General features: G+C 60.3%; 50 protein-coding genes and 6 pseudogenes (1 of these 56 running past the window's edge). 25 read left to right on the forward strand and 31 right to left on the reverse strand.

What is annotated here, in order from left to right:
- Positions 1 to 189: pseudogene (locus BMY30_RS14375) on the reverse strand (ISL3 family transposase); the annotation flags it as partial.
- Between the two features lie 279 nt (positions 190 to 468).
- Here BMY30_RS14375 and BMY30_RS14380 point away from each other — a divergent pair.
- Complete coding sequence (locus BMY30_RS14380; protein WP_089714929.1) at positions 469 to 3255, forward strand: sensor domain-containing protein; 2787 nt, start codon at positions 469 to 471, stop codon at positions 3253 to 3255.
- Between the two features lie 591 nt (positions 3256 to 3846).
- Here the strand turns inward: BMY30_RS14380 and BMY30_RS14385 are convergent.
- From BMY30_RS14385 to BMY30_RS14400, 4 genes are read right to left on the reverse strand one after another with little or no spacing between them, the layout of a single operon-like run.
- Complete coding sequence (locus tag BMY30_RS14385; RefSeq protein WP_244516224.1) at positions 3847 to 4197, reverse strand: AtuA-related protein; 351 nt, start codon at positions 4195 to 4197, stop codon at positions 3847 to 3849.
- A complete protein-coding gene (locus tag BMY30_RS14390; RefSeq protein ID WP_089714932.1) occupies positions 4184 to 5587 on the reverse strand; it encodes an acyclic terpene utilization AtuA family protein in 1404 nt (467 codons plus the stop codon). Before BMY30_RS14390 ends, BMY30_RS14385 begins: the two co-directional genes overlap by 14 nt.
- Positions 5584 to 7482 (reverse strand): TRAP transporter permease, encoded by a 1899-nt coding sequence (locus BMY30_RS14395; RefSeq protein ID WP_089714934.1) that lies wholly within the window; start codon positions 7480 to 7482, stop codon positions 5584 to 5586. Before BMY30_RS14395 ends, BMY30_RS14390 begins: the two co-directional genes overlap by 4 nt.
- A gap of 21 nt (positions 7483 to 7503) precedes the next feature.
- Positions 7504 to 8469 carry a TAXI family TRAP transporter solute-binding subunit gene (locus BMY30_RS14400; RefSeq protein ID WP_089714936.1) on the reverse strand — a complete coding sequence of 322 codons (966 nt, stop codon included), beginning with the start codon at positions 8467 to 8469 and terminating at the stop codon, positions 7504 to 7506.
- A gap of 195 nt (positions 8470 to 8664) precedes the next feature.
- Here BMY30_RS14400 and BMY30_RS14405 point away from each other — a divergent pair, with 195 nt between their 5' ends.
- Positions 8665 to 9564: a LysR family transcriptional regulator gene (locus BMY30_RS14405; protein WP_089714937.1), complete on the forward strand. Its 900-nt coding sequence runs from the start codon at positions 8665 to 8667 to the stop codon at positions 9562 to 9564.
- Positions 9565 to 9607: 43 nt separating this feature from the next.
- Entirely contained in the window at positions 9608 to 10651 is a 1044-nt protein-coding gene (locus BMY30_RS14410; RefSeq protein WP_089714939.1) for an AbrB family transcriptional regulator, read from the forward strand.
- A 37-nt stretch (positions 10652 to 10688) separates the two neighbouring features.
- On the opposite strand, the pseudogene BMY30_RS14415 reads toward BMY30_RS14410, so the two are convergent.
- Positions 10689 to 10959, reverse strand: a pseudogene (locus BMY30_RS14415) (integrase core domain-containing protein); the annotation flags it as partial.
- On the opposite strand from BMY30_RS14415, the pseudogene BMY30_RS14420 reads away from it, so the two are divergent.
- Positions 10958 to 11236 (forward strand): annotated as a pseudogene (locus BMY30_RS14420) (transposase); the annotation flags it as partial. The pseudogenes BMY30_RS14415 and BMY30_RS14420 overlap by 2 nt on opposite strands.
- A 318-nt stretch (positions 11237 to 11554) precedes the next feature.
- Here BMY30_RS14420 and BMY30_RS14425 read toward each other — a convergent pair.
- From BMY30_RS14425 to BMY30_RS14455, 7 genes are all read right to left on the reverse strand, one after another.
- Positions 11555 to 12715, reverse strand: coding sequence for an alpha-hydroxy acid oxidase (locus tag BMY30_RS14425; protein WP_089714943.1), 1161 nt, complete (start codon positions 12713 to 12715; stop codon positions 11555 to 11557).
- Positions 12712 to 13731: a 2-hydroxyacid dehydrogenase gene (locus BMY30_RS14430; protein ID WP_089714945.1), complete on the reverse strand. Its 1020-nt coding sequence runs from the start codon at positions 13729 to 13731 to the stop codon at positions 12712 to 12714. The genes BMY30_RS14425 and BMY30_RS14430 overlap by 4 nt, the downstream gene beginning before the upstream one ends.
- Complete coding sequence (locus BMY30_RS14435) at positions 13724 to 14653, reverse strand: dihydrodipicolinate synthase family protein (RefSeq protein WP_089714947.1); 930 nt, start codon at positions 14651 to 14653, stop codon at positions 13724 to 13726. The genes BMY30_RS14430 and BMY30_RS14435 overlap by 8 nt, the downstream gene beginning before the upstream one ends.
- A 29-nt stretch (positions 14654 to 14682) precedes the next feature.
- Positions 14683 to 15804, reverse strand: coding sequence for a mandelate racemase/muconate lactonizing enzyme family protein (locus tag BMY30_RS14440; RefSeq protein WP_089714949.1), 1122 nt, complete (start codon positions 15802 to 15804; stop codon positions 14683 to 14685).
- A 32-nt stretch (positions 15805 to 15836) separates the two neighbouring features.
- The gene (locus BMY30_RS14445) at positions 15837 to 17342 is read right to left on the reverse strand and encodes a tripartite tricarboxylate transporter permease (RefSeq protein WP_089714951.1); all 1506 of its coding nucleotides are present in this window, start codon (positions 17340 to 17342) and stop codon (positions 15837 to 15839) included.
- 111 nt (positions 17343 to 17453) lie between these two features.
- Positions 17454 to 17954, reverse strand: coding sequence for a tripartite tricarboxylate transporter TctB family protein (locus BMY30_RS14450; protein WP_244516229.1), 501 nt, complete (start codon positions 17952 to 17954; stop codon positions 17454 to 17456).
- A 53-nt stretch (positions 17955 to 18007) separates the two neighbouring features.
- Positions 18008 to 18979, reverse strand: a complete 972-nt coding sequence (locus tag BMY30_RS14455) for a tripartite tricarboxylate transporter substrate binding protein (RefSeq protein WP_089714956.1) — start codon at positions 18977 to 18979, stop codon at positions 18008 to 18010.
- A 193-nt stretch (positions 18980 to 19172) separates the two neighbouring features.
- Between BMY30_RS14455 and BMY30_RS14460 the strand changes: the two genes are divergently transcribed.
- Together BMY30_RS14460 and BMY30_RS14465 are read left to right on the forward strand one after the other, a co-directional pair.
- Positions 19173 to 20954 (forward strand): IlvD/Edd family dehydratase, encoded by a 1782-nt coding sequence (locus BMY30_RS14460; protein WP_089714958.1) that lies wholly within the window; start codon positions 19173 to 19175, stop codon positions 20952 to 20954.
- 94 nt (positions 20955 to 21048) lie between these two features.
- A complete protein-coding gene (locus BMY30_RS14465; protein ID WP_089714961.1) occupies positions 21049 to 21750 on the forward strand; it encodes a GntR family transcriptional regulator in 702 nt (233 codons plus the stop codon).
- Positions 21751 to 21891: 141 nt separating this feature from the next.
- On the opposite strand, the pseudogene BMY30_RS18520 reads toward BMY30_RS14465, so the two are convergent.
- Positions 21892 to 22185, reverse strand: a pseudogene (locus BMY30_RS18520) (IS30 family transposase); the annotation flags it as partial.
- Positions 22186 to 22490: 305 nt separating this feature from the next.
- Between BMY30_RS18520 and BMY30_RS14475 the strand changes: the two are divergent.
- Positions 22491 to 22730: pseudogene (locus tag BMY30_RS14475) on the forward strand (transposase); the annotation flags it as partial.
- An 85-nt stretch (positions 22731 to 22815) separates the two neighbouring features.
- Here BMY30_RS14475 and BMY30_RS14480 read toward each other — a convergent pair.
- Genes BMY30_RS14480 through BMY30_RS14495 form a run of 4 tightly spaced genes read right to left on the reverse strand, consistent with a single transcriptional unit; the run spans position 22816 to position 27199 of the window.
- Positions 22816 to 24117 carry an aminotransferase class V-fold PLP-dependent enzyme gene (locus tag BMY30_RS14480; protein WP_089714964.1) on the reverse strand — a complete coding sequence of 434 codons (1302 nt, stop codon included), beginning with the start codon at positions 24115 to 24117 and terminating at the stop codon, positions 22816 to 22818.
- 58 nt (positions 24118 to 24175) lie between these two features.
- Positions 24176 to 25666 carry a tripartite tricarboxylate transporter permease gene (locus BMY30_RS14485; RefSeq protein WP_089714967.1) on the reverse strand — a complete coding sequence of 497 codons (1491 nt, stop codon included), beginning with the start codon at positions 25664 to 25666 and terminating at the stop codon, positions 24176 to 24178.
- A gap of 31 nt (positions 25667 to 25697) precedes the next feature.
- Positions 25698 to 26132, reverse strand: coding sequence for a tripartite tricarboxylate transporter TctB family protein (locus BMY30_RS14490; RefSeq protein ID WP_089714969.1), 435 nt, complete (start codon positions 26130 to 26132; stop codon positions 25698 to 25700).
- Positions 26133 to 26158: 26 nt separating this feature from the next.
- Positions 26159 to 27199, reverse strand: a complete 1041-nt coding sequence (locus BMY30_RS14495) for a Bug family tripartite tricarboxylate transporter substrate binding protein (protein WP_089714972.1) — start codon at positions 27197 to 27199, stop codon at positions 26159 to 26161.
- A 126-nt stretch (positions 27200 to 27325) separates the two neighbouring features.
- Between BMY30_RS14495 and BMY30_RS14500 the strand changes: the two genes are divergently transcribed.
- Both BMY30_RS14500 and BMY30_RS14505 read left to right on the forward strand, forming a co-directional pair.
- Positions 27326 to 28258, forward strand: a complete 933-nt coding sequence (locus BMY30_RS14500; protein ID WP_089714974.1) for a LysR family transcriptional regulator — start codon at positions 27326 to 27328, stop codon at positions 28256 to 28258.
- A 424-nt stretch (positions 28259 to 28682) separates the two neighbouring features.
- Complete coding sequence (locus tag BMY30_RS14505) at positions 28683 to 29027, forward strand: histone-like nucleoid-structuring protein, MvaT/MvaU family (protein WP_089714976.1); 345 nt, start codon at positions 28683 to 28685, stop codon at positions 29025 to 29027.
- Between the two features lie 558 nt (positions 29028 to 29585).
- Here BMY30_RS14505 and BMY30_RS14510 read toward each other — a convergent pair.
- From BMY30_RS14510 to BMY30_RS14530, 6 genes are all read right to left on the reverse strand, one after another.
- Positions 29586 to 30185, reverse strand: a complete 600-nt coding sequence (locus tag BMY30_RS14510; RefSeq protein ID WP_244516230.1) for a Cap15 family cyclic dinucleotide receptor domain-containing protein — start codon at positions 30183 to 30185, stop codon at positions 29586 to 29588.
- Positions 30166 to 30597, reverse strand: coding sequence for a hypothetical protein (locus BMY30_RS17685; RefSeq protein WP_139195531.1), 432 nt, complete (start codon positions 30595 to 30597; stop codon positions 30166 to 30168). The genes BMY30_RS14510 and BMY30_RS17685 overlap by 20 nt, the downstream gene beginning before the upstream one ends.
- Before the next feature lie 280 nt (positions 30598 to 30877).
- Complete coding sequence (locus tag BMY30_RS14515; protein WP_089714980.1) at positions 30878 to 31375, reverse strand: Mov34/MPN/PAD-1 family protein; 498 nt, start codon at positions 31373 to 31375, stop codon at positions 30878 to 30880.
- Positions 31359 to 33077: a ThiF family adenylyltransferase gene (locus BMY30_RS14520; protein WP_342027794.1), complete on the reverse strand. Its 1719-nt coding sequence runs from the start codon at positions 33075 to 33077 to the stop codon at positions 31359 to 31361. The genes BMY30_RS14515 and BMY30_RS14520 overlap by 17 nt, the downstream gene beginning before the upstream one ends.
- 3 nt (positions 33078 to 33080) lie before the next feature.
- Complete coding sequence (locus tag BMY30_RS14525) at positions 33081 to 34136, reverse strand: cyclic GMP-AMP synthase DncV-like nucleotidyltransferase (RefSeq protein WP_089714984.1); 1056 nt, start codon at positions 34134 to 34136, stop codon at positions 33081 to 33083.
- The gene (locus BMY30_RS14530; RefSeq protein ID WP_089714985.1) at positions 34133 to 35263 is read right to left on the reverse strand and encodes a CBASS cGAMP-activated phospholipase; all 1131 of its coding nucleotides are present in this window, start codon (positions 35261 to 35263) and stop codon (positions 34133 to 34135) included. Before BMY30_RS14530 ends, BMY30_RS14525 begins: the two co-directional genes overlap by 4 nt.
- Positions 35264 to 35662: 399 nt before the next feature.
- Between BMY30_RS14530 and BMY30_RS14535 the strand changes: the two genes are divergently transcribed.
- Genes BMY30_RS14535 through BMY30_RS14545 form a run of 3 tightly spaced genes read left to right on the forward strand, consistent with a single transcriptional unit; the run spans position 35663 to position 37925 of the window.
- Positions 35663 to 36145, forward strand: coding sequence for a hypothetical protein (locus BMY30_RS14535; RefSeq protein ID WP_089714988.1), 483 nt, complete (start codon positions 35663 to 35665; stop codon positions 36143 to 36145).
- A 3-nt stretch (positions 36146 to 36148) separates the two neighbouring features.
- Positions 36149 to 36817 (forward strand): SOS response-associated peptidase, encoded by a 669-nt coding sequence (locus tag BMY30_RS14540; protein WP_089714990.1) that lies wholly within the window; start codon positions 36149 to 36151, stop codon positions 36815 to 36817.
- A gap of 55 nt (positions 36818 to 36872) precedes the next feature.
- Positions 36873 to 37925, forward strand: a complete 1053-nt coding sequence (locus tag BMY30_RS14545; RefSeq protein ID WP_089714992.1) for a helix-hairpin-helix domain-containing protein — start codon at positions 36873 to 36875, stop codon at positions 37923 to 37925.
- A gap of 4 nt (positions 37926 to 37929) precedes the next feature.
- Here the strand turns inward: BMY30_RS14545 and BMY30_RS14550 are convergent, their stop codons facing one another.
- Together BMY30_RS14550 and BMY30_RS14555 are read right to left on the reverse strand one after the other, a co-directional pair.
- Positions 37930 to 39204 (reverse strand): Y-family DNA polymerase, encoded by a 1275-nt coding sequence (locus tag BMY30_RS14550; RefSeq protein WP_089714994.1) that lies wholly within the window; start codon positions 39202 to 39204, stop codon positions 37930 to 37932.
- A gap of 16 nt (positions 39205 to 39220) precedes the next feature.
- Complete coding sequence (locus tag BMY30_RS14555) at positions 39221 to 39661, reverse strand: LexA family protein (RefSeq protein WP_089714996.1); 441 nt, start codon at positions 39659 to 39661, stop codon at positions 39221 to 39223.
- 430 nt (positions 39662 to 40091) lie between these two features.
- On the opposite strand from BMY30_RS14555, the gene BMY30_RS14560 reads away from it, so the two are divergent.
- Positions 40092 to 40841: an outer membrane beta-barrel protein gene (locus tag BMY30_RS14560; RefSeq protein ID WP_089714998.1), complete on the forward strand. Its 750-nt coding sequence runs from the start codon at positions 40092 to 40094 to the stop codon at positions 40839 to 40841.
- Between the two features lie 133 nt (positions 40842 to 40974).
- On the opposite strand, the gene BMY30_RS17690 is transcribed toward BMY30_RS14560, so the two are convergent.
- Positions 40975 to 41274: a hypothetical protein gene (locus BMY30_RS17690; RefSeq protein WP_139195533.1), complete on the reverse strand. Its 300-nt coding sequence runs from the start codon at positions 41272 to 41274 to the stop codon at positions 40975 to 40977.
- Positions 41275 to 41542: 268 nt separating this feature from the next.
- Here BMY30_RS17690 and BMY30_RS14565 point away from each other — a divergent pair, with 268 nt between their 5' ends.
- The 6 genes and pseudogenes from BMY30_RS14565 (at position 41543) to BMY30_RS14590 (ending at position 46272) form a co-directional block, all read left to right on the forward strand.
- Positions 41543 to 41758: a hypothetical protein gene (locus BMY30_RS14565; RefSeq protein ID WP_089715000.1), complete on the forward strand. Its 216-nt coding sequence runs from the start codon at positions 41543 to 41545 to the stop codon at positions 41756 to 41758.
- 2 nt (positions 41759 to 41760) lie between these two features.
- Positions 41761 to 42411: a hypothetical protein gene (locus BMY30_RS14570; protein ID WP_089715002.1), complete on the forward strand. Its 651-nt coding sequence runs from the start codon at positions 41761 to 41763 to the stop codon at positions 42409 to 42411.
- Between the two features lie 223 nt (positions 42412 to 42634).
- Positions 42635 to 43312, forward strand: a complete 678-nt coding sequence (locus tag BMY30_RS14575) for a hypothetical protein (protein WP_089715004.1) — start codon at positions 42635 to 42637, stop codon at positions 43310 to 43312.
- A pseudogene (metK, locus tag BMY30_RS14580) lies at positions 43309 to 44524 on the forward strand (methionine adenosyltransferase). Before BMY30_RS14575 ends, metK begins: the two are co-directional and overlap by 4 nt.
- A gap of 130 nt (positions 44525 to 44654) precedes the next feature.
- Complete coding sequence (locus BMY30_RS14585; RefSeq protein ID WP_089715006.1) at positions 44655 to 45527, forward strand: hypothetical protein; 873 nt, start codon at positions 44655 to 44657, stop codon at positions 45525 to 45527.
- A gap of 370 nt (positions 45528 to 45897) precedes the next feature.
- Positions 45898 to 46272 carry a histone-like nucleoid-structuring protein, MvaT/MvaU family gene (locus tag BMY30_RS14590; protein ID WP_089715008.1) on the forward strand — a complete coding sequence of 125 codons (375 nt, stop codon included), beginning with the start codon at positions 45898 to 45900 and terminating at the stop codon, positions 46270 to 46272.
- Positions 46273 to 46576: 304 nt separating this feature from the next.
- Here the strand turns inward: BMY30_RS14590 and BMY30_RS14595 are convergent, their stop codons facing one another.
- From BMY30_RS14595 to BMY30_RS14610, 4 genes are all read right to left on the reverse strand, one after another.
- Positions 46577 to 47239, reverse strand: a complete 663-nt coding sequence (locus BMY30_RS14595; protein ID WP_089715010.1) for a CoA transferase subunit B — start codon at positions 47237 to 47239, stop codon at positions 46577 to 46579.
- A 52-nt stretch (positions 47240 to 47291) separates the two neighbouring features.
- On the reverse strand, positions 47292 to 48005 hold the full coding sequence (locus BMY30_RS14600; protein ID WP_089715012.1) for a CoA transferase subunit A: 714 nt from the start codon (positions 48003 to 48005) through the stop codon (positions 47292 to 47294).
- Between the two features lie 54 nt (positions 48006 to 48059).
- A complete protein-coding gene (locus BMY30_RS14605) occupies positions 48060 to 49358 on the reverse strand; it encodes an NAD(P)/FAD-dependent oxidoreductase (protein ID WP_089715014.1) in 1299 nt (432 codons plus the stop codon).
- Positions 49359 to 49447: 89 nt separating this feature from the next.
- Positions 49448 to 50287, reverse strand: coding sequence for a 3-oxoadipate:acetyl-CoA acetyltransferase (locus tag BMY30_RS14610; RefSeq protein ID WP_089715016.1), 840 nt, complete (start codon positions 50285 to 50287; stop codon positions 49448 to 49450).
- Between the two features lie 247 nt (positions 50288 to 50534).
- On the opposite strand from BMY30_RS14610, the gene BMY30_RS14615 reads away from it, so the two are divergent.
- From BMY30_RS14615 to BMY30_RS14640, 6 genes are all read left to right on the forward strand, one after another.
- The gene (locus tag BMY30_RS14615; protein ID WP_089715018.1) at positions 50535 to 51473 is read left to right on the forward strand and encodes a sugar ABC transporter substrate-binding protein; all 939 of its coding nucleotides are present in this window, start codon (positions 50535 to 50537) and stop codon (positions 51471 to 51473) included.
- A 237-nt stretch (positions 51474 to 51710) separates the two neighbouring features.
- Positions 51711 to 52721 carry an ABC transporter permease gene (locus BMY30_RS14620; protein ID WP_244516226.1) on the forward strand — a complete coding sequence of 337 codons (1011 nt, stop codon included), beginning with the start codon at positions 51711 to 51713 and terminating at the stop codon, positions 52719 to 52721.
- Between the two features lie 14 nt (positions 52722 to 52735).
- Positions 52736 to 53695: an ABC transporter permease gene (locus BMY30_RS14625; RefSeq protein ID WP_089715020.1), complete on the forward strand. Its 960-nt coding sequence runs from the start codon at positions 52736 to 52738 to the stop codon at positions 53693 to 53695.
- Positions 53692 to 55266, forward strand: coding sequence for a sugar ABC transporter ATP-binding protein (locus BMY30_RS14630; protein WP_244516227.1), 1575 nt, complete (start codon positions 53692 to 53694; stop codon positions 55264 to 55266). The genes BMY30_RS14625 and BMY30_RS14630 overlap by 4 nt, the downstream gene beginning before the upstream one ends.
- Before the next feature lie 52 nt (positions 55267 to 55318).
- Positions 55319 to 56398, forward strand: a complete 1080-nt coding sequence (locus tag BMY30_RS14635; RefSeq protein WP_089715041.1) for a maleylacetate reductase — start codon at positions 55319 to 55321, stop codon at positions 56396 to 56398.
- On the forward strand, positions 56395 to 57353 hold the 5' portion of the coding sequence (locus BMY30_RS14640) for an amidohydrolase family protein (RefSeq protein WP_089715022.1). It continues 406 nt past the right edge of the window; 959 of the gene's 1365 nt are visible here — the first part of the coding sequence; it begins with the start codon at positions 56395 to 56397; the stop codon falls past the right edge of the window. Before BMY30_RS14635 ends, BMY30_RS14640 begins: the two co-directional genes overlap by 4 nt.

Below are 57353 nucleotides of genomic sequence, written 5' to 3' on the forward strand. Positions count from 1 at the left end.
CAGCGGTGCCTCACGGACGCGCCGGCGATGCACGTCATGCACCAGGAAACAGGCATGATCGCAGCCGCTGCAGACAGGGGGAATCCGGTCATCGGGTTCCAGCTGGAGCCGCAGCGTCTGAGGATCCAAAAACTCGTGGTGGGTAACGGTGAACCCTTTCCAGAACAGGTAGAGCGGGGTAGCATCCATGGCAACGGCGGTATCCGTAGGCTGACGTTTTGGCGAATATCAGCTTACTCGGATTTACCGCCGTTACTCTATCCCGCTACTGCCTAAGATCACTTCGTTTTCACGCCAGTCTGCGTAGAACCAAAAAAATGCTGGGTAAGATCAGTGCAATGGACAGATCTTTGCACTATAGGCGCCACTAGATGCCGCTATGTTTAAGACCTTTCAACGCGTAGCGTGGTGGTAAAACGCCGATAAGTCGCTTTCGAAGATACTCGTACCCCTAGGTGAGACGATCCCATGCCTGTTCCCCCATCCGCAAAATTCGTCGCTGCGCGTGCTCCCCCTTGGCTGGAAGCGCTTCCCGATTCTGCCGTTCTCATCGATGAGAGTGGCACCATCCTCGCTGTTAACGCTCATTGGCGGGCGTTCGCCCTGGCGAACGGGGGTGCCTCTCACGCCTATCTCGGAGAGAACTATCTCGCTGTATGTCCGAGTGTCCTCGGCGATGATGTTGGCGATCTACCCCTGCAGATGGAAGACGTTCTGAAGGGGACCTCCCATTCCCTGGAATGGGAGGTCCCCTGCCATTCTCCCTCGGAACGCCGATGGTTTCGGCTCACTGCCAGCCGTTACCAGGATCAGGGCAGAAATTACGCGTTGGTGATCCACCACGACATCAGCCATAGGCGCCTGGCTGACGAAACAGCCAAGGCTCACGAACAGCAACTTGAATCCATCCTCTCTCATACCCGCGAGGGCTTGGTAGTGATTCAGGGACAGGGGACCATTCGCTATGCTAACCCACGTGCGTGCGAGTTACTGGGGGATTCGCAGGAACATCTGATTGACCAGAACCTCAGGATTCCGATTCCTTGCTCGACCGGGCAGATTCTCGAAGTCCAACCCGCCGGCGATGAGCCACGGACGCTGGAAATCTACGACGTGCAGAGCGAGTGGGAGGGCGACCCCGCCTGGCTGGTTCATCTCCATGACATTACCGGTCAGGTGGCGGCTGAGCGAGCTCTGAAGGAGAACGAGGACCTGTTGGAGCGCACCAACCGAGTGGCCCGTGTAGGGGGCTGGGAAACTGACATGATCACCGGGGAACTATGGTGGACCTCCGTGACCCGGGATATTCTCGAAGTCGACCGCACCGAGCCTGCGCCTCCCCTGAATGAGGCCTTGCCCCGTTTCTACAAGGGCGAAAGCTACCAACAGGTACGCACAAACCTGCAACACGCCATCGATCATGGCGTAACGGCTGATTTTGACACCCAACTCCAAACCGGAAAGGGACGGACCATATGGGTCCGCATCCAGGCCCAGCCGGAGATCCAGGATGGCAAAACCGTTCGCCTGCTCGGAACCTTCCAGGACATCACCGAGCGCAAGGAGCTGAAAACTCGACTGGCCGAGTGGGGAGCCGCGTTCGAGGCGGTCGGTGAAGGTGTCATCATCACCGATGCCGAAGATCGCATCTCGGCGGTGAACCCGGCCTTTACCACGATCACTGGATATTCGGAGGATGAGGTTCGGGGGTGTACCCCCAGCTTTCTGCAATTCGACGCACCCGGGGGCAATATCTATGAGCCGCTATGGGCCCAGTTAAAGGAGCAAGATCGCTGGCAGGGAGAAATCTGGAGTCGGCGCAAGGATGGGGAGGTATTCCCCACCTGGCAGACCATCAATTCGATCAAGGATGAAGCCGGCACTATTACCCACTACGTTTCCATTCTGACTGATCTCTCCCGGATCAAGCACGCCGAACAACAGTGGGAATACCTGGCCAATCACGACCCCCTCACCGGGCTGCCCAATCGTCGCCTATTCAAGGACCGCCTGGAACAGGCCGTGCTCCAAGCGCGTCGTTCGGGCGAAACCTTTGCGGTCCTCCTGCTGGACATGAATGACTTCAAGGCGCTGAACGACGGTTTCGGCCACGACATCGGCGATCAAGCCTTGAGGGCGCTGGGCACCCGCGTCAAAGGTCTCCTGAAAGAAGATGACACCCTGGCCCGATGGGGCGGCGACGAGTTGCTCCTGCTTGTCCGAGATCTGGCGGATCCCACAGCCGCCTCCCCGCTGGCCGAGCGGGTCCTGGATGTACTGGAAGCCCCCTTGGTCATCGGGACTCAGGAATTCCGATTGACCGCCAGCATAGGCATCGCCATAGGGTGTGCCCCCTTGGAATCTGCCTCTTCATTGATCATGCAGGCAGACGGGGCGATGTATTCGGCCAAGGACGCGGGGCAGCGGTTCGCCTTCTTCGCCAAAGAGGTGGGCGAGGCCGCGCGCGAACGAATATATCTCGGGACGGAACTTGCCCGGGCCCTGGAGTGGAATCAACTGGCGGTCCACTATCAGCCCCAGGTGGACCTTCACTCCGGCCAGTGCCTGGGCCTGGAGGCCCTGGCCCGCTGGCCCCATCCGGATGAGGGGTGGATCTCCCCCGCTCGGTTCATCCCCGTGGCCGAGCAGAGTGGATTGATCCATAAACTTGGGGAGTGGGTCCTGGAAACGGCGTGCCGACAAGCTGTGCAGTGGTTGGCCGATGGTTGGGATTTTGGTCGTATGGCGGTCAACATCTCTTCACAGCAACTGAATAGCAACAGTTTGATTGCCCAGGTCGATCGAGTGCTCAATAAAACCGGGCTACCGCCCACCCGGTTGGAATTGGAACTGACAGAATCCTCGCTGGTTGATCCCAGCATATCAGTCTCCAAGACCTTGGATGCCCTTCGATATAGAGGTATTCACATAGCGATCGATGATTTCGGAACCGGCTACAGCTCCCTGGGTTATCTCAAGGATTTGCCCGTGGACCGGTTGAAAATCGATCGCAGCTTCGTGGACGGGCTCCCGGAAGATAACAAGGCTCGAGCGCTCGTCGAGACGGTCATGACTCTCGGTAGCAAGTTGGGATTTCAGGTCTTGGCAGAGGGGATAGAAACGCCGGCTCAGCACCAAGATCTGCTACAAGCAGGCTGCTTGGCGGGTCAGGGCTATCTTTTTGCAAAACCTCTTGATCCTGAAAGCATTTGGGCACTTAAATTTCCGTTTCAAGTGCCATTCGGGATAGCGTAAGTTGCAGACGCTTGGCTCGCGAGTTGCCAGTTTGACGTAAGCGAATACGCTCGCGTGGGACCGGCCCGCTAACACAACCTGACACGGCATGCTGCTTGACTACATGTACTTGGCGGTCGTGCTGGACGTGTTCAGCCGCCGCATCGTTGGCTGTGGGCTGGGCCATGACCACGGACATGAAACACGGTTAATGCTGGACGTGCTGGAAATGGCACTCACTCAGCGGCGTCCCGAGGGTGTCCTAAACTACTCCGTCCAAGGTGCCCCAGGCCGGCGTTCGAACTTTGATGGAACCTGTAGGTGATTGCTACGGTAACTTAATACCCGAGATTTACTGATAGTCCCGTGTGAGAGCACCTCAGAGATTCCCATAAGACAGCCACCAGGCTGCTAAGCTCGGTGTGAGTATATCAGGTATGCGACGTCAACTACCTTGACCTACGCATTGCCTCGCCGAAATGGTTACCCAAAGTAACCCCTGGCAGGCAAGAGCTGATTGGCGTTCTGCGAGAGCGCTTTGCGCAGGGATCTCGTGAAGAGAAAGGTCGGATCCTCGACGAGTTCACCCTGACCAGTTTGGGCCACTCCTGTTCACTCTTCAAGCACTGTCGGCAAGGCGATCTCCATGCCGAGCAACAGAAAGGAGAGCGTCTTGCCGTGACCGTCCAGATTCAACGCCCCATTGACCCCGCCCTGCAGCACATCGTCGAGCACCAGGTTCATCCCGGCGAGACCCGGCAATGGATAGCGCCGCACCTGGCTGACGCCGCGGTGGGCGAACAGCGCCTGTACCCGACCCTCGGTGACCTGAGCGAGCAGAATCTCGTAGTGACGGGGATCGTAGGCGAACAGCGCCAGGTTGAGCCGCTCGCCCTTGTCGCCGGCACGGGCGTGCGCCAGGCGGTGCAGCGAGATCATGTTCACATCATCACTGGGCGCCATGGCCGTGACTCCTTTGGTCATTCAGCGGGGTGCCATACAGGGTGGCGAAGGCCTCGACGTCGCTGCGCTTGACCAGGTAGGAGGCCGTGCAGATTCGTCGCTGGAACTGACGTCGCACACCGCCCCCGCCGGCCGGGCCGGCGCAATAGAGCGCCAGCAGCTCTTGAGTCGCTCGCTCCACCCAGCGCCGCTCCGGGTGCCCCACCGCGAGCCGCAGTCGGTAGTCGCCGTTCTCCTGTCCCGCTGTATGCCGTTGCAGGTCGCCGGTATCGCTGTCGAAGACGCTGGTGTGCCCGATGATGTCAAACCGCGAGCGCAACTCGGAGGGCGCGCGAAAGGTGAGCCGTTCGCGCAGCACCTCGGCCGCCAGCCGCGCTCGCCCGAACGCATTGGGGCCGGCGTAGGAGATCTCGGCCTCGCCCTGCCAACCGCCGGCGTAGCACACGGTAGTCTTGAGCCGCTCCGGCGCGGGCCTGCCGCGGATGCCGCTGACCGCGACCCGGTCGGGACCGATCTCGCGAACCCTGACGCCGGAGAGATCCACGATCACGTCCGGCGTCAGGTAGCCGCTCGGGTCGTGGACCTCGTAGAGCAGCTGCTCCTTCACCGTGCGCTCGGTCACGCAGCCGCCAGTGTCGGGCGGCTTGGTCACCACCAGGCTGCCATCCTCCTCCACTTCGATGATGGGATAGCCCACCGTGGCCAGGTCAGGCACGTCCTTGAGCCCCGGGTCGGCGAAGTAGCCGCCACTCACCTGGGACCCGCACTCGCCCAGGTGCCCTGCCATCGTGCCCGCCGCCAGGCGGTCCCAATCGTTCCAGGCCCAACCGAAGTGGTGCATCAGCGGGGCCAGGAACAGCGACGGGTCGGCCACGCGACCGGTCACGACCACCTCGGCACCCAGTGCCAGCGCCTCGACCAGAGGCGCGGCACCAAGGTATACGTTGGCCGAGATCAGCGCCTCCTCACCGGGCATCTCGCCGCTCTCCCCCTCCCAGCGCTGCAGATCGATACGGGAGAGGCGCGAGCGGATGTCGTCGCCCTGCACGTGACCGATGCGAATATCAGCCCGCCCCGCCTGCTCGGCAAGCAGCTTTACCCGTTCGCAGGCTCCTGCTGGATTGGCGGCACCGAAGTTGCCTAGGATGGCGATGCCGTTGGCCAGGCAGTCGTCGAGCACGGGCTCCAGCAGCTCGTCGAGCAACGGCTCGAAGCCAGCGTCGGGATCGTCATGCCGCGCGCGGTGGGCGGCAGCCAGGGTTCGCTCCCCCAGGGTCTCGAAGAGCAGAGCGGCGGGCTGGCCGCGGCGGATCAGCTCGGCCACCACGGGAATCGCCGCATCGGTGCGGTCACCGGAGAAGCCGGCACCGCTGCCCAGCAGAAAGGTCATGGGGATGTCTCCTTGGCGGGCATATCGCGCGGTGTGGGGCCAGCGGCTATCGGCCGACGCCGTCGCAGCGCATACATCCCCGCCAGTGCCAGCAGTGCCGCCACCGTCGTCAGCCAGCCCGGCGTCAGTGCCAGGCCGATCACCACGATCAGACCGATGATATCCAGGGCGCGCTTGCCGGTTATCGCCACGCGTGACATCAGCGAGGCGAAGGCGATCACGAAGACCACGCCCTGGCAGATCGCCAGCGCGATATCGACCGCCCCACTGAAGCCGGCCAGCGCCGGATAGATCAGCAGCAGGAAGGGAATGACGTAGATCGCCGCTGCCAGGCGCACGGCCTCACCGGCCGCCGGTAGCCAGTTAGTGCCGGCGATACCCGAGGCGACAAACACCGCCACGCACACCGGCGGTGTGATGACCGAGAGGGTAGCGAAGTAGAACACGAAGAGATGTGCGATCAGAGGCTCCACGCCGATGGTGGTCAGCGCCGGTGCCAGCACCGAGGCCACCAGCACGTAGGCCGCGGTGGTGGGAATGCCCATCCCCAGGATCAGGCACACGCCGCCGACGATACCCGCCACCAGGAACAGCGACTCGCCGCCGACGTTGACGATCAGGCTGGCGAGCGTCACGCCGATACCGGTCATGCCGATCATCGCCACCAGGATCTGCGCCCCGGCCAGCAGCACACCGATGATCACCATGCCTCTGCCGGCATCCATCAATCCCGACAGCAGCTTGCCGAGGATCTCCTGTAACGGCGTTCTTGCCAGCAGGGCAAAGGGCACGAAGGTGAACACCGTCATCATGATGCCGTAGAAGGCCGAAAGCTGGATGGAACGACCGTTGAGCACGCCGAAGAAGAGACCGCCCAGTGCCGCGAGGATCGGCACGATGCGCTCGGGGCGCAGCACGTCGCGCCAGCCGGGCAGCTCATCGGCCGGCACCACACGCAGGTTGCGCCGCTGTGCGACCAGATGGATGGTCAGGAAGACCCCCAGGTAGAACAGGATCGCCGGCAGCAGCGCCGCCAGGGCGATACGCAGGTAACTCTCGCCGAGGATCTCGGCCATGATGAAGGCCGCCGCCCCGAGGATCGGCGGCGCGATCTGACCACCCGTCGAGGCCACGGCCTCCACGGCAGCGGCGAAGGGTCGTGGGTAGTCGAGCCGCTTCATCATGGGAATGGTGAAGTTGCCGGTGGTGGCCACGTTGGCCACCGCGCTGCCGCTGACCATGCCGAAGAGCCCCGAGGCGACCGTGGCCACCTTGGCGGCCCCGCCTGGGGAACGGCCGCTGATGCGCAGCGCCAGAGCCATGAAGGTCTGACCGCCGCCCGTGTGCAACAGCAGGCTGCCGAACAGCACGAAAGCGGCAATGGTGGTCGCGGCCACGCCCGTCAGCATGCCCCAGACCCCGAGATCACCGAGGTAGATGGTCTCGGTGATGTAGACCAGGTCGAAGCCGCGGTGCCCCATCGGGCCGGGAATGGCGGCGCCGAACCAGGCATAGCCCAGGCCGGCCACCACCAGCAGTGGAAAGATCAGGCCGATGGCGCGCCGCGACAGCTCGAGGATCGCCACCAGCAGCACCCCGGTGAAGAGCATGTCGCGGGTCGACGCCCAGGGCAGCTCCACCAGGATGCGCTCGGCGTTCATCGCCACGTAGCCACAGGCGAGCACGGCCCCCACCGCCAGGACGAGATCGAGGGCGATGCCCAGGGGGCGCCAGCGCGTGCCGGCCCCCAGCGGATAGACCGTCAGCCCCAGCAGGATCACCAGCGCAAGGAAGATGCTGCGCTGGATCAAGCTCTCGAAGGGGCCAGTGGCGGCGGTATACAGAATCAGCCCACCCAGCGTGAGGGCCAGTCCCCGGGTCAGATGCTCGCGCACGGAAAGCTCCTGAAGCGGTCGTTATTCGACGGGCTGCAGGGCATCGGGGATTTCCATGCCTTGCTCTTCGAAGTAGCGTGCGGCGCCGGCATGCAGCGGTACGGTACCGACATCGAGGGTCATCTGCGCCATGTCGGCATCCTTGATCGCGGAGAAAGCGTTGGCCTGGGGCTCGGGATTCTCCATCACCGCCTTGACGATCTGGTAGGCGGTCTCTTCATCCATGTCCGGATGCGCGTGAACGGCCACGCCGAAGGCCCAGGTGGTGAAGGCCGGAATGCCGTCGGCGGCGCCCTCGGGAATGTCCACGACCGCGATATCGGGCATCTCGCTGCGCAGGGTATCGGCCTGCTCGTCAGTGAGCGACAGCACATTGATCGGTGTGAAGGTGGCGATGTCCATGGTCGAACCGTCAAGGCGATTGCCCACGCCGGACTTCACGTAGCCGGCAATGCGACCATCCTTGATGGAGTCGACCACGTCGGTGGTAGAGCCGCGCACGTAGTCGGGGGTGATCCCCAGCGTCTTCATGACCGCCTCGGTGGTGCTCTCGGTGGCCGAGCCGGTGATGCCCGGGTTGAGGCGCACCCCGTCCAGTTCCTGCATGCTCTCGACCCCGGCATCCTCACGCATCACCACATTCTGCGGCGCCACGGTGTAGACCCACAGCAGTCGCGTATCCACCGGACGCTCCTCGAAATCGCCCTGGCCGGCGTAGGCGTGATAGCCGGTGTTGGTGGTCACCAGCCCCATGTCCATCTGGTCGCGGCTGAGCCGGCGCAGGTTATCGACGGTGGCACCGGTCTCGGCAACGGAAGAGCTGACGCCTTCGAGTTCACTGTTGATGATCTGGTTGACCGCCACGAAGTAGCCATAGTGGCTCGACGAGCTGGAGGTCGAGCCGATCAGCAGTCGTTCCTGGGCAGGGGCGGAAGCGGCGGCGAGAAGTGCGGCACTGGCGGCCACGGCGGTAAGCAACGTTTTCATGGTGGTTGGCTCCTGGCCCGGTTACGGGCTTGTTGTTGTGACAATTCATGAGGTGAAACAGCGTCTCGTGGCGGTCCACGATCCACCCGGCGGCACTTCAGGAAGGTGCGTTGGGAGAGCGCCACTCAGCTCAGCGTGGTTGCCGCTCCCAATTTTGTACATTGAATTGTTTTTAAAACCTGTTTTACTTTCTAAATGAATCCCAGCATCCGACAGCTCGACGCCTTCGTCGCGGTGGCACAGTCGCGCAGCCTGGCCGAGGCCAGCGAGCGCATCCACCTCTCCCAGCCGGCCATCTCGATAGCCCTGCGTAAACTGGAGGAGACGGTGGGCGGTGCCCTGTTCTCGCGCAGCACCCGCCAGCTCACCCTCACGCCGGAAGGCGAAGCCTTCCTGCCGGTGGCGATACGCCTGCTGCATGACTGGACCGACGCCTTCGAGGATCTCGACGAGTTGTTCTCGAAGAAGCGCGGCAAGGTCTCAGTCGCGGCGCTGCCCACCCTGGCCGCCGGGCTGCTGCCGGACGTCATCGCCGCCTTCCACGACCGCTATCCACGCATCAATTTCGCCCTGCACGACGTGCTTGCCGAGCAGGTGAACATGATGGTGCGCGAAGGGCGGGCCGACCTGGGGCTCTCGGTGCCGCCTTTCGAATCGGAGGATCTCGCCTTCGAGCCGGTGCTGGAGGACCGCTACGTGGCCGTCTGCCCACTGGGTCACCCGCTGCTTGAACGACCAGAGGTCACTTGGCACCAACTGGCCGGCCACCCTTTCATCGGCATCAACCGGCTCTCCAGCTCGCGGCAGGATATCGACCGCATCATGGCCGAGGTGGGCGAGCCACTCGATATCATCTGCGATGCCAGCCAGATCGCCACCGTGGGGCGCATGGTGGCGGCCGGGGTGGGCATCAGCGTCCTGCCGAAGCTCAGCTTCCGCCAGATCGCCGGCCACGGCATCGACTACCGTCCGCTGGTATCTCCCGACGTAAGTCGTCCCCTCGGCATCGTCCAGCGTCGTCGGCATGCACTCTCCACCGCTGCAGCGGCCCTTCGCGAGATGATCATCGATGCCGCCCGTGTAAAGGACGCCTGAACTAGTGGGTCTTAATGGTTTGAACACAACGATAGCGCAACGGATGGCTCCCTTTTGCCGCTTCCTGCCGACATTGGTCTTGGGTCTGGTTGGTGGTGGCTTCGCCTACTGGCTACAAATGCCGCTGCCCTGGCTGCTCGGCGCCATGCTCGCCACCACGGTCGCGAGTCTCCTGGGTTGCCGGCTGCGCTCGCCGGGACATGCCCGTAAGGGCGTTTTGGTGGTGATCGGTGTGATGCTGGGTTCGGCATTCACGCCGGATATGTCCGGCGACCTATCTTTATGGGGGGCCAGTCTCGTCATCATGCTGCTGGCCACTGCCGTGATGATGGTTTTTTCCGTCTGGTTTTCGCGACGAATAGCCCACCATTCGCTGGATACTGCCCTCTATGCGGGCGTGCCCGGAGGCGTTTCGGCGGTTACCGGCATGGCGCTGGACTCGAACGCCGACCTGCGCGTCGTTGGCATGACGCATGCTGTGCGTATCCTGATCTTGCTGGCTGCCATCCCACCAGTATTAAAGTGGGTTGGCCATGTCAGCTTGCAACCCACCGGCATGAGCCTGAACCAATGGTTGTGGCTGCCCAGCCTCACGGATGCGGCGTGGCTCGCCGTTGCCGGTACGCTCGGCGTCTTGTTGGGGCAGCGGCTACGCCTTCCCAACGCCCTGCTGTTCGGCCCCGCCTTGATCTCAGCAGGTCTGCACCTGTCGGGTCTGACCCATGCGGTGCTCCCTCCCACCCTTATCGCCATGGCCCAAATCGTGATTGGCATCTCGGTGGGAGTTCGCTTTACCGGAACCTCACTGGCCGAGGTGGGACACACCCTTACCATGGCCACACTCCAAGCAGTGATACTGCTGCTGATCGCCATTTTGGCGGCGTGGGGTATCCACGCACTGACCGGGGTGTCGCTGGCGGCGGCACTGCTCGCCTATATGCCGGGCGGCGCGCCCGAACTTAGTCTCGTTGCGCTATCGCTGGGCATTGACCCGGCCTTCGTGACCTCGCACCACCTTCTTCGCATCACGGTGCTGATACTGGTGTTGCCTGTGTTGTTAAAGCATTTCCAGCTGGTGCGTGACTAGCCTGCTTTGTTCTGGTCAAGTCAGAGCGGACACATTTTCAAGCCGCAGCTGCCAATTCAACCTCCCTCGGCGTCTGGTAGCCCAGGGTCGAGTGGAGCCGGCAGCTGTTGTACTCACTCTCGATGTAGTCGATCACGTCCCGCCGTGCTGCCTGTCGGCTCGCATACCGCTGGCCTACCAGCCACTCGCTTTTTCAGTGAGTGGAAGAAGCGCTCCATGACCGCATTGTCCCAGCAGTTCCCTTTGCGGCACATCGGGGCCTGGAACCCGTACCGATCCAGTGTGGCGCGGTAATCACGTGACGGATACACTCCTATCGCCTACGGTGAGCGCTGCCGGAAGGACGCCGTTTGGCCCTCGAGGGGGTCGGTCGGAGTTTGCTATGATAACTCGATGGCCGAGAGCTTCTTTGCCACCCTGGAATGCGAACTGCTCGACAGGAAGCAGTTCGCCACGCCGGCAGAGGCGAAGCAGGCGGTCTTCGCGTTCATCGAAGGATGGTACAACCCACATCGCCGGCACTCGGCGTTTGGCTATGCCAGTCCTATACAGTTCGAGCGTCAGCATGCGGCAGCCTCAGGCTAAAGCCGTGTACCGTCCACTGAACCGGGGTAACTCCAAGGTGCTACTTGGACTATCTTTTAATATATTGCTAGAAGTTATAGAGCCAAAGTCGGCATGGGTAAAACATCCCGTCCTTGAACTAATTTTACGTCAGGCTCGAGGAGCAGCGCTATACTTAATTAATTTGACTACCTATAAGACTCAGCCAGCCTCAGTAATCGGTAAATCATCTGCAGTTTTCTCGCCGCCACCGTGAGAAAGCACAGAATCATGGCGTTGATGTCCCAAAGCCAAAAAAACACCTCGAGGAACTCAGGTGCCGTTTTCATTGGTTGCTCTTTACAAACGCCGCAGATAATGCGGGCCAAGAGCCTCAATATTCGTCACGCCTAGCAGCGACATGTTGCGCTCGAGTTCCTCACCGAGCAGCGTCACGGCCTTGGCGACGCCGGCTTCGCCGCCAATGCTCGCCGCGTAGTTGAACGGGCGACCCAGGAACACGAAGCTGGCCCCAAGCGACAACGCCTTCAGCACCTGGCTGCCGCGGCGGAAGCTGCCGTCGATCATCACCGGCACGGCCCCGTCTATCGCTTCCAGTACCTCGGGCAGCATGGTCAGTGGCGCTATGGTGTCATCGAGCTGACGACCGCCGTGATTGGAGACGATCAGGCCATCGGCGCCCACCGCCACCACCCGCCGCGCGTCCTCGGGATGCAGGATACCCTTGACCACCAGCGTGCCGGGCCAACGCGCGCGAACCCGCTCCAGTGTCGACCAGTCGAGATGCCGGCGCCCCGAGAAGTCCCGGTTGACGTTCTTCGCCAGCACCGGCACGCCACGGGTCGCCGTGCTGTTCTCGAAGTGCGGTACACCGTGAAGCCACAGGGTGCGCAGGAAGGTCCCAAACAGCCAGCGCGGTCGCACCAGGCCATCCCGGGCCAGGCGCAGGCTGGGCCGCAGCGGCGATGAGAAGCCAGCACGCCGATGATTCTCGGGATTGGGCGGTACAGCGTAGTCTACGGTGATTACCAGTTTGGTGAACCCGGCTCGCTCGACGCGCGCCAGCAGTGCGTCGATCTCCTTCGGGGTACCGGGCAGATAGGCCTGGAACCAGTCCGAGCCGTCCTGCCCCGCCAGCGTCTCCATGGGGATCAGCGAGGTCCCACTGACGATCATGGGGATCCCGGCGTCAGTCGCCGCGCGGGCCAGCGCCCGATCGCCGCGATAGGCCGTCAGGGCGCTGATACCCATGGGCGCGATACCGAAAGGGTAGGCATAGCGGCGCCCGAAGAGCTCTGTCTCGGTAGACACCTCGGAGACGTTCACCAGCACTCGCGGCAGGAAGGCGTAGTTATCGAAGGCCTCGCGGCTGGCCTGGGCGGTACCGCCATCCTCGGCCACGCTGGCCACATAGCCAAACAGTGGCCGCGGCAGGTGTCGTCGCGCTGCCCGTTCGAAGTCATCGAGGCTGAGGATGCGCGCCAACCGACGAGCACTCATCGCGCGCCTCCCGACGCCACGGTCGACTTTCGCCAGGCGTCCTCATTGATAGCCGTGAGCGGACCGTCCCCGGCCAGCGCTCCCACCAGATTGTCCACCGCCAGCTGAGCCATGGCCTCGCGAGTCTCGTGGGTCGCCGAGCCGATATGCGGGGTGGCCACCACGTTGTCCATGGCGGTCAGCGGCGATCTCGCCAGCAGCGGCTCCTCGGCGAAAACATCGAGCCCGGCGGCGCGAATTCCCCCACGCTGAAGGGCTTCGATCAGCGCCGGTTCGTCGACGACTTTGCCCCGCGCCACGTTGATCAGCGCAGCCGAGGGCTTCATCCGCGCCAGGGCTGCGGCATCGATCAGGTGATGGGTGTCGTCATTGTAGGGCACACTGAGGCATACGATATCCGACTCCGCTAGAAGAGCGTCGAGCTCGAGACGCCGCGCGCCAAGGCTGGCCTCCAGCTCGGGCTTCGAAGAAGCTGCCGTATAGAGGATAGGCATGCCGAAGCCCATCGCACCTCGCCGAGCGATCGCCGCACCGATCCGCCCGGCTCCCACGATGCCCAGGGTCTTGCCATGCACGTCGACCCCGAAATGCTCGCGGCCGACATGTGTCTGCCACTCGCCATCTCGAACCCGGTTAGCCAGCTCCACCAGGCGACGCTGGGTCGCCATGATCAGCGCAAATGCCGTGTCCGCCGTGGTCTCGGTCAGCACATTCGGTGTGTTGCACAACAGGATGCCGCGCCGGTTCATGGCCGCGAGCGGCAGATGGTCGTAGCCCACCGAGATGGTCGATACCACCTGCAGCGCCGGTGCCTCGGTCAGCATCGCCTCGTCGAGTTCCAGCTTGCCGCCGATAAGCCCGTGGGCACGCGACAGGGCGGCAAGAAAATCGGCGCGGTTTTCATCGGTAACCTCTTCGAAGTACTCGACATCGGCGACCGCAGACAGCTCTGCCAACTGCGCCTCGCTGAGCCGGCGCACGGCGACGACACGCCAGGGCCTGGACGTCTCACCCATGACTCGCCGCCCCCAACCCCTCCATGCGGAACCCCATTTCCTCCAAGGAGGATACAAGCGTCGCAGCGCGCTCATCATCCAGCTCGACCAGCGGTGGACGCACGCGACGCCAATCGGCCACCCCGGAAAAGTGCGCCGTGGCGGCCTTCATGGCGGGAATCAGTGGATAGCGCTCGAAGAGGTCGCGCAGCACGTTGAGCGCCTGCTGACGATCGTCGGCGTCCTCGACCTGCCAACTCGCGGCAAGCCCCGCGATGGCGCCCGGGTTGACGTTGGCGGTGGCACTGATGCAACCGGCGCCACCGGCTCGAAGGGTATCCAGCAGGAAACGTTCGCTGCCGGCATAGACGGCGAAGTCGTCGCCAGCAAAGCTATCGATCAGCGCCTGGGTATGCGACCAGTCGCCCCCACTGTCCTTGATCCCGGCAATGGTACCGGGGAAGGCGTCACGCAGGCGTTCGATCAACTCGAGTGACAGCGGCACCTGGGCGACGGGGGGAATGTGGTAGAGATAGAGCCGCAGCCGGGAATCGCCCACCCGCTCGATCACCTCGCTATAGAAACGAAACAATCCCTCGTCGCTGACGCCCTTGTAGTAGAAAGGCGGCAGCATCAAAACGCCTGCACAGCCCGCTGCCACGGCCTCGCGGGTCAGCGCCACGCTGTCGCCGATGGCGCATTGTCCGGTACCGGGCATCAGGCGTGCCGGGTCGACACCACCCTCCACCAGGGCGCCCAGCAGTTGCTGCTTCTCTCCAACTGTCAACGAGTTGGCCTCGGAGTTGGTGCCGAACACCGCGAGTCCGACCCGGTGTGAGACGAGCCACTGGCAGTGTGCGACGAAGCGCCGGATATCCGCCGCCAGGTCGGCGCCAAAGGGAGTGATTACCGGAGACCAGACGTCTCCTCGCGTTTGGGACATGACGTTCTCCTTGTGCGGGTCACCGCCCATCAGTGCCAGCCTTCAATGGCGTAGCGGTCCAGCGCTTCCTGATCGAAGCCGAACCCCAGGCCGGGCGTGGTCGGCAACCGCAACCGGCCATCGACGAATTCCAGCTGGGTGTCCACCAGACGTCGGAAATTGAGCACCTGATCGTCAGCGAAGAACTCTACCATGCGCACGTTGGGTGCCGAGGCGACGAGATGGATGTGCAGGTCGTGGAACCAGTGCGGATAGATATCCACGCCGAAGCTCGCCGCCGTGGCGGCGATACGGCGAAACTCGGTGATCCCGCCGCATACAGCGGCGTCGGTCTGCAGGATCATGGCGCCTTCCTTCTCCAGCAGCTCGCGAAAGCGCCAGCGTCCGGCCTCGATCTCGCCGGTGGCCACCGGGACCGGGGTACGCTCCGCAAGACGGCGGTGGTTATCGATGTCGTCCGGGCTGAAGGGTTCCTCGATCCAGAAGGGGTTGTAGGGCTCGGCCATGCGCATGAAGGCCAGCGCCGAGGGCAGGTCCCGCCAGGCGTTGTTGGCATCCATCATCACCTGGATGTTGGGGCCTACGGCCTCGCGTACCGCCGCCAGCCGCGACTCCTCGCCGACCAGATCCTCTCGGCCGACTTTCATTTTCACCGAAGTGAAGCCTTGGGCAACGTAAGCGGCCATCTCTTCGCCCAGCATCGCGGGCGTCTTGCCGTCCAGGTAGTAGCCACCGCTGGCATAGGCCGGCACGCTGTCGGTGTCGCTGGCGCCCAGGTACTTGTAGAGCGGCAGGCCCGCCGCCCGGGCGTTGCGGTCCCAGAGGGCGGTATCGAGGATGCTGATGGCGCGCATCACCGAGCCGCAGCGGCCATGCAGCAGCGATTCCTGGTACATCGACTGCCACAGGGCTTCGGTGGCATGCGCATCCGCGCCCATCAGCACCGGCCGCAACAGGTCGCGCACCGCATGCGCCACCAGCGAGCCGGCATTGTTGCCCCCGTAGCAGAAGCCGATGCCGACATGGCCGTCGTCGCCCTGCACCTCGACCAGCACGTAATCACGCTTGAACACCTGGCGATTGGAAAAGCTGGTGGGGTTGTCCAGCGGCACGTTGACCGTCCTGGCTCGCACGTCGGTAATTGTTGTCATGACGAAGTCCTCGTGAAATTAAAGGGGGTAAATCACTCCACCTGCCCTCGGCCGCGCATTGCGCCGCGCAGCCAGCGGAAAAATGGCGTGGCTTGCAGCACCGATAGGACGGCGATGCACAGCAGCACCACAGCAATGGGGCTCGTCAGGAAGATGCCCAGGTTGCCCTGCCCGATCAGCATCGACTGCTGGTAGCTGGTCTCCATGACCGGCCCCAGGATCAGCCCGATCACCATGGGTGCCGGTGAGATATCGGACTTTTTCATCCAATAACCGAACAGTCCGAAGCCCAGCATGAGCCCCACCTCGAACAGGCTGTTGTTGATGGCGAAGGACCCGATCACGCACAGCGTGATGATCGCGCAGGCTACAAAGCTATCCGGCACCCGTGTGACGCTGACGCACAGCCGGGTGAACATCAGACCCACCAACAGCAACCCGATGTTGGCGAAGATCACCGCCCAGATGAGGGTGTAGGTCACGTCGCCGTAATCGGTCAGCAGATTCGGCCCCGGCAGGATGCCCTGTACCATCAAGGCGCCGAGCAAGATGGCGGTGGATGAGCTGCCGGGAATGCCAAGGGCGATGGTAGGAATCAACGCCCCCCCCACTACCGCATTATTAGCCGCCTCAGGGGCCGCCACGCCGGCGATATCGCCCTTGCCGAAGCGGCTCTTGTCATGGGCGAAACGCCGGGCCTCGTTATAGGCGAACCAGCTCGCGGTATCGCCGCCAGTGCCGGGAATCAGACCGGTGACGATGCCGATCCCACTCGAGCGGAGGATATTGGGCATCAACCGCCGTAGCTCGCGAAGCGATGGGATCAGCTTGTCGGTAATCTTGCTCGCCAACTTCTGAGTGCCGTGGGCGTTCTCGATCAGCACTAGCGCCTGGGGAATCGAGAACAAGCCGATCAGTGCCACGGTGAACTCGACCCCCGAGAACAGGTTAAGAATGCCAAACGTCATACGCGGCGTGCCGGTGACCAGGTCCATACCCACCGTGCTGACCAGCAGTCCCAGGGTACCCGAGAGCAGGCCGCTGACTATCGAGCCCTGTGAAAGCGTACCGATGATGGTGATGCCGAGTACGGCAATGGCGAACAGCTCAATTGGGCCAAACTCAAGTACCAGCACCCCAAGCAACGGCGCCGCGGTCAGCAATGCGATGCCGCTCAAGGTGCCACCGATAAAGGAGGCGAAAAGGGAGATCCCTAGCGCCCTGCCGGCCTGGCCCTGCTGCGACAGCGGATAGCCATCGAGCACCGTGGCGGCGGCTGACGGCGTACCGGGCGTACGCAACAAAATGGCCGCAATGGAACCGCCGTAAGAGGCGCCCACATATAGAGCGGCCAGCATGCTGAGCCCTGTGGCGGGATCCATGCTGAAGGTCAGCGGCAGCAGCAGCGCCAGGGCCATGGTCGCCGAGAGCCCCGGCATGGCACCAACGAAGAGCCCCAGCAGGGTTCCCCCCAGGATCAGTGAAATGTTGGTGAACGTGAGGACGTTACTCAGGCCCACCAGAACGAGGTTTTCCATATGACTAAGCTCCAGGAGCCAGTGCCAGGCACCGTGCGCCCCGCCCAGCCCATATCTGGCAGCAACGCCAGTAGGGCCAGGCAAGACGAGATACCCATCGGGGCTTCAGTGTCATGAGAGGAAAGGCGGCAATAACGGCACGGGAAGCCCGAGGAAGCCGATGAATACCAGGCAGACCATCGCCACCAACAGGACGATACCCACCAGGGCGAAACGCCAGGTGACATAACCGATCATCGCCAGCGATACCCCCATAAAGGCCACGGTGGCCAGCAGGTAGCCCACGAGCGAGATGGTGTAGATGTAGAGCGCGGCCAACAGGAAGACCACCATGGCCTTCCATTGCTTGCGCCGGCCGCCCGACTCTGCGGAGGCATCCTCGCCCCCGGCGATACTGTCCTCCGCAGGTAACTCCACCCCTTCGGCTACCCCCACCCGGCGGCGCCTCAGCATGCCGAGTACTTCCTGGCCCACCATCGCCGCTCCTAGCAGGGCCACGACGACCGAATAGATCAGGGGCATGTTGGCCGCCTTATCGGGATAGCCCAGCGCAGTGACATAGAAGGCTGCAGCAATGCCAATGGCAAATACGCCGAAGACCAGACGGCTCATATTCAACTCACACCTCCTTGTCGATCGCCGTGTTCCGATACCAGCAGAGCTTCTTACTGATTGACCTCATCCTTAACATCGGCCCAGATCTGTTCGAACTGCACCTCCATGTCCTGCATCATCTGGCCGTAGTCATCGCCGGTCAGGATATCGAGGTTCATGGCGCGTTCCTGGGCGACCTTCTGGAATTCCTCGTTGTCCTTGAGGCCCTCGAAAGCGGCGATCAGCTCTTGGCGTGCTTCTTCCGGAATACCGGCGGGAGCGCTGTAGCCGCGTGAGGAACCCGCCACCACATCGATATCCTTCTCGACCAGAGTCGGCACGTCGGGCAGCACCTCCAGGCGCTCGCGCGAGAACACCGCCAGTGGTCGCAGGCTGCCAGACTGGATATGCCCGTAGACGTTGCCCAGGTTGTTGAAGCTGGCATCGATCTTGCCGCCCAGCGCCGCGGTGGCCGAGGGGCCGTCGCCCTGGAAGGGCACCTTCTGGAAGCTCAGACCGGTCGCCTTCTCGATCATGATGGTCGAGAAGAAGTCATCCCCGCCGACACCCGAATTTCCCACCGTCACCTCACCGGGGCGCTCCTCGGCGGCGGCGAAGAAGTCTTCCACGGTCTGGTAGGGACTATCCTCGGGCACCACGATGATGCCGGGATCGGTCACCACGTTGGCGATAGGGGTCAGCTCATCGATCGAGTAGTTGATGGCATCATTCATGATGTAATTGGTCGCCAGCATCGGGGTGTTGGTGATGCTGATGACGGTGCCGTCGGCCGGCGACTGCTTGGCCAGTCGCGTCCAGGCGATCGCACCAGCGGCACCTGGGATATATTCGTTGATGAATTCTGCGCCAAGCGACTCACGCAGGAAGGGCTGGGTCAGCTGGGCCAGGGCATCACTGCCCCCACCCGCCTTGAAGCCCTGTAGGACCTTGATTTCGTCTCCCGCCGAGTACTCCGCTTGGGCGACCCCGGAGAGCATGAGGGTGGATAGGAGGGTGGCGGCGAATGCTCCACGTTTTTGCATGGTGGTTTCCTCGAATGCTGTTTGTCGTTGTGCTTTGGGTTGGCGTGCAAGCCACGCTTGCCTGAATCAACCTAGTAGGTTATGAACATGATTGTCAATAATCTTGTCAACCAAGTTGATAGCGCTTAGCCTAGCGCTAGTGGCCGTTTGAACGGACCACAGGTCACGCCGCAAATGACATGAGGTAACCGCGATGAGTCAGGACTCCAACAACCACAACGACGGCAACGGACAATCCCCCTCACAGGAAGAGGGTGCCTCTACCAAGGGCATGTCCAATCGACTCACCAACTACGGCGATGCAGACTTCTCGCTGTTCCTGCGCAAGGCGTTCATCAAGGGCATGGGCTATACCGACGACGCCCTGTCGCGTCCGGTGATCGGCATCGCCAACACCTACAGTGGCTATAACGCTTGCCACGGCAACGTGCCGGGGCTGGTGGAAAGCGTGAAACGCGGCGTGATGCTCGCCGGCGGACTACCGGTGGACTTCCCTACCATTACGCTCCACGAATCCTTCGCCTATCCCACCAGCATGTACCTGCGCAACCTCATGGCCCTGGACACCGAGGAGATGATCCGCGCCCAGCCCATGGATGCCGTGGTACTGATCGGCGGCTGCGACAAGACTGTGCCCGCCCAGCTGATGGCCGCCGCCAGCGCCGGCATCCCCACCGTGCAGGTGGTTACCGGCCCCATGCTGGCAGGCTCCCACCGTGGTACAAGGGTCGGTGCCTGCACCGATTGCCGCCGCTACTGGGCCTCGTATCGCGGCACTGACATCGACGAGGCGGAGATCAACGAGGTCAACGACAAACTGGTCCCCACTGTCGGCACCTGCTCGGTGATGGGCACGGCGAGCACCATGGCCTGCCTGGCCGAGACCCTGGGCATCATGCTTCCCAACAGCGCCACCGCCCCGGCCGTGTACGCTGACCGCCAGCGCATCGCTGAACAGTCCGGCGCCCAGGCCGTGCAACTCGCCAAGGCCGGCGTCACCCCGGAGCAGATCCTCACCCCCAAGGCCTTCGAGAACGCCTTGCGCGTGTTGCTCTCTCTCGGCGGCTCCACCAACGGCCTGATCCACCTCACCGCCATCGCCGGCCGCCTGGGCATCGACATCGACCTCGAGGCCTTCGACCGCATGAGCCAGGAAACGCCGGTGCTCGTCGATCTCAAGCCCTCCGGCGAGGGTTACATGGAGGATCTGCACCGTGCCGGCGGCCTGCCCACCCTGCTGCGCGAGCTAGCGCCGCTGCTTCATCTGGACGCCATGACGGTCAACGGCCGAACGCTGGGCGAGAACATCGACGCCGCGGTCCACCTCATCGACCAGAAGGTGGTATGGCCGAGGGACAAACCGGTCTACGCCCAAGGCGGCATCGCCGTGCTGCGTGGCAACCTGGCCCCCGCCAGCGCCATCATCAAGCAGTCGGCCGCCTCCCCCGAGTTGATGACACATCGCGGGCGTGCGGTGGTGTTCACCGGACTGGAAGACCTGGCGGAACGCATTGATGATCCAGACCTCGACGTGCGTGCCGACGACATTCTTGTGCTGCAGAATATCGGGCCCAAGGGGGCGCCCGGCATGCCCGAGGCGGGCTACATCCCGATTCCGAAGAAGCTCGCCGCCCAGGGCGTCAAGGACATGGTGCGGATCTCCGACGGCCGCATGAGCGGCACCGCGGCGGGCACCATCGTGCTGCATGTATCACCCGAATCTGCCGAGGGCGGCCCGCTCGGGCTGGTCTGCGACGGCGACATTATTTCCCTGGACGTGCGCAACAACCATCTCAGCCTGGAGGTAGATGACACCGAGCTCGAGACTCGACGCCAGGCCTTCCAGCCGGAGACTTCCAGCGAGCCACTGCTGGGTTACCGGCGGCTGTTCATGGAGCAGATCCTGCAGGCCGAGGAGGGCTGCGACTTCCGCGCCTGCCGCCCAGTATCCACCTGCAAGGTGCCGAGGCCATGAAGCCTAAGGACGCTCTTGTTACACTGGGCGGGTGTCGCCGGCACAGGCACCGACGACCTCGTCCAATTTGTCGATGCCCGATGGGGAAGCGAACATGAGTCGAACTGCAGCCACCCGCGAGTCTCGTAACGCCGACTCACCGGATTCTGCCGCTGTGGTCAGCGTCGACGACATCGTGGCAGCCGTGGAGGAGGACATCGTGCTCGGCCGCCTGCATCCCAAGGAGCGGCTGGTCGAGGAAGCCATGATGGAGCGCTTCGACTGCAAGCGTCACGTGGTCCGGCAGGCGCTCTTCCAGTTGGAGAGCATCGGCCTAGTCGAACGCATAAAGAACCGTGGCGCCTTCGTCAAGAGCTATCCGCCCGAGGAAGTTGAGCACCTTTATGCCATGCGCGAGATCCTCGAGCTCGCCGCGGTCGATGCCCTGCCCCTGCCGGCCCCGGCCGAATTGCTGACGGAACTAAAGGACATCCATCGGCGCTACAGCGAAGCCGTCGACGCCCACGACCTGCGTAGGGTCTTCCGCCTCAACATCGCCTTCCATCGCACCCTGTTCCAGGCCACCGGCAACCCCTTCCTGTACGAGACCATCAACGAGTTCGCCCAGAAGGCCCACGGCATCCGCTTTATTGCCATCGCCGATCGCGACTCACTGAACCAGGCACGCCGCGAGCACCAGGCGATGATAGACGCTATTCGAGATGAAGATCGTGAACGCTTGGCCGAACTCTGTCGCAAGCACCTTGCCCCATCCAAGAACCGCTATCTAGAGCTCTACAGGCACGCGTTCTTATAATGTGATTTTGAGAGGGTACAGAGAGACCGCAACCTATTCATTAGCCTATGCCTATGTGCCTCGCCTATAAGTGATTATGAAGTTGACCCGGTTCGGTGGACACCCGACCCTTTGAGAAGGAGGAGTCCATCATGCCCAAGTCCCGTGCCCCTTACCCTGCAACTCCGGCAGCTCCTCGCGCTCCGCGAACGACAAATAACGCCCTGTATGCGGCGCCAAGTTGGACGGTGCCATCCCTCCTGCCTCGCGGAACCACCGTGGTCCCACCGGCTGCGATACACCACACGCCAAGGCTGCGTCCTCACTCGATAGTCCCTCAGTAATGCGCTTCCAGAACGCGCGCTTGGCATCCCGCTGATTGACGCCCGGTCGGCCAGGCGAACGCATCGGTGCTCGTCCCGTCTGTTCAGCGCCCCAGCCACGTGATCGTCCCATGCAACACCTCCCATATCGAGATGTTGCGACGACCGATTGAATCCGCCCAGTACACCTCCATCGCCTTCGGTGAGCGCTGCAGGAAGGCTGGCGTTCGGCCAGGGCAATCGCACGTAGAGAAAGATTCTCGATCAAGGCAAATTGCAGCGCGTCGACGATAGGGTAAAGTGGGAGTTTTTCACCATTGATGGCGAAAGTAGGACCCATAGATGTGTTTACAGCCCCCGGCGGCACCCTAACCCCGCACTCGATCGGATGCTGAAACCGGATAAGATGAGAATCATTCAGCTCATGCGATTGCCCTGGGCGTTCGGCCCTCGATGGGGTCGGTCGGAGATTGCTATGATAATTCGATGGCCGAGAGCTTCTTTGCCACCCTGGAATGCGAACTGCTCGACAAGAAGCAGTTCGCCACGCCGGCATAGGCGAAGCAAGCGGTCTTCGCGTTCATCGAAGGATGGTACAACCCACATCGCCGGCACTCGGCGATTGGCTATGTCAGTCCTATACAGTTCGAGCGTAAGCATGCGGCAGCCTCAGGCTAAAGCCGTGTACCGTTCACTGAACCGGGGGAACTCCACCGACAATAATCACGAACCCACGGCCATGACTTGGGCAAATTAAAGGCTCTCAGGGCCGCGGCAATATCTCGGCCAAGGCAGCCAGGCAGGTATCGATTTCTTCAGCGCTATTGTAATGGGCCATTGAGATGCGAGTGACCGCCTTCAGCCCCAGTGGTCGCAGAATATTGCCGGAGAAGACATCATCGGTTCGTGCGTGGACGCGTATTCCCCGGTCTCCGAGTTCGGCGACGATATGCTTGGCATCGACCCCCTCAACGGCAAACGACACTACCCCCTCGCGCTGCGGTGCATCCGCTGGCCCAATCAGATGTAAACCGGGATAGTCGCAAAGCCCTGGCAGGCCCGTGCCACCATGCAGCAGCCGGTTCACCAGGGCTCGCTCATGGGCTTGCATCGCCTGGCCGGCCGCGAGCAGGCGAGCACGGCGTGGCGCTTCATCAGTGAAGTGCGCGCCGAGCCAGTCGAGATAGTCGATCATCATGCTGACACCGACCAGGGCCGACGGGTCGCGGCTGCCCAGTTCCCAGGCATCGGCTGACTTGCCCGAGAGACGGTCATGGTCAACCACGCTCAGCCGATCTGAGAGCCAGGCATAGCCGTTGTTGAAGCGGCAGTATGCCTTGTAGGGCGAGATGACGTAGGCATCGACACCATAGTCATCGACGGCCAGGAAACCATGTGGCGCATGTTGGATGCCGTCGACGATGATCACGCAGTCCGGGGCCACGGCGCGAATGGCCTGTGCGATCTCGGCGATGTCCATGCTCATGCCGGTGACCGGGCTGGTATGCAGGATCGTGGCAATGCGGGTGTCGGGACGCACGCAGTCGACGTAGTGCGCTGCCGTCACCCGGCCGGTATCAACATCGAAGGGCACCTCAATCCAGTCGCGACCCGTGCGTCGCGCCCACTGCTCTGTAGCATCGAAGGTCGCAGGGTGCTCCACTGCGCTGGCAACGACGCTGCCGCCTGCCTCGGCGGAAAGTGCCGCCGCACGGATCACGCGGAACAGGCACTCGGTGCCTGTCTCGCCGCCGAAAATGACCCCACTGCTGGCGCCAAAGAAGGTAGCCAGATCGTCACGCCCCTCGGCCACAATCGCCGACATGGCGCGAGAGGCCGGGTTATTGCGGTGCTCGTTGTCGGGAATGCCAGCGACCTCTGCGCCACGCGTCACCACCGACTCAAGCGTCAACGAGCCACCGGCATTTTCAAAGAAGATCCGCTTGCCGCTGAAGGGGCAGACATCGACGTGCAGGAAACGCTCCCGCACCTGAGTCAGCAGTTCTCCAGGAAGGAAGGTCCCTTCCGCCGGAAGGGGGTTCAGGGGAGTTGGCTTCAGTGTCATGTGGGTATCTCAAGTGTCGGTTACAGGTATGCCCTGGTTCGCGAAAAGGCCGTCAGAATCAGCGCTGGAGTTTTCGGCGGCGCCACTGGGTCCAGAGTGGATAGGCCAGCGCCAACACCACCAAAAGGCACAGCGTCAGTGACAGAGGGCGGGTGAAGAAGGTGGTGAGGTCCCAGTGGGCGATCTGCATCGAACGGCGGAAGTTGACCTCGAGGATCGGCCCCAGGATGAGAGCAATCACCAGAGGAGCGGCTGGATAGCGCCAGCGTTCCATGAAGTAGCCCACCACCCCGAAGGCAATAGCCAGCCAGACGTCGAAAACCGCGTTGCGGAGCGCATAGGTGCCTATCACGCTGAACACCAGGATCATCGGTCCCAGCACTGCCCCCGGCACCTTGGTCACCACCACCAGATAACGACATAGCCAAAGTCCCAGAATCGCGAACAGAACGTTGGCGAACAACAGCGAGAGGATCAAGGTATAGGTGGTCTCGGCGTGGTCGGTGAACAGGCTCGGTCCCGGAATCAGGCCATGAATGGTCAGCCCACCGACGAATACTGCCGTGACCGCGTTGCCGGGAATGCCCAGCGTCAAGGTGGGAATCAGGGTGCCACCGGTCACGGCATTGTTGGCCGATTCCGAGGCGGCCACCCCTTCCAGCTCTCCCTTGCCGAAGCGCTCTGGGGTCGGCGAGTGACGGCGTGCTTCGTTGTAGGAAATGAAGGAAGCGATGCTGGTCCCTGCACCAGGCAGGATACCGACCACCGAACCGATCACCGAGGAGCGCAGCATCGTGCGCAAGCAGCGCCGGATATCGTTCCACAGCGGCAAACTACGCCCCTTGAGCTTTTGCTCCTTTCCTGTCAGCACGCCACCGCCGGCGGGCACGCAGAGGTTGAAGGCCTGGGAGACCGAAAAGAGCCCAATCAGCACCGGCAATAGCGGCACTCCATCGAACAACTCGCTCTGTCCGAAGGTGAACCGCTGCACACCGGTAAAGGCGTCCAGTCCCACAGCCGCCAACACCAGCCCCACCGCTGCCGTAAGAACACCCTTGAGCGGACGGTCCGACGCCACACCGACGATGGTCACCAGCCCGAAGATCGCCAGCACGGTGTACTCCTGGGGACCGAAGGCCAATGCGACCGTGGAGAGAGGGGGAGCAATCGCGATCAGCACGATCACACTGAATAGTCCACCGAATAGAGAGCCGAGTGTCGCCATGCCCAGCGCTTCCCCTCCACGGCCAGCTTCGGCCAAGGGATAACCGTCGAGCGCGGTGGCAATGGAAGCGTCAGTGCCTGGTGTGCGCAGCAGGATCGCCGTCACGGAACCGCCATAGACGGAGCTGACGTACACCGCGCCAAGCAGGATCAGTGCTAACTCTGGTGGCATGTTGAAGGTGATGGGAATGCACAGCGCGACGCCCATCGTGGAGGAGAGCCCCGGCAGCGCGCCGATGGTCATGCCGGCCAAGGTGCCAAGAAGCAGTGTCAAGAGAGCCATCGGCGCCAGCACGTTGCCGAGGGCGGGAAGCAATACATCCATGGAGAGTCTCTCGGGGTGATGTCGGCTGACGCTAGTCAGTCAGCCAACCGGCAGGCAGCGGCACGGCCAGAAGGTGCGCGAAGACCACGTAGATCAGGACGGAGAAGGCGATGGCGATCACCAAGGCCGCCGCCCATCGCAAGTGTCCCAGCCACCGCAGGCTGGCAAGCAGGAAGAGCGGCAGCGCCACGAAAGTGCCGACGGTCACCATCAGCCCCAGCAGTCCCAGGATACATAGGCACCAGATGGTGAAGCGGTGCCAAGGCAGGGATGGAGGTAATTCGTCGGGGGAACGGCTGCGCAAGGTGTCAAGACCAATCCCCATACAAGCCAGAAGCCCTAGCGTGGCAGCGATCGCGGGGAAGAGCCCCGCGTCGCCGCGCATCCCCAGGCCCACGACCACCACAGCGGCACACAAGATGCCCACCAGCATGGCCACACCACGGTCGATAGTGTCGAGGGTCATGGAGCAATCCTCTTTCTAGCGCCCGTTTACTGCTCGATCCAGGGGTCTTTCTCCCAGAGCGACTTCAGTCGATCATGGCTATCGTTGATGAAGTCGACGTAATCCTGCCCGTAAATGGCATTGATCGGCATGTTGAGCTGATCCATCTCGGCACGGAATTCCGGGTTCTCGACAACCTCACGGGTAACATCCAGAAGCGTGTCGTAGACCTCCTGGGGCACGCCGGCTGGTACGGCGAAGCCGCGAGACGCCGCCGCCTGGACGTCATAACCTTGTTCCTTGCCGGTGGGGACGTCAGCAATGGGCTCGACCCGCTCGTCGGCCCATACCGCCAGTCCACGCACCTTGCCTTCCTGGATCTGAGCAGCCGCCTCTGACATGTTGCCTTCGAAGGCCGTGATATGGCCGCCTAGCAGCGCGGCAGTCGCCTCGGCGTTACCGTTGTAGGCCACGAAGCTGAGGTCAATGCCGGCTTCCTCGGCAAAGTTGAGCGCCGCAAGGTGATCATCACCGCCAAGACCCTCGTGGGAGATGACGACCGACTCCGGATCGTCCTTCACCGCCGCGACCAGATCATCCAGGGTCTGGTAGGGACTATCGGCAGAGACCGCCAGCACGCCGGGATCGGTGATCACATTGGCCAAGGGACGGATCTCATCGAGGGAGTAACCGACCGTCTCTTCGCGAGTGAACGGATAGACCTCCACCACCGGCGAGTTGATAAGACCCAGGGTGTAGCCGTCCGGCTCGGCGTTGGCCAGATGCACCCAGCCGATTTCGCCGCCTGCTCCGGGCCTGTTGACCACCACTATCCGCTCGCCAAGCTCTTCCTCGGCGTATTTGGCAAAGATCCGCGCCATGGTGTCGGTGCTGCCGCCAGCACCGAACGCAACGATCATCTCGATCGGCTTGGATGGGTAGTCTGCCGCCACGGCCGAGGTACTCAGGCCGCCAGCCAGGACCGTCCCGACCGCTCCCAGCACCATCGTCCGCATCAAATTGGATTGCACCTTCATCGCCTTACTCCTTGTTACTGTTATAGATTCCGAGCCGTTCAGGTGGGCCATTGAGGCCACATCCACTGCCTGAAGCCTCAGAGCATGCACCTACCAACTTAATAACAGCCCAAAGTTTCAAAAAAGCGAATAATTTTCATAGACTATCAGTCGTTTTCTTCATCAAAAGGTGGTGCCATGCTGACTCTCACCCAGCTCGAGTCCTTCATCCAGGTAGTCGAGCTCGGTACCTTCGAGCGTGCCTCTCATCGCCTCAACGCGACACAGTCCACCGTTTCCAAGCGTATTTCCGAACTCGAGCAGGCCACCGGCCTATGTCTTTTCGACCGCTCGCGCCGCAACGCGCGGCTGACTGAAGAAGGCGAACAGTTACTGGAACTCGCCTACAAGACGATTGAAAACGCGAAACAGATCCTCGAACTCAACGCACAACCGGAGCGCAGCCTCCACCGGGTACGTATCGGCTTCACTGAGCTGACCGCCCTCACCTGGCTGCCAGGCTTTCTGCGGGACTACACCCTCGAGCGTCCTGACATCCGGCTGGACATCACCATCGACATGAGCCGCAGCCTGTATCAACAGTTTCAGGACGGCGAGTTGGATCTCGTGGTGATCCCGCTGGTCCCGGAGGCTTTCTCTCAACCGGGTGTCGAGACACGACTGTTGGAAGAAGTGGAAATGGCCTTCATGGCGAGTGAGGGCCTGGTGGATGATGGTAGCGGGCCGTTGCCCATCAGCGCGCTGGAGCGCTATCCCCTCATCGGTCAGGGCAAGCACTCCTTGTTCGCGCAGAACATCAATCGCTGGCTCTCCCACCAAGGCGTGCCCGCTGCCACCCTGACCACCGACAACCTGCTGGCACTGGTCGGTCTTGTGACGGCAGGGAGGGGCATCAGCGTGCTACCGCAACGTTGCGTCAAACACCTCACCCGGGCGCAGGGACTGGAAACCTTAGAGACTACGCCGCCGGTGCCCTCAGTCGGCTACTACGCGCTCTACCACGGTGGGGTGCGCATCCAGCTGTTCGAGACACTGGCACGTCGACTCGCCGAGGCAGCCGACTTCACCCGTCCCTTCTTCATAGCCAAAGAGGACTTGATACGCAGCTGAAATAGACCTCACTCATGGAGTCATCCTGGCCATCAGAGATCGCCAGTCTGCCCAACGCTATTCAACTCTAGATGATTGGGCTGGTGTATCGCTTACTACTCCGTGCACGATCTAGATGAATGTCGATGGCCTTTATAGAATGAGTAGCTCGCATCATCTTTATGGCGGCACGGTCTTTAACAGTGAAATGACAGAAGCAAGGTCTGTGGCAATAACGTACTTGCGAGTCAGTGGCTTCGCTTGGCCATTGGGTACTGCGAACATTGCCTGTGGCAATTATAGAAAAGCTGAATGGACCAGCCCGGCTTGACCAAGCCTCACATGGATACTGGGTGAAATATATCGAGCTAATGATTGAATCATTGGTGTGTTGCCACCATAATCTGAAGGAAATATGGCCAATGAGAGATAGTCCGTTTCGCTTATCAACACTTACTTGCAGAAAGAACAGCATCTCAAGCAGCTTCAGGAAGAACTGGACAAACTGAAGAACGATGAGCGCCTCAAGACCGAGCTGGACTTCAAGTACCACCTCGAGACCCTGATGCGCGAATTTGACAAATCGGCCGCTGACGTCATCAAACTATTGGACCCCACCCAAGAGGCTGGCCAAGGTTCCAGCATTGCCAATGGTTCAGGTCGCGCCAAGCGCAAGCTGAAGATCTACAAGAACCCCAATACCGGCGAAACCGTCGAGACTCGCGGTGGCAACCAGAAGACACTGAAAGCCTGGAAAGATGAGTATGGCTCCGAGACAGTTGAAGACTGATTGGTGAGAACTGAAGACTAGCTACCACGCTGCCTCCCTGCCAACTCTGGCAGGAAGGACAGCTTTCGGCCATTATGCATAGCATCCAATTATGAATAGTTACCAGGATGGTTGGGCTAGTGAGCCTGATGGACACGAGCTCTGTGGTATCGGCAATGCTCGGATGGTGGACATAAGTTTAGCAATCAACAGTACTGGTAGCTCCAACATTAGAGACCATCATGGCCGGGTACTCGCCAGGCTGCATGAGCCAGAAACCACATCCATTCGCTACCGGGCTTCAGGCTCGCAGCAAGAGTACTTGAAGGCGCTATAATTATGGATAGCTCGCGAGCATGCTTGGAGCTTTGCTAAGTGGGCGCAGCCATGCTCACCGCTGTGTCAGTATTCATAATTGGGTGCTATGCATAATGGCCGTTATGTATAGCTATACATAACGGCCAGAAGCTGTCTTTTTGGTGTCACTGATATAGCACCTGAGCTCAAATGTGTGAGGCGACGCCCGCTTTTGCGTCAGCAAAAGTGGGTGGCGCGTCAAACGTCACCTACAACGATTTGTTAGATTTCGGCGGTACGGCGCATGGTGTAATGCCCATTTGTTGACCTGTCGGTGAAATAATTGCCGCGAAGCACGTCATTTGATTCTTGGCTGACCTTGAGAATGGCTGCTCCTATGTGAGGGTCCTGCTTTTTTACCGCACCAGCAGTACTTACGTTTCTGTAGATGTAATACAGGCCAGGACGCGAAGACTGGGCGTCTTTATGGGGAGTGACCATCAATGTCTCAGACTCTGATTCGTCCGAAGACAGTTCGATACTTAACTTCAAAAGACTCTGTTTGATGAAAGCAGTCGCAATCTTCTCGCCAGATTTGTTACCCCAGTTCCAATAAATATCAACCGTCCACTTACCGTTGAGATCGGGGAAGACCCAGTCGTTTAGCTTAGGAATCCACTGCCACACTGCCCTCCACCCGCCTATTGCTATGCCGAGCAGTACTAGATTCAGAATAGCCACGCCTTTTAAAGCCGTTTCAAATGATGCGAGCCCAGATGCTCCAACCAGCAAGGAAATTAGCACCACAATACCCGCGTAAAGGCCGGCGATCCAAGCGATCAACTTTGTTATCGGTAGTAGATTAATCAACGGGAAGACCACCTTCAAAAACCAAGATTCCGCCTCTTTCGCTCAGAAGGCCAGTGCACACAACCCCCTCGATTAGCGACCCTAATCTAGCTGCCATGTACCGAGAACCTACATTTACACTACCAATAAACTCTCGACATTCTGCAGCAGGAAAAGGTGCGAAATACTGATTTCGCTGCATCAACTGCCACTGTCCAGAAACGATTTGGAATCCATCATGACAAGGCCAGCTGTATAAACTGCATTCGGCAATCTGCTCGGCAAGATCCTGTTGAGCAGGAAAATCGGCATCAGTACAAAGTGAAACAATAGGCAGATGCTCTAAATTTTCCGTTACAACAACTCCAACGCCGCAGAACTCCTCGTTTGGGATGGAGTCACGGACTCTCAGCAGCAGGCTTCTTAATCGTTTGGGTGGGGTCATCGACAATCCTTTATACGAAATCTAGCGGCTGCGCGCAGCGGTAGGTTTGTGGGCTGTATTGAAACATACCAGCCCGACTGACGCCACTGGTTAGGCATCCTGCAAGCGGACACCAGATTGAGTCTCACTTTAAAGCCTTTTGAAGTCGGTATGCGTGTTCGAGGTTCTACGTTTGGTAAGTTGAAACTTTTAATCAAGATTTCAGCATGACCAACTCACTTCAGCGTGTCGTGCTCCCTGCGCTCTCATTTCACACCGTAGCTGCTAGGTATTGTCTTGCCTAAACGATCCTTACCCAATCGTCTATGACCTCCCAGCGCTTTGGTGCGTCGCCCGAGGATGTGTACACGGCCACACCCTGTGCTCCATCATCAGTGCCTTGGATCACCATCACCATGCAGCTCAATCTGAAATCTGATCGTTGCACCATTTTGGATATGGTGCTGAGATCTTCGGTTGATGCCGTAGGGTGGGTCTGAGGGTGGGTATGCCAGTCACCACAGTAGTAAAGCCCTTGTCCCCGCTGCTTCTTAATCTCGCGTTGAGCGCAGTCTGGTTTGGATCGATAGCCGAAGCGTGTACGCAAGTCACCTAGGTAAGGACCGGTGGCCACCTTGATCTCTAATGTTCCGTCCTTCAGATGTCCAAAGAGTTGCCCACCAGCTTCTAGCTTCCAGAGCCGGTTCTGTATGTACCTAGCCATATAATCCAGCGCACTCTTCCTCAGCACGATGTGCTGAGCAGAGGTAGGCAAATGCGCCCTAATGATTGGTTCCATCGTCTTTTTCCCAAGCCCTTGAGATTTCACAATGGCTCCGATCAAAGAGCTCAGATGGTACTCCGCCGCGCTCGATTACTATGTCTCTATTACCCAGCCACATTCGATTCGTCGATTGGGGGACCTTGCCCAATATGACATCAATTATGAGGCGTTGGGCCATTAACACCGTGCTGGACATGTCGACTGCATCGTAGGGATGGAATGTTACCCCGCAGCCAGCCTCACCTAGTACGACATTTTTTTGGCTCCAACCGTGTGTTAGCCGACCGAAGTAAAAGCCATCGGCATCCAGGCCCTCGCTGAAACGATCTCGGCCAATCAAGGCTACCGCATGGCCCGCGAGTGCGTATTCTTCGGTCCACGTCCAAACACGGGTAGGCGGGTGTTCTATAGTGTCTATCCAGTGGTCTATTGCTAGTTCGGCTGGCAGGTCGAGTCCAGCCAACACCAAAACGTCACATTGGGCCAAACCTTCAAGGTCTCCGGGCTTCAAATTTTGGAAGGCTCTGGTATGCGGCTGCACATCCCGAACATGGGGAAAGTCCCTTCGGATCTGTGCAGATATAGCGTCAGCTTTTAGCCATCCGAGCCACTCACTACCAAGCACATGTCGGCCAAGGTTTTGCGGCCTGATTTCGTCGTAGTCCACTAGGGTTAGGGAATCAACACCTGCTTGAGCAAGGCCGCGTGCGAGGAATCCGCCGATGGCACCACATCCAACAATCCCTACTGAGGCTGTCCGGAGGCGATCAAGGGTTATGTTTGAGTCACGACCATGCACCCAGAACGGGTCAATTCTCTCAATCGACAGGGGCACAATAGCCTTGGCGAAGAATGTGTTCGCAACAAAACGTGCAGGTCGTGGACTTGACTTGCGAAACCCCTTCTTCAGAAACTTCGCGCTTGCGCCGCTGATGCTTGCAGCTGCAAACATCGGTGCCCCATTTATCATGAACCCCATTACTAACGGCAAGTCATATCCAGCACGCACGTGACGTTCAATGTGCTCACGCCCCACCAAATTGATAATGTCTCGCCCCTTGACGGGATACTGGTCTGGTGTAGGAATCTGCGCCGGCCAGACAACACGGGTGGTTAGCAGGGCTTCAGCTTTTATTCCAGCATTTTTGAGCCACGAAGAAAGTTCACTAGGATCATCAGCAAAGATGATTTGTCCAGTCCTCGCTGAATGGTAGTAGATATCGCGGTCATTCGAACGGGGTGAGAGCAGCGCATAGCAGTGAGGCTCCTTGGAGCCAACCTGCTGCGACCAGTACGAGAGGAACTCACGACGAAATTCTATGGTACGTGCTTCCGAGTCCATGGCTAGTACGTCCACGGCGTGCTGAAGCATTGTCAGCACTCGCGGGCCCACGTGAGCGGAGTATTTGGTGGTCGTCAAGCACAGCACACCATCTCGCTCTATATGAGGCCAGTGCGGCGCGTTATCCATGACTGCCTGCGGAGCAACTACCCGCGGCTCAGAGAGGGGAAAGGCATCATCAATAGTGAGAAAAACGTAGTCGACAGACGGGTGCTGTAGATAGCCCTTCGGTAGGTCTACTCGCCAGGTAGCCGCGCAGTGCAGCCGCCTCGGAATAAGACACTGCTCACCATCGCGAATTCGCCGCCAGCCACCAGGACTTGCGAACTTTAGTGCGGCTTCAATAGCTCGCGCTTGTTTTGACTGGAAGTTCAGAGCTTAGCTCCCCCAACCGTAACGCCCATTGCCGTCATCGCGGGTATCCGTCTTGCTCTCCGTCGCTACGAAGAAGGTCTTAGCGTCGGAGCCTGAATTACGTGGGTCAGGTAGATTGCCAAAATAGGTGGTGTTAAACACGCTGTCCCATGCATCCCGCGCTTCGTTGCGGGTACAGTCATCTTTCTCAAGTGTTGCCAAAATTTCGAGAGCATCAGACATGCAGTTCCGGAAAAAAGTCACCTTCTCATCACCTTCCTTGGCCAGTTCAGTTGCATTTACCGGGTGCTCGACCTTCGTAGATGTCGCCAAGCGGGAGTTGATCACCTTCCAAGTTTCGAGCAATGCTTGGTCGTCTCGGTTCTTGAAGGGCCTGAACTCGTCTACTACAAGTCTGGTGAGGGTAATTCCACTAGCAGTCTTGTTTTTCCACTCTTTGCGGCTTCTAGCAAAAGCTTTAGTTAGGCGAACAACATGCCTCATCTGTAATCCGTCAACACCATCTTCACCATTCAGTTGGCTGATGGCATTCCTAAACCACTGGGTGACGGCGCGAGCATCAGAGACCTGCCACATGTTGCCGCTAGCCAGCTCGTATATTTCCTTCTCGTTATCCATGCCTTCATTTTGAACCTGGATCCGATAGACCGGCATATCGATGTGATAGCCGGCCTGATACTCTTGGCGAACACAGTTATTATGAACCTCAGCAGGACTCGCAAATCTGAGGTCGTACGATAATGCGTCGCACACTCTTTGACGCGCCTGTAATGGCGTCAAATCAACGCCGTCGCCATTTTTCAGGTCATTGGGAAGAAAGTACACGCCATCGTCGATATCGTAGTCGCAATCTTCATCCTGGATCATGGTCCTCATCTGATAAGAGCCTTGCGAACAGACTATTTTGGGTTGAGCATGATCATTATTATTCAATCCATTCTTTAGGCGGATGCGGCCGTTATCGCGCCTTTCCCTCATATCCTTACGATCCTTGTCACGCAGTGTGACTTTTTCGCCATGATACTTTGACATCTCACTGCTGCAATCGAAAACGCTCATTTCATTTCCTCACCTCGTTGAACTGCGTACCCTTCTGAAAGAGCAGCACGAAAGGCCTCCAGCTTCGAGCCCGGCTCATTAGATTTTGCCCAAGCGAAATCGACATCAGATATGGCCTGCCGCCGCAACGCGTTGAGCACAACAGGCCTGGCGTCGTCCATATTCTTCAGGTAAGCCAGCAGTTGCTCGGATGGACATTGGGCGGGCAATCTGTATGCAAAGTTGTCTGGTCCGCGAACAGTTGTGATCTTGTTGCTGATGTAGTCGTAACCGACCGCCTGTGCGTTGAGGCTGGTCTCGATGGCGCGCAATCCGCCCTTCCAGCCGATAGCACCACGGTAGCGCTGAGCGTCAGAAATCTCCTCACCCCCTTGGGCCGGCAGCGATCCCAGCATGAAAAGGTGGATAGGACGCTCATTTTGCCCAGTGCTTGCCAGAATCTCGCTAGCCTCAATCGCGCCTAAAGCCCCCGGGTTGTTAGCCCACAATCCACCGTCTGTATAGACGACTCTCGCACCGCTGCCAGGCTCTTGGAGTTCCGCCAGTGCGCGTAGAATCGGCGCCGCGCTGGTTGCCATGCATGCATCGACCAACGTGCGTTGGTCATCTCGACCGTTCAATCGTTCAAGGTGACGGGTCTTAAAGACTACTGCAGCGTGGCGCGCCATATCGATAGCAGGGATGGCCAACCGGATGCCGCGCTTTTCCTGGATATTTAAGAATGTGGTTTCACCCAAAGTTTCTTGCAGGGCCTCCCTGAGGGCGTTCTCACCATGCCTCGTGCCGCAGCCTAATGCTCTAATGATCCCCCCGATAAAGGGCCACGTCCTTAGCCGTTGATAAGGAAATATCTGAGACCCGTGCTCGGCGTAAAGAGCTTCCACATCCTTTAAAGGCCTTCCCGCGGCCAATGCGCACGCGACGATCCCCCCCGTGCTCGTCCCTGCGATCAAATCAAAACAGCGGCCGATATCAACAGGCGGCTGATCCACCCCAGAAACATGGCTGGCGAAGTGATTAAGGTAGGCAGCTTGATATATGCCGCGCATTCCTCCCCCGTCTAGGCAAAGCACTCTAAAAGGCGCCATAGTTCTCCTACATTTTAAGTCCCCGAGTGGGGCAGTCATCACAACCTTTAATCCCGGAAACTTGGCCAATCTTCAGAGAACAGCCCAATGCCGGCCCGAGAGGAGATCGAGCTCAATGTCCGCTAAGGGTCGCCAGCTGCCTTCTACCTTCTTAAGCGAACCTGAACATCTCACCCCACCGCATCCTATACCTAACCGCTTTCCATCACATCGTACCGCCCATGAGTTGTCTTGTCGCGGTAGACATGATCAGTCATGTTGCCAGTACATTTAATTCACGTATGGCTGCCAGCTACAACATCTTTATAGGAAGGCAGCAAGGGGTGGGTGAAACACCCAGCGCGTTTTTAGCCCCCCTCGTCTTGCACCTCAATCAGTCCCTCTGTTCTCCCCGCAGTTGCTATGCTGACAATGCAACCAGCACGGAGGCTCACCACAATGGCCCAGATCGAGACGCTAGCCAGACAGGCCTGGCAGCTCAGGGAGCAAGGGTATGCCATCAACGATATCGCCAATGTGATGGGTAGACCAACCAGCGCAATCGAGCGCTGGATCGGTTGCTGGCTCGTCATAGCGGGTCAAGCGCCTCCCTGGCATGAGGGGCTGAATACTCACATCGTCCTTTACCTCAAAAAGGCCGGCATCACCAGCCGTGAGGCACTGGTCGCGGCATGGGAGAATGGTGACATTAAGCGCGGGCAGTCGTCTGAGATCAACGTGTCACGATTGGTGGAGCTGCGGAACTGGCTGGAAGACTCGGGATCCGAGGTTCCGGAGGCTCCGCCCAGGACCATGATCATCGATCTGTCGCCCGAGGCAGAAGTCGCTCTGAACCATCTCAAGAGGGTGACGGGGCAACCTGCCTCCCAGCTGATCAGCCGGCTGCTGGTCGAGGCCGATGAACTCAACCGGAGCGACTGACCCATGTGTGGACGCTTCGCGCTGTTCTCGGATCCTCCTCGCATCGCGCGTCGCCTCGGTCTGCCCGAAGAAGAGGCACAGTGGCAGGCACGCTATAACATCCCTCCCGGCACCTGGATTCCTGCCGCCCGGCGACGCGATGACGACTCTCCTCTGCTGCTTGATGAGATGTGGTGGGGCTACAAGCCCCACTGGGCCAAAGAGAACGCCCCCGAGCCGATCAATGCCACCGTCGAGAAGGTGGCCACTTCCAATTACTTCAAGGGAGCGTTTGCTCACCATCGCTGCCTTGTGCCGGCTGATGGATGGTTTGAGTGGGTGGCAGTGGATGGTCAGAAGAAACCTCACTTCCTGTGCCGTGAGGATCGCGAGCCGATCTGGCTGGCAGCCATCTGGGCCGAGCGCGCTGACGGTGTACCCGGCTGCGCGATCCTGACTGAACCGGCTCGTGGTATTGCCCAGCAGATCCACCCACGCATGCCGTTGGTTCTGGATGACGAGAGCCTTGAGCCCTGGCTGGATCCGGACATGACCGACCGTGAGACGCTCCGCCAGGTCATTCATCACCTGAGCGCCGAGTACATCACCCATTGGCCGGTAACGACTCGGGTCAACAAACCCATCGAGAACGATCCCAAGCTTATCGAGCCCGTCACCTCGGGCTCAGATTGATCTTTGTCCATGTGCCCACGACCATAGGCCGTTTCACGCATGGAGCATACTCTGCATGGTCGCTCGTCTGTTCGTGGCCTGGCTGGCCCTACTCCCTCTTTCCACGCAGGCCGATGTTCTGATTGGCAGCTGGAACATCAAGCACCTCGGCTGGGACAACGACAAAGCCATCCCTCAAGTGGCTCATGTGACTAACCACTTCGATCTGCTGGCGATCCAGGAGCTGATGGATGCCTCGGCCCTGGCCCGACTGGAACGGGAAGTAGAGGCCCTTTCCGGCGAGGCATGGTCGTCCATGGCCAGCCGTGAGCTGGGCCACTCGTCCTACACCGAACACTATGCCTTCCTGTGGCGCGAGAGCGAGGTCACATACGAAGATGGCGCGGTGGTGTACCTCGATCACGGTGATGTCTTCAGCCGTGAGCCCTATTCGGCCCGCTTCAGGGATGTGGAGACCAACGATCTGTATACCGTGGGTACGGTACACGTCGTCTACGGTGAAAGTATCAGCGACCGGCTACCGGAGATCGGAGCCCTGGCCGATTACTGGCAGTGGCTGGAGGAAATCGCCCATGGCAGCCCCCGTTTGTTGATAGGTGACTTCAACCTTGCACCGGATCACGACGGCTGGACTGCGTTACGGGCCCTTGGGGCGGAGCCAGCAATCACCGATGGGCGCACGACGCTGGCCACGACAGCGGACTCCTACAGCAACCTGTATGACAACATCTGGTTTGACGCTTCTATCCTGGATCCATCTGATCGCGGCATTCTTCGCTTCCCGGACCTCCTGCCCCTGGACCACCAAGAGGCCCGTGACCGCATCTCTGACCATGCACCGGTCTATGTCGGGTTGCATGGCGCCAAGCTGGAACTCGAGCATGCTGTCAGCGGAACGCCTATGCCTAGCACCTCGCGACCTGATTGCATCGATCTCAACACAAGTAGGGGCTCGCGCCTGGATCAGTTACCACACATCGGTCCTGCCCGGGCCGAGGACATCGTGGAAGAAAGACCTTGGGCTTCTGCTGATCACCTTACCCGTGTTAACGGCCTAGGTACCGCCAGGGTGCAGGAGATCCAGGCTAGCGACCTGCTGTGCCAGTGAAGAATTAGCGCACTTTGGGCAACTCGTCCCAGCGCGTTGTCCAGCGCGGTGTGCGATTGGCGCAGCGGAGATGCCAGGCGGCACCGGGCGAGGGGCGCCCAAACGTCACGGTCCCGCGACCCATCCGGCGATTGAGGTTATCGAGGGTCGCCATCAGACGGTCATTCCGCTCTCGGTCGGCTCGACTCTCCGGGGTATCCAGAAGCGAGAGCTGTTGGCGGTTGGCATCCACCAGGTCGATCAGCATCACGCCGGCCTTCATGAAAAGGTAACGAGACCGATAGATGGCGTCGAATGCCTGGCTGGCGGCATGCAGGATGTCACGGCTATCGTCGGTGGGCTGCGGCAGCTCCACGATGGCGCTGGGTGAGTACTGCGGCAGATCGGGACGGTGCCGGTTCGTTTTGAGGAATACATAGACGGCACGCACCACGCTGTCCTGAGCCCGCAGCTTCTCGGCGCTGCGCTGAGCGTACTGCCGGATCGCCTGGTGAATCTCCTGCCGATTGTCGGTCAGGCGGCCAAAGGAGCGCGAGGTCATGATCCGCTGACGTGCCTCCCACGGGTCGTTCATCTCGATGCAGGGAACACCCTTCAGCTCCAGGCAGGTGCGCTCCTGGGTCACCGAGAAGCGTTGCCGAATCTGCTTCGGCTCCGCCTGTGCCAGATCCCATGCCGTCTGCATGCCGAGTAAACCAAGCCGCTCTACCAGCCGACGTCCCACACCCCATACATCGCCCAGTGAAACCTGCTGCAACAGTGCCTCGCTCTCAGCGCTGCCGGCACTGAGTACACAGACGCCGCCGTATATCGGTATCTTTTTGGCCGCCCGGTTGGCCAGCTTGGCCAGGGTGCGGGTCGGGGCAATTCCAACGCTGACGGGGATATGCGTGAACCGCCGTACCTTGGTGAACAGTTCCTGCGCATGGGCATGCATCTGCTCTGGGGCGAAGCCATCGAAGCGCACGAACATCTCGTCAATAGAGTAAGGCTCGACCCCTGCTGAGTACTCTTCAAGCACTTGCTGTACCCGAGCGGACATGTCGCCATAGAGTTCATAGTTTGACGACAGCAGCTCGATTCGGTGCTGACGCAGTAGCGTCTTCAGCTCAAAAGCGGGCGTGCCCATCTCCACGCCCAGTGCCTTGAGTTCATTGGAGCGTGCGATCACGCAGCCATCGTTGTTGGAGAGCACCCCCACGGGTACGCCCTCCAGACGGGGCTGGAAGGCCCTCTCACAGCTGACATAGAAGTTATTGCAGTCGATGAGTCCGATCATGGCGCTGGCTTCCAGGCTACACCGGGTACTCATGTACAACGGCACGAACGACGCCCCAGGCCTGGCATTCCAGATCGGCAGCAGGGATCGGCTGATAGCTGGGGTTACCCGAGGTCAGGTAGGGCCGATTGCCCAGCAGCTCGTAGCGCTTCACCACCAGCTCCCCTTCCACTGACGCCACCAGGATGTGTCCCGGCCTCGGCTCGATAGCGCTATCGACCACCAGGAGGTCGCCGGAATGGATGCCTAGCGACTCCATGCTGTCGCCTGTCACCGTCATGAAAAAGGTCGAGGCCGCTCGCTTCACCAGCCGTTCGTTGAGATCCATTGTGCGGCCCTCGTAGTCCTGGGCCGGGCTGGGAAAGCCTGAGAGGCCGCCCCGCGTGAGCGTCAACGGGAACGGGAGCGGCAAGGTCGGCGGTTCCGGATGGGCTGGGATGAGCGCGTCGTGGGACATGATGGCCTCCTATGTATACCTGATATTTGTACAGTATTAAGCAGGAGGCGTCGCCTGCCAAGACCTCGCGCCACTCGTGGGGCTGGCCTTGGCCTGCTCCATTGTCAGCAGAAGAATTTTTCTCCGGCTGTGCTCCATCAGCAAGGACTAAATTTTTGCATGCGACCAGATGCGGACTTGGTCGGCGGCACACTACGTGGCTGGTTATGGCTGCTTTCCCTGACTGCCAGCTCAACTATATCGAAAGGAACCCTTCATTTTGTACGCGGCATCAAGTTTTCCCTTTCATTGCCGATAGCACCTCGGGTAAAGAAAAGCATGTATATTAGCTTAGGTTGAATTATATGCTTGTGAAACACCCTCTATATCACATTCGACATAAAGCAAGCCCAAAGCCAGGAGGCTACAGCGCAGAGGAATTTATTCTTCCATGAATATGAAAAAGACCATCATCGCTTCCGCCATCGCCGTCGGCACTCTAGTTGCAACCAGCAACGCCCAGGCCCAGGCCCAGGGCTTCTACGCTTACGGTGAAGCTGCATACAACGATATTGGTTCCAGCAAAGCGGAAAGCTATCTTCGCCAGGAAGATCAGGACGGCCGCGAGGACACCGAAGCCTTCAACCAGACCCTTGCTGGTGCCGGTCTCACCGCCGATCTTGAGTACAACTCCAGCTTCTCCAACGATGACAGCGAAGCTACCTTCGGCGTAGGTGGGGGCTATCAGTTCAACAAGAACTTTTCTCTGGAGCTCGCTTATCGCGACCTGGGTGAAGCCTCATACCAGAACAGCTTCGAGGTGACCGGGACCGAGGCCAGCGGCACTGGCGAGCGCAAGGTCTCCTACGAGTCGGATGCCTTTATCCTTCGCGGTGTGGGACTGCTGCCGGTCACTGAGCGGCTTTCGCTTGAGGCGCTGCTGGGTGTGGCCTACGTTGACACAGACTACAGTGAGTCTGAGGTGGTGAACGGCGAAGGCCGCCTGAACTCCACCGATACCCGTGACAGTGAAAGCGACTCCGACTTCACAGCGGCCTACGGTGTCGGTGCCAGCTTCGCCTTCAACGACACCCTGACCGGCTACGCTCGCTGGGAGCGCATCCACGATATCGATACCGAGGACAAGTGGGGCGGGATCGAGGCAGATACAATCTCTGCTGGGTTCCGCTACCACTTCTGATACTCCATTCTGGCCTCATGTCACCGAACATGGGGCCATTTCATGAAAGACACCTTTCCTTTACATAGAAAAATTTACGGGATTTCTTTACGCAAAACCGCCCCCAAGGCTTCCAGAGGGGCGGTCAGCACGCCTAAAGAAAACGACCATATTTGCGCACAGCAGCTTCCGGCCAAGAGCAGTCATACAGCGAAAAATGATATAGCACCAAGCTCAACCTTAGCGGGACCATCGGCTGCAAAAAAGCTCGGGAGAGAACTTTATCCTGCGGCCATTCCACGACAGGAAGCCTGTCAGCGGAAAATACCTTGCCGCTGACCTTACTCGCCGCCTTGCTCATCTTGTTCGCCGCCGCCATAGCGTGAACCCGATGGCAAGAACCTTCTGGACAGGTGCTGAGCAGGTCATCCGTCTCGAGGCTATTGACATCCATGCGCGCCTGCGGCTAAAGTTATTACAAGCGCCGATTTGAGTCTCAGCTTGCGGGCGCTCTACAAATGCAGCTAAAGCGATGCCAGGAGGCCCGCTTTAGCACAGCTGAGCGGGTTTTTTGTTGTCTGGCCTTCGGGCCACCGCCGATTTAAGCACCAACTTGCGGGCGGGATAGAAATACAGCTAAAGCGGCGTACGACTCCACTCCCCTGGGTCGGCGCTTGCCGAACCACGCTTTCCAGAGCACCACAGGGGAAAAGGAGACGATCATGACCCATCGCACCACCGAATCTCACGACCAAGCCGCGCCTGCCAGCGCCGGCGCCTCCCCCGCGTCAATTCGCCAAAAACTGGCCGCCTTGCTCGCCCAGGACGACATCGTGCGCCCGGAGCTGCGCAATGCCGCCATCCTCGGAGCGCAACCTGCTTCACGGGTCACGCACCGCGATGATCGGCATCACCACACGCTGGCGAGGAGGTCGTGATCATGAACCTGAATCAGGAACTGCTGCTCAGGACCCAGCACCTGTCGGACACCGACGTGCTCCGCGGCATGGGCTACACAACGGCTGACGAGGCAGCACTGGCCCACTTGCAGGCCGTACGGATGAGCCCGTATCTCGGCCTGGAAAAGACGTACCGAGACGGACGCTACGGTGAGAGGGGGTTCCTCGAGGCACTTTGCCGATGCGCAGCACTCGACGAGGCCGACGCCCTGGCCGCCATCGAGGGCCTGACCGAACGATTGACCGAGGACCAGGCTGCCTTTCGTCACTGGCTATTCGCCGATACCGACTATGTGCGAGGCCCTGGAACGCCGATCTTCGCCATGGCCTTCACCGAGCACTTCCGTCGGCTCACGTTCCCGCTCGGTTTCTGGCGCCTGCCCTGGGAGGAGAGACTGGCGGCCGCCTGCCAGAAGTCCCGCGACCACATGCAGGAGAGCGGCGGCAAACTGGTCACCTGGGGTGAGATACAGCGCTACCACTACTGCTTTGCCGAGAAGCGCAGCATCGTCATCTCGACAACGGGCGAGGTGATCGGTGAACGGGAGCACTTCGACCCGCCACGCGCCACCTTCGGGCTGAAAGGCAGCGACGAGAACCTCCCAGACCTGTTCGTGAAGGACGACGAATAGCCAGTGCCGACTGGCTGGATTCGCAAGCCGCCAGCCACGAAAGCGGAACCGCACGGCGACAGCGCTGGAATGCCGAGCGATTTGTTTAATTGCCTGATCAACAGACCACCGCCGATTTAAGCACCAACTTGCGGGCGGGATAGAAATGCAGCTAAAGCGGCGCCGTGACTCCCTTCCCCCGAGTCGGCGCTTGCCGACCGTTCCAGGGGGAGAAGGAGTTCACATGCCTGCCATCGATTTCCATCCTGCCAGCCTCGCGCTGGATGTCTGGTTCAAGCGGCCCGAGAACCGGGTCAGCGTGCCGGACGACGCCGACCTCGCCTGCCTGCAGGAGATCAACCTGGGCGCGGTGGATGTCATTCCCGAGGCGCTGTTCTTTCGCCGCCATGACGGGCGGGACGAGCTGTGGTCTGCCGGCCTGACCCACGATGCCCCCGGCAAATCGCGTAAGGCGCAACTGGCCACCGCCTACCGGCAGGGCCGCGTGGCCTGGTCAGCGAGCCAGGGCACGCCCGCGGAGAGCGCCGAGGTGCTGTTCCGTGCCCTCACCGTCGCGCGTCACGGGCACGTATGGCCCGACGGCCATGGCGAGGGGCCATTGATCACGGCGGCTGCCCATCGGCGCATTGTGGGCGAGCTCGAGGCCGAGATCGACCGCAATACCCGGGAGGCCGAGGCCCAGGCTGAAGCGCCGATCATCGTGCTGGCCCGCCAGCTGGGCCTGAGGCCCGAACCCGCCGGTAAATCGCCGTCCGCCTGGTACGCCGACTGCCCCGGCAAATCCCACCGGCTGATGGTCAGCAGCAGCGCCAACGAGTTCGGTTGCGGCTACTGCCGCGTGAAGGGCGGCACCGCCGACCTGGAGACACTGGCCAGGCAGCGCAAGGAGGCCCGCTCATGAGCCGTAGCTACCTGTTCACCTCGGAGTCGGTCTCCGACGGGCATCCCGACAAGCTGGCCGACCGTATTTCGGATGCCGTGCTGGACCGTTGCCTCGCCCTCGACTCATCGGCTCGGGTGGCTTGCGAGACCTTGCTGACCCGCGAACTAGTGGTGGTCGCCGGCGAGCTCGGCCTTTCCCCCCGCTCTGCACCGCCAGGTGCTCGATGAGGTGAAAGACATCGTGCGCACGATACTGCGCGAGACCGGCTACCGCAGCGACATTCCCGGCATCGATCCGGACACCTGAGACATCCAGGTACGGCTGCACCACCACCACCAGTCCACCCAGATCGCCGAGGGCGTGCGGCGCGGGGAAGATGAATGCGGCGCTGGCGATCAGGGGTTGATGTTCGGCTACGCCAGCGACGAGACCCCGGAATTGCTACCTCTTCCGATCAAGCTGGCTCACCGATTGATGCGGCGTCACAGGGAACTGCGCGACAGCGGCGCCCTGCCCTGGCTGCGACCGGATGCCAAGGCCCAGGTCAGCGTGCGCTACCGCGGCGAGGAGCCGGTGGCCGTGGAGACCGTGGTGCTCTCGACCCAGCACGACGAGGCCGTGCCCACCGCCACCGTGGAGCAGGATGTGATCCGCGAGCTGATCGAGCCGGTGATTCCCGAGGCACTGCGCAGCGACGCGATCCGCTACCTGGTCAACCCGGCCGGGCGCTTCGAGATCGGCGGGCCACTGGGTGATGCCGGCCTGACAGGCCGCAAGATCATCGTCGACACCTACGGCGGACGCTGTCCCCATGGAGGGGGTGCCTTCTCGGGCAAGGACGCCACCAAGGTCGACCGCTCCGGCGCCTATGCCGCGCGCTGGGTCGCCAAGCATCTGGTGGCCGCGGGGCTGGCCCGACGTGCCACGCTGCAGCTGGCCTATGCCATCGGTCGCCCCGACCCTGTCTCGCTGCTGGTGGATACCCACGGCACCGGCACGGTGCCCGACGAGACACTGGAAGAGGCAGTGCGCCAGACCTTCGATCTCTCGGTCGCCGGCATCCTGCGTGATCTCGACCTGCAGCGCCCGCTGTTCGCCTCGACTGCCGCCTTCGGCCACTTCGGGCGCGAGGATGTCGCGCTGCCTTGGGAGAAGACGCCACGCCTTCGCCAGCTCCAGGGCGCGGCGGGGGGGGGGTACGGCGTCCGCCGCCGGATCAGCAGCGCCTGACCCGAATGGTGCTCGAGGCCCGCGAACCGGGCGGGCTCTCCGATGAAATGGCCAAGTGGTGGAGAAACCGCTACTGATGCCAGGCCCGCCACACGCCGTGGCGGGCCATCATTGCCTCAGGGAGGCCGCGATGCTCAACGCCGATATCATCAGGAAGGATGACGACTGCTATCAGGTCATGACGCTGGCCGACGGCCTGCAGAATGTGCTCCCCAGCCTGGCGCTGGGGATGAATCCGGAGATTCGCGACCTCTGCATGGCGTACCACTTCTTCCTCGGCTGGTCCACCGATCACGGTATCTGGATGCTGTGGGCCGTCGATACCGATGACCCCATCGGACGGCCGAGGCCAGAGCACCTGGTCGCCTGGCTGACCGATCCCCCCGAGAAGAACCTGGTGGCCATCACCGATGGCCTGATCGAGCTGTTCCGCAAGAGCAGGAAGCGGCGATGGATCACGGGTGACGACATTCGGGCCACGCTGGAGACGCTCGAATTCTCGATACCCACCGTGGAGGAGCTGCTGCCCGGCACTCCTGATCGTTGGAGGCCGCTGCCAGCCAGGTTTCATAACCACTTCAGGCTGTCCGAGGGCCATGGCGTCTACCGAGAGTTATTTCTCGAGTTCGAGCGGTTCGATGCGGAAAGCATCATCGCCACCCTGGCCGAGGGACGCCGTGACGGCATCCTGCTGATCTACACGCTGCTGACCGAGAACGTGATGCCGATGGAACCCTACGAGATTGACTGGCCATTGCAGCGCCGCGGAAAGAACCCGCCGCAAGTCAAGGCGGGAAAGGAGGCGCAGTGTCTGTGCCGCATCTATCAGCATGTCGAGCGAAGCGTTGGCTACGGCACTTCTCCTGTCTTCGAACCAGCCGTCATCCGGCTTGCCGTTTCCGGCAGAACCCCGGATGACGCCATCAGCAACTGGCATACCATTGCAAAGCCACTTCGCCAGACATTGCGAAAGAGAAGGCCTCAGGATCGCGAACTGGAATAGGAACCTCATGATGACCAACAACAACACCAACGCCGCGGAAACCGAGGACGACGCCTAGGCAGCTGGACGATTATGCCTAGCCCGCTGGCATCACCAGAATGCACAGCTGCTTGGATAGAAGCCGTGGCGTGACGATAAGAGCATCACCGGAGTTGGTTAAAATGACGGTAATCCTGGAGCTTCGGGGTAGCGGATAGCGGCTGAGTCGAGGTACTCACCGAAATCGATCGCTGTCTCGAGCTCCCAGCAGCAGGATTGCTCATGAAACTTGAAACTATCGAGATTGATTGAAACGTATCAGGCCACTTATTGAATCACTGGCGCATTGCCATCATAATGATCAAGAATACCAACCAACGAGAGATGCACCGTGTCAATTCTCAGCTCCTACATCCAGAAAGAACAGCAGATCAAGCAGCTTCAGGAAGAGTTGGACAAGCTGAAGAACGATGAGCGCCTCAAGACCGAGCTGGATTTCAAGAGCCACCTCGAAGACCTGATGCGCGAATTCGACAAGTCTGCGGCAGACGTCATCAAGCTGCTGGACCCAACCCAGGAGGCTGGCCAGGGTTCCGGCACTGCCAAGGGCTCGGGCCGCGCCAAGCGAAAGCTCAAGATCTACAAGAACCCCAACACCGGAGAAACCGTCGAGACCCGCGGCGGCAACCAGAAGACACTTAAAGCATGGAAAGACGAGTATGGTGCCGAAACTGTCGAGAGCTGGTTGGTGAGGACTGAAGACTAGCTACTCCGCCACCCTTCCTGCTCCCTCTAGCAGGAAGGGCAGCTTTCGGCCAAAAGCTGACGTACAGAAAAGGCTGATATAACATCGCAAATCACTGGAGTTAAAAAACAGAGCGACGAGGAGCGAGGAGGTCGCTTTTGACGTCCAAGTGAACTTGCATTGTTAAGTGTCCTCCGCTATTACGTGAACCATAGAGGAATATAGAGAAACCACACACTCATGTAGTGATCCTGCCTCATTCGGCACCCTGATGAATGAAGCGGGTAAATGGCAATGTTTGTGTCAGAGTAGTACTAGATACTCGTCAGACCTCGAAGGTCATCTCCGGGACATCATCTGGCACCACAAGCTTGCCGGCGGTCAGCGACTTGATCTCCTCAACGGAGACGCCCGGGGCCCGCTCCTTGAGGTGGAAGGCACCATCCTTGATCTCCAGATAAGCGAGGTCGGTCAGCACCCGGTTGATGCAGCCCGCGCCGGTCAGCGGCAGGTTGCAGCTCTCGAGCAGCTTGGACTCGCCATGCTTGGAGGCATGGGTCATGGTGCAGATGATATTCTCGGCGCCGGCCACCAGGTCCATGGCACCACCCATGCCCTTGATCAGCTTGCCGGGAACCATCCAGGACGCAATGTTGCCGTTCTGGTCGACTTCGAAGGCCCCGAGTACCGTCAAGTCCACGTGACCGCCACGGATCATGGCGAAGGATTCCGCGGAGCTGAAGATCGCCGCACCGGGCCGTGCGGTGACGGTCTGCTTGCCGGCGTTGATCATGTCGGGGTCGAGCTCTTCCTCGGTGGGGAAGCGTCCCATGCCGAGCAGGCCATTCTCGGACTGCAGCATCACGTCGATGCCATCGGGGATATAGTTGGCCACCAGAGTCGGAATGCCGATCCCCAGGTTGACGTAGAAACCGTCCTCGAGTTCGCGCGCCACGCGCATTGCCATCTGTTCGCGAGTCAGTGCCATCTTCTTGCCTCTTGTGTTCGGTGGAGAAGCGGTCGTAGGGGAAACGTCGGGATCACCCCTGGTGTACGGTGCGCTTCTCGATGCGCTTCTCGATGCGCTTCTCGAACGTGCCCTGGATGATGCGGTCGACATAGATGCCGGGGGTGTGGATCTGATCGGGCTTGAGCTCACCGGGTTCGACGATCTCTTCGACTTCGACCACGGTCATCCGGCCGGCGGTGGCCGCCATGGGGTTGAAGTTCTGGGCGGTGTCGCGGTAGACGACGTTGCCGTATCGGTCGGCCTTCCAGCCCTTGACGATGGCGAAGTCCCCCACCACCGATTCCTCGAGGATGCAGTGGCGACCGTTGAACTCGCGGACCTCCTTGCCCTCGCCGATGGGCGTGCCATAGCCGGTGGCGGTATAGAAGGCCGGGATACCGGCGCCGCCGGCGCGCATCTTCTCCGCCAGGGTACCCTGGGGAGTAAGGATCACCTCGATCTCCTCGTTGAGCATCTGCTGCTCGAACAACGCATTCTCGCCGACATAGGAGGCGTAGAAGCGGCGGATCTGCTTGTCCTCCAGCAGCAGACCCAGCCCGAAACCGTCGACGCCGCAGTTGTTGGAGTACACCGTCAGGTCCTTGACGCCGCGACGCTTGATCTCGGCGATCAGATTCTCGGGGATGCCACAGAGACCGAAGCCCCCCGCGATCACGGTCATGCCGCTCTCGATACCCTCCATTGCCGCTTCGTAGGAGTACACACGCTTGTCGAATCCGGCCATAGTGGCGCCTCGTGTTGGAATGATTTGGATGCAGGGTAAAGGGGTTATGTTTATTCAGTGAAGTTTCATGCGTGGCTTGAGGAAAAAATTGAGTCCATCAACGATCACCATCAGGGCCGTCTTGAAGGTGCCGTGAATGGCTCGTTGGTGCATGCGATACAGCGACATATAGAAGAACTTTGCCAGGTGACCCTCGAGGAAGAGGCTGCGTGCAGAGGACCCGCGCATCAGGCTGCCCACGGCATCGAAATGGGCAAGCGAGATCAGCGAACCGCGATCCCGATAGACGAAGGGCTTCAGCGACTTGCCGTCCAGCCAGGCACGTAGGTTGCGGGTGAGAAGCAAGGCTTGCTGATGCGCCGCCTGGGCCCGGGGTGGCACCGTGGATCCATCCTCCTGGGGACAGCTGGCACAGTCACCGAAGACAAAAATATTCGGATCATCGAGGCTCTGCAGGGTGGAATACACCTTGATGCGGTGGTTGGACTCGGTGGACAGGCCCAGGGTCGACAGGATTTCCGGCGCCTTGATGCCAGCAGCCCAGACGCAGAGGTCGGTCTCGATGTGTGCCCCGTCCTGGGTGATGATCAGGTCCTTCTCGACGCCGGTAACCCGGGTGCCAACATGCAATTCGACACCCAGCTTGGTCAGCTCGACAGTCACCGCCTTGCGGATGCGTTCAGGCAGCACTGGAAGGATGTCCGTGGCGGCCTCAACCAAGTGAACTTCCAGTTGGCTGCTGTCCAGGGAGGTGAAGCCATAGCTATTGAGCATTCGCGAGGCATCATAGAGCTCGGCGGCCAACTCCACACCAGTAGCACCGGCACCGACAATGCCGACTGTCAATCGGGATAGGCGTTGCTGGTCGGGGTCGCTGTAACGCAAGAAGGTTTTCAGCATATCCTGACGAAAGTTCTCTGCCTGGGCAGGACTGTCGAGGAAGTGGCAGTGCTGGGCCACGCCTGGCGTCCCGAAGTCATTGCTGACACTACCCAATGACAGCACCAGAACATCGTAGTCCAGGGTACGCGAGGGCAGGACTTCTGTGCCGTGCTCATCAAGGACAGGAGCCAGGGTCAGCTTTCGTTTTTCGCGATCCAGCCCGGACAGGGTCCCACGCTGGAACCGGTAGCCGTTGTCGCTGGCGTGCCCCTGATAGGAGACCTCGTCGAGGCCAGAATCGAGGGCACCCGTTGCCACCTGATGCAAGAGGGGTTTCCAGATGTGGGTGAGATTGCGATCGACCAGCACGATCTCTGCCTTGGCGCGCCGCCCCAGCCGCCGTCCCAGTCGGCTGGCAAGCTCGAGCCCACCAGCACCTCCACCCACTACCACGATCCTTGGTACGCCCATGAACAGCTCCTCGAAAAAATGGAAACCCCGTTGGGTCGGGAGTAACGGCTGATGGCTGATGGGTCGCGACATCAATTCGGCGTCGACGTTCAGCGACCTACTGGCTGCCCCAGGCCGAGGATGTCCCTGGCCTCTTGCCAGGAAGCAACGGGTCGTTCGTACTTTTCGCAGAGCCCCGCTGTCCGTTCTACGAGGGCAGCATTAGAGGGTGCTAGGGTGTCACGGTCAAGGCGCATATTGTCCTCAAGGCCGGTACGGGTATGTCCGCCGGCGGCGATAGACCATTCGTTCAAGACGATCTGGTTGGGTCCGATCCCGGCGCCACACCATTGGGCATCCGGCGCCAGACGGTTGAGTGTTTCCACATAGAAATGGAAAGTCGGCTTGTCAACCGGCATGGCGTTCTTGACGCCCATGACGAACTGCACATAGAGAGGCGCCTCGAGCTTGCCCTGCTTGGACAGGGACACCGCCTGATGGATATGTGAGAGATCGAAGGCCTCAATTTCCGGCTTAACGCCGTAGGTCAGCATTTCCTCGGCGAGCCACTCCACCAAGTCCGGTGGATTTTCGTAAACCCGGGTCGGAAAATTGTTGGAGCCCACCGAAAGACTGGCCATGTCGGGCTTCAGTGGCAGCATGCCACCGCGATCCTTGCCGGCACCCGATCGTCCCCCGGTGGAGAGCTGAATGATCATACCGGGGCAGTGCTTCTTGAGCCCCTCCATCAGTCTGGCGAATCGCTCGGGATCCGAGGTCGGCGTCTGGACATCGTTGCGCACATGGCAGTGGGCGATGCTGGCACCGGCCTCAAAGGCGGCCTGGGTGCTCTCGACCTGCTCCTCGATGGTAGTCGGCAACGCCGGATTGTTCTCCTTGCGCGGCACGCTTCCTGTAATGGCAACGCAGATGATGCAGGGGTTGGACATGACGAGCTACCTCTAAGCATTTATCGGTTTTCTACGGCGGGCATGCAACCGGATCCATTGTTAAAGCCGAGTACATCGCAATAGAAACCGGGATGTCCAACTGCTGGCTGAGCAAAATAGCCAGAATGGTCATTTCTCTATCATGACCGCGTTGCGAGAGTTACGTGCAGCGGACTAACATTCGAAAGCAAGCCTGAAAGCATGCAGGTTAAACAATAAATACTAAAACCTAATTGGAGAATTTCACATGTTAAAGAATGCCGCTATAGCTACATCCGTGTTTATGGTTACTACCACAATAGCCCATGCCGAAGATCCCTACAGGATCGGCATAACCCAGAACAATGTCGGTGTCGACAGCTATCAGACGACTTATGAAAGTGCCTTCGAGCAGGCCGCCGATGAGCTCGATAACGTCGAAGTTGTCGTTCTAGATGCCGGCGGAGATGTAGCTCGTCAGATCGGCCAGGTGCGCAACCTCATCCAGCAGCGTGTCGATGCCATCATCATCTGGCCGACCAACGGCCAGGCGGTAATTCCGGTCATCCGTCAGGCCCATAATGCCGGCATTCCTGTCGTGGTGACCAATTCTAAGATTGCCGAGGCAGGCCTTGAATACATTGCAGCTTTCTCCGGCCCCGATAATGTCCAGCAGGGGGCCTCCTCAGCCGAGATGATGTGCGACGCCCTTGATGGCGAGGGTCAAATCGTTCAGATCGCCGGCCAGCCGGGGTATACGACGGCCATGGAGCGTTCCCAGGGCTTTGAGGAGCGACTAGCCGAGGCGTGCCCCGGGGTCGAGCTCGTGGAGACCCAGCCCGCGGACTGGAACCGTGAGAAGGCCCAGCGGGTCATGGAAAACTTTCTCACCAAATACGATGACATCGACGGCGTCTACGCCGGAGATGACAACATGGGGGTCGGCGCCCTGAACGCTGCCAAGAGCGCTGACCGCGCCGAAGAGATCGTGTTTATCGGTGCCACCAATTTTGCGGTGGGTTACGAGGCCATCGAGCGTGGCGAGTACTACGGCTCCATCTACCAGTCACCGGTCGATGACGCCGAAGCGGCCCTCCAGACCGCCCTGGACGTGCTGTCAGGAGAGGAAGTGCCGAAGATGAACTTCTTCGAAACGCCCAAGATTACCGCCGACAACTTGGCCGAGTTCGAAAAGCCCGTGTTCTGAATATCGTAACTCTCAGGCACGAAGGAAGTTCGTGCCTTCCCGCTTTCCCCCAGGCCAATGGCTCTGCAACGGTTGATGAAGACCGTAGCGGAAAACAGATAACGACACTCCGTTGGCCATAAAGAATGGTCAGAAAGTCCCTCGATCTGGTGGCATGCCCCGGGTATGCCGACGGGTCGTCGACGGCAACGGAAGCATCTTGGCCTTCAGTCTTTAGCGCCAATACAGGTGAGTATCATGGCTTCTATAGAGCAAGGTAAACAAGCCATCATGCTAAGTAAGAAGCATAAGGCGGGTCTCCTGAACTTTCTTTCCGCTCAGGGAATCCTGGTCTTTTTTCTTATCTGCATGTTTGCTTTCTCGCTGTTCTCCGAACAGTTTCTATCCCAGTCAAACATCATGACGGTGGTCCGTCAGGCATCCATCATAGGTATCATTGCGGTGGGCGTCACGGTGGTAATAATCGGCGGCAACCTGGATCTCTCCGTCGGGTCGATGCTCTCCTTCTCGACGGTGCTGGTCGTCGATTTGCACGACAAGATCGGACCGGCCGGTGCCATCATCCTGATGTTCGTCTTAACCCTGATTATCGGGGCTGTCAACGGCTTTCTGATTGGCTTCATGAGACTGAATTCGCTAATTGTAACACTGGCGATGCTGTCGGCGATCCAAGGGCTGGTGCTGATCTATAGCGGCGGGAAAAACGTCGATATCGCCAACCAGAGCGACACTTGGTTCGCTTTTTTCGGGCGAGGCTATGTGCTGGGAATCGCGGTCCCGGTCATCCTCTTTGCCATCCTGGCGATCATCGTGCAGGTCGTCATGTCCCATACCAGCTATGGTCGTCGCATCTTCGCTGTCGGCGGTAACCCGGCCGCTGCCGTCTATTCCGGTATCCGCAAAAACTGGTGCGTATTCAGTACTTATCTGATCTCTGCCTTCTGCGTGTCCTGTGCCGCCCTGGTGCTAGGGTCACGGGTCATGGGGTCACAGAACAACGTCGGGCAGGGCTATGAATTGCTGGTGCTGGCCGGAATCATTCTCGGGGGAACCAGCCTGCTGGGTGGAGCAGGAAGTATCTGGAAAACGATCATTGGGGTATTGATTCTGGGCTTCATCCAGAATGGCCTGCTGCTGCTGGGGTATCCCTATTACACCCAATGGCTCGTCACCTGGGTGATCATCATCCTGGCGGTGTGGCTGGACCTTGCTAACAAACGCAAGCGTCTGTTCACGACTCACTCCTGAACCTGGTGATCAACATGATTAACATGAACGATTTTCTAAAGGGCAGTGGCTTTATCCAGCCGATATGGATATTTGTCATCGTCATTACGGTTTTCTTCAGCTTCATGTCGGAGTACTTTCTCTCCGTCGGAAACCTGAGCAACATCCTGGTCCAGACCTCGACCATCGGGCTGATCGCACTGGGCATGACCTACGTGATGATCAACGGCAACATCGACCTTTCGGTGGGTGCCGTCCTGGGGCTGGCTGCATCGTTGTCGGTCGGCCTTCAGGACTATGGCATCACCATCGCGGTCATTGCCGCTCTGGCGTCTGGCCTTGTCCTGGGTGCCATCAATGGCCTGATCGTCTGGAAGACCGGCGTCAACGCCTTCATCGTGACCCTGGGGGCGATGATCGGTGTCCGTGGCCTCATCTTCGTCTACACCGAAGAGCAGTCCTTCTACGCTACTAATTTCGCCTTCTCCGACTTTGGGACCGCCTCGATCGGACCGTTTCCCGTGCTCGCCATCATCTTCCTCATCTGCACCCTGGTGATGCATCTGGTGCTCAAGAAGACCGGCCATGGTCGCAATACTTTTGCCGTGGGCGGCAACCCCGAGGCCGCTCTGGATGCGGGTATCCGCATCGGCCGTCACATGATGATCAACTTCATCATCGTGGGGTTCTTCGCTGCTCTCGCCGGGGTGCTTCTGGCGACCCAGATGGGCGCCGCCACGCCGAACCTGGGTCGTGACTATGAATTGTGGACCATCACAGCCGTGGTGCTCGGTGGCACCAAGCTGACGGGCGGGTACGGCAGCATCACCGGCACCCTGGGCGGCGTGTTGGCCATCGGCATCCTACGCAACGGCATGAACCTGATGCAGGTACCGGCCTTCTACGTGCTGGTCATTCTCGGCGTCATCCTGATCTCGGTGCTGATCATCGACCAGCGGCTCAACGTCCATGCCAGCAAGGGAGTCAGCATATGAGTACTGCAGCCATGAACCGGAACACCGCTCACGGTGAGAGTTCCTCGAGCCCCGTGCTGTCGTTGATCGACATCACCAAGAAGTTTCCGGGTGTGTTGGCCCTGAACAAGGTCAGCTTCGACGTCAGGGCGGGCGAGGTCCATGCCCTGCTGGGCGAGAACGGCGCTGGCAAGTCCACCCTGATGAAGGTACTGGCCGGCAAGCATCAGCCCAACGGGGGGAAGATCATCCTCGCGGGAGAGGAGAAGTCCTTCGAGAATCCCAAGCAGGCCAAGAAGAGCGGCATCGTGCTGATTCACCAGGAGCAGTCGCTGGTCCCCGAGATGTCGGTAGCCGAAAACATCTTCCTGGGCAGCCTGCCGCTGAAATGGGGCAACCGTGTCAACTGGAAGAAGCTGCACGCCGACAGCACCGAGATACTCAAGCGGCTCAAGTGTACCTTTAGCTCCCGCGACATGGTCAGCAACCTCTCCATCGCCAAGAAGCAGATGGTGGAGATCGCCCGGGCCCTGGTCTTCACACCTCGGATCGTGGTCTTCGACGAGCCGACGGCATCACTGACCGATCACGAGAAGCCGGTGCTCTACGACATCATCCGCAACCTTCAGGAGCAGGGCGTCGGTATTGTTTATATCTCGCACCGCATGGACGAGATCTTCCACCTCTCCCAGCGTATCTCGGTCCTGCGGGACGGCGAGTACAACGGGACCCTGAACACGGTCGACACCAGCGAGGATGAGGTCACCAAGCTGATGATCGGCAGGACCCTCGAACTTGATCATGCCAGCAAACCCAGCCAGTTCGGCGAGAAGATGCTCGAACTGCGTCACCTCACCGTGAATGGAGTGTTCGAGGATGTCAGCTTCAGCGTCCGCAAGGGGGAGATCGTCGGCATGTACGGTCTGGTCGGTGCGGGTCGCTCCGAGGTTGCCGAGACGGTCTTCGGTCTGCGTCAGCCGTCGGTCGGCGAGATCCTGCTCGAAGGCAAGGTCGAGACGATTCGTTCCAGCCACGATGCGGTGGTCAAGGGCATCGCTCTGGTCCCGGAGGATCGCAAGGATCAGGGTCTAATCCTTGGCATGAATTGCCGCGACAACATGACCCTCTCTGCGCTTGGCAGTGTCTCTTCCATGGGCTTCATGAAGACCGGAGAAGAGAAGGTCGTCTACGACAAGTACCAGCAGGCGATGAAGATCAAGACGCCCAGTTGGCGCCAGAAGGTCGGCAACCTCAGTGGTGGCAACCAGCAGAAGATCGTCATCGGCAAATGGCTGCATACCCATCCCAAGCTGCTGATCCTGGACGAGCCGACCCGCGGCATCGACGTGGGCTCCAAGGCCGAGATCCATGCGCTGATCAAGGAACTGGCCCGGTCGGGCTATGCGGTGCTGGTGATCTCGTCAGAAATGCCCGAGGTACTGGGCGTCAGCAATCGCATCATCGCGATGTACGACGGCCGGGTGACGGCGGAATTCGACGGCGATGCGGTCTCCGAGGACAAGCTGGTTCAGGCCATCACCGGGCAGTACGTCACTGACGCCAGCGGACCTGCCCCCGCGGCCTCGGCCTGATGGGGCAGTGCGCCCGCGCCTGACCTTCCCACGCAATCACGAGGACACCACCATGATGCCCTTCATCTACAACGGCTTGCCGTCACGCGTCATCTTCGGCCAAGGAACCCTGTCCCGACTCGCCGACGAGGTCCGTGAGCTGGGCTGCCACCGTGCACTCGTCCTGGCAACGCCCGAGCAGGCAGGCCAGGCCCGCGAGGTGCTTGCCCAGTTGGGCGAGCTCGGGGCAGGCCTCTTCGCCGAGGCCAGGATGCATACCCCTGTCGAGGTGACCGACGCGGCGATGCGCCACCTGGAAGAACTCGAGGCGGACTGCACCGTGGCCATCGGGGGCGGTTCCACCATCGGGCTCGGCAAGGCCATCGCCCTTCGGACCGGCCTGCCTCAGGTGGCGATCCCCACGACCTATGCCGGCTCCGAGATGACGCCGATCCTCGGGGAAACCCGGGACGGCCTGAAGACGACCCAGCGCACCCTCGAGGTGCTGCCCGAGGTGGTGATCTACGACGTCGACCTGACGCTGGGTCTGCCGGTCGGCATGTCCGGTACCAGCGGTATCAATGCCATTGCCCATGCGGTGGAAGCGCTCTACGCCAAGGACCGCAATCCGGTGATCTCGTTGATGGCGGAGGAGGGCATTGCGGCCCTGGCACGCAGCCTTCCTCTGATCGTCCAGGAGCCGGCCAACCAGGTCGCGCGTTCGGATGCTCTCTATGGCGCCTGGCTGTGCGGTGCCTGCCTGGGCTCCGTCGGGATGTCGCTGCATCACAAGCTCTGCCACACCCTGGGCGGCTCCTTCGACCTGCCCCATGCCGAGACCCATACCATCGTGCTGCCCCACGCCGTGGCCTACAACGCCGGGGCCGCCCCGGAGGCGATCTCCCGCATCGCCCGGGCGCTGAGCAGCGACGATGCGGCCGGTGGGCTCCATGACCTGGCGCGCGCCGTGGGGGCGCCCCTGGCCCTGGCCGACATCGGCCTGCAGGCGAGCGATATCGATCGGGCGACCCAGATCGCCACGAGCAATCCCTACTGGAATCCACGCGAGATCGAGGCCGACGGCATCCATCGCCTATTGAGCGATGCCCATGCCGGCCGTCGTCCGACATCAAGGGAGGTTACCGACGCATGAAGACCCTGCTGACCAATGCCACCGTGGTGACCATGGACCCCGGGACCGGTGATCTAGTCGATGGCCAGGTGCTCGTGGAAGATAATCGTATCCTGGCGGTTGGCCATGACCTGCCGTCCGAGGGGGCCAAGGTGGTCGACTGTCAGGGTGGCATTCTGATCCCCGGGCTGGTCAATGCCCATATGCATACCTGGCAGACGGCCCTGCGCGGCGTTGCCGCCAACTGGACGCTGCTCGAGTATTTCGGCCATGTGCATCGCGGCCTGGCGACCCTGTTCAGCCCTGATGACATCCATATCGCCACCCGGATGGGCGCGCTCAACCAGCTCAACTGCGGTACCACCACCCTGGGTGACTGGTGCCATAACAACCCCACGCCCGAGCATACTGATGCGGCGATTCGCGGGCTCAATGAGTCCGGTATCCGGGCACTGTTCTTCCACGGCTCGCCCAAGCCGGACCCCAAGCCGGGCCAGCCACACTTCAGCGAGATTCCCCATCCCCGCGGCGAGGTCGAGCGGCTGCTCGCCGGCTCATTGGGCGACCACGAGGGGCGCGTGACTCTAGGCCTGGCGATCCTCGGGCCGCACTACTCCACCCTCGATGTCACCCTGCACGATTTCGAACTGGCCAAGGAGTTCGGCCTAGTGGCCTCCATGCACCAGGGCGGCGGCAAGGCGGTCACCCCCGGTGGCTGGGACGTGATCGAGGAGAAGGGACTCCTGGGGCCGGATATCAACATCGTGCACGGGCAGAGTCTGGACGACGAACAGCTGGCCAGGTTCTGCGAGAAGGGGGTGACCTTCTCCATCGCGCCTGAGAACGAGATGACCCAGGGGCACGGCTTCCCGATCACCGGCCACGTTCGCCGACACGGCGGCGTCGTCTCCCTGGGGGTGGATCTCGAATCGGTGATCTCCGGGGACATGTTCACGGTGGCGAGGATGGCGCTGGG

Source organism: Halomonas daqiaonensis (assembly GCF_900109725.1).
Classification (GTDB): Bacteria; Pseudomonadota; Gammaproteobacteria; order Pseudomonadales; family Halomonadaceae; genus Halomonas; species Halomonas daqiaonensis.

Bases quoted from the DNA above. Each gene is read 5' to 3' on its own strand.
- BMY30_RS14380 (WP_089714929.1), top strand. From the start codon at position 469: ATGCCTGTTCCCCCATCCGCAAAATTCGTCGCTGCGCGTGCTCCCCCT.
- BMY30_RS14385 (WP_244516224.1), bottom strand. From the start codon at position 4,197: ATGGCGCCCAGTGATGATGTGAACATGATCTCGCTGCACCGCCTGGCG.
- BMY30_RS14390 (WP_089714932.1), bottom strand. From the start codon at position 5,587: ATGACCTTTCTGCTGGGCAGCGGTGCCGGCTTCTCCGGTGACCGCACC.
- BMY30_RS14400 (WP_089714936.1), bottom strand. From the start codon at position 8,469: ATGAAAACGTTGCTTACCGCCGTGGCCGCCAGTGCCGCACTTCTCGCC.
- BMY30_RS14405 (WP_089714937.1), top strand. From the start codon at position 8,665: ATGAATCCCAGCATCCGACAGCTCGACGCCTTCGTCGCGGTGGCACAG.
- BMY30_RS14410 (WP_089714939.1), top strand. From the start codon at position 9,608: ATGGCTCCCTTTTGCCGCTTCCTGCCGACATTGGTCTTGGGTCTGGTT.
- BMY30_RS14425 (WP_089714943.1), bottom strand. From the start codon at position 12,715: ATGAGTGCTCGTCGGTTGGCGCGCATCCTCAGCCTCGATGACTTCGAA.
- BMY30_RS14430 (WP_089714945.1), bottom strand. From the start codon at position 13,731: ATGGGTGAGACGTCCAGGCCCTGGCGTGTCGTCGCCGTGCGCCGGCTC.
- BMY30_RS14435 (WP_089714947.1), bottom strand. From the start codon at position 14,653: ATGTCCCAAACGCGAGGAGACGTCTGGTCTCCGGTAATCACTCCCTTT.
- BMY30_RS14440 (WP_089714949.1), bottom strand. From the start codon at position 15,804: ATGACAACAATTACCGACGTGCGAGCCAGGACGGTCAACGTGCCGCTG.
- BMY30_RS14445 (WP_089714951.1), bottom strand. From the start codon at position 17,342: ATGGAAAACCTCGTTCTGGTGGGCCTGAGTAACGTCCTCACGTTCACC.
- BMY30_RS14450 (WP_244516229.1), bottom strand. From the start codon at position 17,954: ATGAGCCGTCTGGTCTTCGGCGTATTTGCCATTGGCATTGCTGCAGCC.
- BMY30_RS14455 (WP_089714956.1), bottom strand. From the start codon at position 18,979: ATGCAAAAACGTGGAGCATTCGCCGCCACCCTCCTATCCACCCTCATG.
- BMY30_RS14460 (WP_089714958.1), top strand. From the start codon at position 19,173: ATGAGTCAGGACTCCAACAACCACAACGACGGCAACGGACAATCCCCC.
- BMY30_RS14465 (WP_089714961.1), top strand. From the start codon at position 21,049: ATGAGTCGAACTGCAGCCACCCGCGAGTCTCGTAACGCCGACTCACCG.
- BMY30_RS14480 (WP_089714964.1), bottom strand. From the start codon at position 24,117: ATGACACTGAAGCCAACTCCCCTGAACCCCCTTCCGGCGGAAGGGACC.
- BMY30_RS14485 (WP_089714967.1), bottom strand. From the start codon at position 25,666: ATGGATGTATTGCTTCCCGCCCTCGGCAACGTGCTGGCGCCGATGGCT.
- BMY30_RS14490 (WP_089714969.1), bottom strand. From the start codon at position 26,132: ATGACCCTCGACACTATCGACCGTGGTGTGGCCATGCTGGTGGGCATC.
- BMY30_RS14495 (WP_089714972.1), bottom strand. From the start codon at position 27,199: ATGGCCCACCTGAACGGCTCGGAATCTATAACAGTAACAAGGAGTAAG.
- BMY30_RS14500 (WP_089714974.1), top strand. From the start codon at position 27,326: ATGCTGACTCTCACCCAGCTCGAGTCCTTCATCCAGGTAGTCGAGCTC.
- BMY30_RS17685 (WP_139195531.1), bottom strand. From the start codon at position 30,597: ATGACCCCACCCAAACGATTAAGAAGCCTGCTGCTGAGAGTCCGTGAC.
- BMY30_RS14515 (WP_089714980.1), bottom strand. From the start codon at position 31,375: ATGGAACCAATCATTAGGGCGCATTTGCCTACCTCTGCTCAGCACATC.
- BMY30_RS14525 (WP_089714984.1), bottom strand. From the start codon at position 34,136: ATGAGCGTTTTCGATTGCAGCAGTGAGATGTCAAAGTATCATGGCGAA.
- BMY30_RS14530 (WP_089714985.1), bottom strand. From the start codon at position 35,263: ATGACTGCCCCACTCGGGGACTTAAAATGTAGGAGAACTATGGCGCCT.
- BMY30_RS14535 (WP_089714988.1), top strand. From the start codon at position 35,663: ATGGCCCAGATCGAGACGCTAGCCAGACAGGCCTGGCAGCTCAGGGAG.
- BMY30_RS14540 (WP_089714990.1), top strand. From the start codon at position 36,149: ATGTGTGGACGCTTCGCGCTGTTCTCGGATCCTCCTCGCATCGCGCGT.
- BMY30_RS14545 (WP_089714992.1), top strand. From the start codon at position 36,873: ATGGTCGCTCGTCTGTTCGTGGCCTGGCTGGCCCTACTCCCTCTTTCC.
- BMY30_RS14550 (WP_089714994.1), bottom strand. From the start codon at position 39,204: ATGATCGGACTCATCGACTGCAATAACTTCTATGTCAGCTGTGAGAGG.
- BMY30_RS14555 (WP_089714996.1), bottom strand. From the start codon at position 39,661: ATGTCCCACGACGCGCTCATCCCAGCCCATCCGGAACCGCCGACCTTG.
- BMY30_RS14560 (WP_089714998.1), top strand. From the start codon at position 40,092: ATGAATATGAAAAAGACCATCATCGCTTCCGCCATCGCCGTCGGCACT.
- BMY30_RS17690 (WP_139195533.1), bottom strand. From the start codon at position 41,274: ATGGATGTCAATAGCCTCGAGACGGATGACCTGCTCAGCACCTGTCCA.
- BMY30_RS14565 (WP_089715000.1), top strand. From the start codon at position 41,543: ATGACCCATCGCACCACCGAATCTCACGACCAAGCCGCGCCTGCCAGC.
- BMY30_RS14570 (WP_089715002.1), top strand. From the start codon at position 41,761: ATGAACCTGAATCAGGAACTGCTGCTCAGGACCCAGCACCTGTCGGAC.
- BMY30_RS14575 (WP_089715004.1), top strand. From the start codon at position 42,635: ATGCCTGCCATCGATTTCCATCCTGCCAGCCTCGCGCTGGATGTCTGG.
- BMY30_RS14585 (WP_089715006.1), top strand. From the start codon at position 44,655: ATGCTCAACGCCGATATCATCAGGAAGGATGACGACTGCTATCAGGTC.
- BMY30_RS14595 (WP_089715010.1), bottom strand. From the start codon at position 47,239: ATGGCACTGACTCGCGAACAGATGGCAATGCGCGTGGCGCGCGAACTC.
- BMY30_RS14600 (WP_089715012.1), bottom strand. From the start codon at position 48,005: ATGGCCGGATTCGACAAGCGTGTGTACTCCTACGAAGCGGCAATGGAG.
- BMY30_RS14605 (WP_089715014.1), bottom strand. From the start codon at position 49,358: ATGGGCGTACCAAGGATCGTGGTAGTGGGTGGAGGTGCTGGTGGGCTC.
- BMY30_RS14610 (WP_089715016.1), bottom strand. From the start codon at position 50,287: ATGTCCAACCCCTGCATCATCTGCGTTGCCATTACAGGAAGCGTGCCG.
- BMY30_RS14615 (WP_089715018.1), top strand. From the start codon at position 50,535: ATGTTAAAGAATGCCGCTATAGCTACATCCGTGTTTATGGTTACTACC.
- BMY30_RS14620 (WP_244516226.1), top strand. From the start codon at position 51,711: ATGGCTTCTATAGAGCAAGGTAAACAAGCCATCATGCTAAGTAAGAAG.
- BMY30_RS14625 (WP_089715020.1), top strand. From the start codon at position 52,736: ATGATTAACATGAACGATTTTCTAAAGGGCAGTGGCTTTATCCAGCCG.
- BMY30_RS14630 (WP_244516227.1), top strand. From the start codon at position 53,692: ATGAGTACTGCAGCCATGAACCGGAACACCGCTCACGGTGAGAGTTCC.
- BMY30_RS14635 (WP_089715041.1), top strand. From the start codon at position 55,319: ATGATGCCCTTCATCTACAACGGCTTGCCGTCACGCGTCATCTTCGGC.